Genomic DNA, 57,156 nt, shown 5'->3' with positions numbered 1-57,156 from the left:
TCTGTACGAGGCCGTCTCGGGCGCCCGCATGCATGCGGCCTATTTCCGTCCCGGTGGCGTTTATCGCGACTTGCCCGACAGCATGCCGCAGTACAAGGTCAGCAAGATCAAAAATGCCAAGGCGATCGAACAACTCAACAAGAACCGCCAAGGTTCCATGTTGGATTTCATCGACGACTTCACACAGCGCTTTCCCAAGTGCATCGACGAATACGAAACCTTGCTCACAGACAACCGCATCTGGAAGCAACGCACCGTGGGTGTGGGCGTGGTGTCGCCAGAGCGTGCCCTCAATTTGGGCATGACTGGCCCCATGTTGCGTGGTTCCGGCGTGGCCTGGGATTTGCGCAAAAAGCAACCGTATGACGCCTACGACCAGGTTGAATTCGATGTGCCCGTGGGCAAGACCGGTGACAGCTACGACCGCTACTTGGTGCGCATGGCCGAGATGCGCGAGTCCAACCGCATCATCGCGCAGTGCGTGAAGTGGCTGCGTGCCAACCCCGGCCCAGTGATCACCGACAACCACAAGATCGCGCCGCCTTCGCGCGAAGGCATGAAGTCCAACATGGAAGACTTGATCCACCATTTCAAGCTCTTCACCGAAGGTTTTCATGTGCCCGAAGGCGAGGCCTATGCCGCTGTCGAACACCCCAAAGGTGAGTTCGGCATTTACATGGTGAGTGACGGTGCCAACAAACCGTACCGCCTCAAAATTCGCGCCCCGGGCTTTGCCCATTTGGCCACCCTCGATGAAATGGCCCGTGGCCACATGCTGGCCGATGCGGTCGCGATCATCGGGACCATGGACATCGTTTTTGGAGAGATTGACCGATGATCTCTGATTCAACCAGAGCACGCTTTGCGCGTGAAGTTGCCAAGTTCCCTACAGACCAAAAGCAGTCGGCCGTCATGGCTTGTCTGGCTATCGTGCAGCAAGAACAAGGCTGGGTGAGCCCAGACAGTGAGCAAGTCGTGGCCGAGGTCTTGGGCATGCCGGTGATGGCGGTGCACGAAGTCACCACCTTCTACAACATGTACAACCAAAAGCCGGTGGGCAAGTTCAAGTTGAACGTTTGCACCAACCTGCCTTGCCAGTTGCGTGGTGGTCAAAACGCACTCGAACACCTGGAGCACAAACTGGGTGTGCAAGTCGGTCAGACCACAGCCGACGGCCTGTTCACCTTGCAGCCCAGCGAGTGCCAGGGCGCTTGCGCCGATGCGCCCGTGCTCTTGGTCAATGACCGCCACATGTGCAGCTTCATGAGCCATGAAAAACTCGACCAACTCGTTGACAGCCTGAAGAAAGCCGAGGCCGCCTGATGAAAGTCGAACAAATCCTGAGCCAATTCCAAGCCACAGGCGTGGAAAGCTGCTTCCACGACCGCCACATCCATCCGCAAATTTATGCCGGTCTGAATGGCCGCAACTGGGGCATCCAAGATTACGAAGCGCGTGGTGGCTATGCGGCCTTGCGCAAAATTTTGGGCAAAGACGGTGCCGAGCCCAATCCTGAGACCGGCGTTGCGGGTATGACCCAAGACCAGGTGATTGCCACGGTCAAAGAGTCGGGCTTGCGTGGTCGCGGCGGTGCGGGCTTCCCGACGGGTCTGAAGTGGAGCTTCATGCCCCGCCAGTTCCCCGGTCAAAAGTATTTGGTGTGCAACTCGGATGAGGGCGAGCCGGGCACCTGCAAAGACCGTGACATCATGGAGTACAACCCGCACACGGTGATCGAAGGCATGATCATCGCGGCTTATGCCATGGGCATCAGCGTGGGTTACAACTACATCCACGGTGAAATTTTCCACACCTACGAGCGCTTTGAAGCGGCCCTCGAAGAAGCCCGTGCCGCAGGCTATTTGGGCAACAACATTTTGGGCAGCACCTTCAGCTTCCAGTTGCACGCATCGCATGGTTTTGGTGCGTACATCTGCGGCGAAGAAACCGCTCTGCTCGAATCGCTGGAAGGCAAAAAAGGCCAGCCCCGATTCAAGCCGCCATTCCCCGCCAGCTTTGGTCTGTATGGCAAGCCCACCACCATCAACAACACCGAAACCTTCGCGGCGGTGCCTTGGATCATCCGCAACGGTGGTCAGGCGTATCTGGAATGCGGCAAGCCCAACAACGGAGGCACCAAGATCTTCTCGGTCAGCGGTGACGTCGAGCGCCCCGGTAATTACGAAGTGCCCATGGGCACGCCGTTTGCCAAGCTGCTCGAACTCGCCGGTGGTGTGCGCGGTGGCCGTCAACTCAAGGCGGTGATCCCTGGCGGCTCGTCCTCCCCGGTCATTCCGGCCGAGTTGATGATGATGCTCACCATGGACTACGACAGCATCGCCAAAGAAGGCGGCTCGATGTTGGGTTCTGGCGCGGTGATCGTCATGGACGAGACACGTTGCATGGTCAAGGCTTTGGCGCGTTTGTCTTATTTTTATTCGCACGAGTCATGCGGCCAGTGCACCCCTTGCCGTGAAGGCACCGGCTGGCTCTGGCGCATGGTGGACCGCATTGAACACGGCCAAGGCCGTGCCAGCGACATCGACATGCTCGACAGTGTGGCCGGCAACATCATGGGCCGCACGATTTGCGCCTTGGGTGACGCTGCGGCCATGCCGGTGCGCGGCATGCTCAAGCATTTCCGTCACGAATTTGTACACCTCATCGAGCACAAGACCTCTATGGTCAACGCCGATGCAACAGCGGTGAAGACCCATGGTTGAAATAGAACTCGACGGTCAGAAAGTGGAAGTTGCCGAAGGCAGCATGGTCATGCATGCCGCTGAAAAAGCGGGCACCTACATCCCCCATTTCTGTTACCACAAGAAACTCTCCATCGCAGCCAACTGCCGCATGTGCCTGGTCGAGGTCGAAAAGGCCCCCAAGCCCATGCCCGCCTGCGCCACGCCTGTGACGCAAGGCATGATCGTGCGCACCAAGAGCGACCGGGCCATTGCCGCCCAAAAGTCGGTCATGGAGTTCTTGCTCATCAACCACCCACTCGATTGCCCCATTTGTGACCAAGGCGGTGAGTGCCAGTTGCAAGACTTGGCCGTGGGTTACGGTGGCAGCAGCTCCCGCTACGAAGAAGAAAAGCGCGTGGTTTTCCACAAAGAAGTGGGTCCGCTGATCTCGATGGAAGAGATGAGCCGCTGTATCCATTGCACTCGCTGCGTGCGCTTTGGCCAGGAAGTGGCCGGTGCCATGGAACTGGGCATGTCGCACCGCGGCGAGCACGCCGAGATCGAAACCTTCCTGGGCCAGACGATCGATTCCGAGTTGTCGGGCAACATGATCGACATCTGCCCCGTGGGCGCGTTGACCAGCAAGCCTTTCCGCTACCACGCCCGGACTTGGGAGTTGTCACGCCGCAAGTCGGTGGCCGCGCACGACTCTTCGGGTGCCAACCTGATCGTGCAGGTCAAGAACAACCAGGTCATGCGTGTCGTGCCCCTGGAAAACGAAGACGTCAACGAGTGCTGGATCGCCGACCGCGAGCGTTTTTCTTACGAAGCCCTCAATGGCCCAGACCGTCTGACCCGCCCCATGCTCAAGCAGGGCGGTGAATGGAAAGAAGTCGACTGGCAAACTGCCCTGGAATACGTGGCCAATGGCTTGCGCAACATCCAGCGCGACCACGGTGCGGGCAGCATCGGCGCTTTGGTCAGTCCGCACAGCACCGTGGAAGAGTTGTACCTGGCTGGCGCTTTGATGCGCGGTTTGGGTTCTGACAACATTGATCACCGCCTGCGCCACGCTGAATTTGCAGCCAGCGAGGGCGTGCGCACTTTGGGCATGCCGATCGCAGCCTTGTCCACTTTGCAGCGCGTCTTGGTCGTGGGTTCCAACCTGCGCAAAGACCATCCTTTGTTTGCCCTGCGCGTGCGTCACGCTGTGCGCCATGGCGCGCAGCTGAATGTCATCACTGCACCTGCGGCTTTCAGCCACGCCGACGCTTGGGCCATGCCCGTGGCGCAGGCCGTGTTGTCCGAAGCTTCGGGCTGGGCCCAGGCCCTGGCCAATGTGGCCGCAGCCATTGCCACAGAGAAGGGCGTCGCAGCGCCTTGCGCAGGCACGGCCTCTGCACAAGCACAAGCCATCGCCAAGTCCCTGCTCGGCGGTGAGCGCAAAGCCGTGTTGTTGGGCAATGCTGCCGCGCACGCAGCCAATGCCTCAAGCCTGTTGGCGCTGGCCAACTGGATCGCCGATCAAACCGGTGCGACCGTCGGTTACCTGACCGAAGCGGCCAACACCGTGGGTGCGCAGTGGGTCGGTGCCCAGCCTCAGACCGGTGGCAAGCACGCTGGCCAGATGTTGGCTGGCGGGCTCAAGGCTGCGATCTTGCTCAACACCGAACCCGAGTTCGACAGCGCGGCCGGTGCCGCCGCTGCGCCAAGTCTGGGCCAAGCCGAAATGGTCGTCACACTCAGCCCGTTCAAAGCCAACATGGCTTTCAGCGATGTGTTGTTGCCGATTGCTCCGTTCACCGAGACCTCGGGCAGCTTTGTCAACGCCGAAGGTCGCCTGCAAAGTTTCCATGCCGTGGTCAAGCCTTTGGCTGAAACCCGTCCTGCATGGAAAGTGTTGCGCGTGTTGGCCAATTTGCTGGAGATCCCGGGTGTGGCTTTTGAAACCTCACAAGACGTGTTGGCCCGCGCCACGGCCCATCCGATGACTGCATCCAATGCCACGCGCGCTGCGATCACCTTGACCGCAACGGTCGCGTCTCCTGTGAGCGCATCGATTTACCAACTCGATGGCATTGTTCGCCGTGCGCCGTCTTTGCAATTGACGGCAGACGCTCGTCAGGAGGTGACCGCATGATTGACGCTCTGTACAACGGCGGCCTGAACCTGGTGGCTGCCAACTGGTGGGCCACCATGGTCTGGCCAGTGCTGTGGATCTTGATCAAGATTGTGGCCATCCTCGCCCCGCTGATGGGTGCTGTGGCTTACCTGACGCTTTGGGAGCGCAAGCTCTTGGGTTTCATGCAAGTCCGCCATGGCCCCAACCGGGTGGGCCCCATGGGTTTGCTGCAACCGATTGCTGACGCGATCAAGTTGTTGACCAAAGAATTGATCAACCCGACTGCGGCCAGCATGGGTCTTTTCCGCTTAGGCCCCATCATGGCCATCATGCCGGCCTTGGCCGCTTGGGTGGTGATTCCGTTTGGCCCCGACCAAGCCCTGGCCAACGTCAACGCCGGTTTGTTGCTGGTCATGGCGATCACCTCGATTGAGGTGTATGGCGTGATCATCGCGGGATGGGCTTCCAACTCGAAATACGCCTTCTTGGGTGCGCTGCGTGCTTCAGCCCAAATGGTCAGTTACGAAATCGCCATGGGCTTTTGCTTCTTGGTGGTCTTGATGGTGTCCGGCAGCATGAACCTGACCGAGATCGTCATGGCGCAAGGCAAAGGCGCTGCGGCAGACATGGGCCTGGGTGTGTTCTCTTGGAACTGGTTGCCTTTGCTGCCCATCTTCATCGTGTATTTGATTTCGGGTGTCGCCGAAACCAACCGTCACCCCTTTGACGTGGTCGAGGGCGAAGCCGAAATCGTGGCCGGTCACATGGTCGAGTACTCGGGCATGGGCTTTGCCATTTTCTTCTTGGCCGAATACGCCAGCATGTGGCTCGTGTCCATTCTGGCCGTGATCATGTTCTTGGGCGGCTGGTTGTCGCCCATTGACCACGCCTTGTTCAACTGGATTCCGGGCTGGATTTGGCTGGGCCTGAAGACCTTCTTGGTGGTCTCGATGTTCATCTGGATCCGTGCCACTTTCCCACGTTTTCGCTATGACCAGATCATGCGCTTGGGTTGGAAGATCTTCATTCCCGTCACCTTGGTGTGGCTCCTGATCGTGGGTGCATGGTTGCACTCGCCTTGGAACATCTGGCTTTGAGCGGTTCACGAACATGACAACAATGACTGCTTCCTCTTTTTCGATCAAGGACTTCCTCAAGAGCTTCATGCTTGTGGAGTTGCTCAAGGGCATGGCCCTGACGGGGCGTTATGCGTTTGCGCGCAAGGTCACGGTGCAATTTCCCGAGGAAAAAACGCCGCTGTCCCCGCGTTTCCGTGGTCTGCACGCCCTGCGCCGTTATGACAACGGCGAAGAGCGGTGCATCGCCTGCAAGTTGTGTGAGGCCGTTTGCCCCGCGATGGCCATCACCATCGAAGCCGGTCAACGCGAAGACGGTTCACGCCGTACCACCCGCTACGACATCGATTTGACCAAGTGCATTTTTTGTGGTTTTTGCGAAGAAAGCTGTCCAGTCGACTCGATCGTTGAGACCCACATTCTGGAATACCACGGTGAAAAACGCGGAGACCTGTACTTCACCAAAGACATGTTGTTGGCCGTGGGCGACCGCTACGAAAAAGAGATCGCTGCCGCCAAGGCTGCGGATGCTCCTTACCGTTGAGCACGGGCCAGTCCTGAACATTTAAAAAGACCAAGCTATGGACGTCAAGACCGGTTTCTTTTATCTCTTCTCGGTGGTGCTGCTGTTTGCCGCTTTCCGGGTGGTGACCGCGCGCAATCCTGTGCACGCTGTGCTGTACCTCATGTTGGCTTTTTCGCAAGCTTCTGCAGTCTGGCTGCTCTTGAATGCCGAGTTTTTGGCCTTTGTGCTGGTCTTGGTGTACTTGGGTGCGGTGATGGTGCTGTTCCTTTTTGTGGTGATGATGTTGGACGTCAGCATCGACGCTGTGCGCCAAGGCTTCTGGAAAAACTTCCCCCTGGCCGCAACCTTGGGTGCCATCGTGGCTTTGGAGATGGCTGCTGTGCTGCTCTCAGGCTTTCGTTTGTCTGAAGCGCCTGCCATGGCCCCTGGCGCTGTGCCGGTGGACAACGGCAAAGCCTTGGGCATCTTGCTTTACACCGAATACCTGATGCCCATCCAGATTGCGGCTGCCATTCTTTTGGTGGCCATGATTGCGGCCATCGCCTTGACCCTGCGCAACCGCAAGGACAGCAAGGCGATCGATCCTTCCATCCAAGTCAAAGTGCGCGCGGCAGATCGCATGCAACTGGTCAAGATGGCGCCGACCCAAGCGGCCCCGGCACCTCTTGCTCCGACCGATACGCCAGAAGCTGAGGTGAAAAAATGATGACATTGACTCTGGGGCACTTCTTGTCCCTCGGTGCCATGCTGTTTGCGTTGTCCGTGATCGGCATCTTTTTGAACCGCAAGAACCTGATTGTTTTGCTCATGGCCATCGAGCTGATGCTGCTGGCCGTGAACATGAACTTTGTGGCTTTCTCCCACTACCTGGGTGACATGCACGGTCAGGTCTTCGTGTTTTTCATCTTGACCGTGGCGGCTGCTGAGTCGGCCATTGGCCTGGCCATTTTGGTGCTGCTGTTCCGCAACAAGAACAACATCAATGTGGACGAACTCAATTCGCTCAAGGGTTAAAACAACATGAGTCAAACCCTCAACGCCAGCACGCTGTTGGCAGTTCCATTGGCTCCATTGGTGGGCTCTTTGTTGGCCGGTGTCTTGGGCACCCAATTTGGCGGTAATTGGATCGGTCGCCGCTTGTCGCACACCTTCACCATTTTGGGGGTGTTGGTGGCCTTCATCTTGTCGGTGATGACGCTCAGCCAAGTCATCAACGGGGCCCGCTTCAACGAAAGCCTCTACACCTGGATGGTGGTGGGTGACTTGAAGATGGAAATCGGCTTCATGGTCGACAGCCTCACGGCCATGATGATGTGCGTCGTCACCTTTGTCTCGCTCATGGTGCACATCTACACCATTGGCTACATGGACGAGGACGAAGGCTATAACCGCTTTTTTGCCTACATCTCCTTGTTCACCTTTTCCATGCTGATGCTCGTCATGAGCAACAACTTGCTGCAACTGTTCTTCGGTTGGGAAGCTGTCGGTCTGGTGTCGTACTTGCTGATCGGTTTTTGGTACAACAAGCCGACGGCCATCTTTGCCAACATGAAGGCCTTTTTGGTCAACCGTGTGGGTGACTTTGGCTTCATCATCGGCATTGGCCTGATCGCGGCTTACACCGGCACGCTCAATTACACCGAGCTGTTTGCCAAAGCCAATGAATTGGCTGCCATCGATTTTCCTTGGTATATCTTTGGCATGGATGCCATGCTGATCACCGTGATCTGCATCTGCCTGTTCATCGGTGCCATGGGCAAGTCGGCTCAGTTTCCCTTGCATGTGTGGCTGCCTGATTCGATGGAAGGCCCCACGCCCATCTCCGCCCTGATCCACGCTGCCACCATGGTGACGGCAGGCATCTTCATGGTGGCACGCATGTCTCCCTTGTTCGAGTTGTCCGAATCGGCCTTGAACTTCATGATGGTGATCGGTTCGATCACGGCCTTGTTCATGGGCTTTTTGGGCATCATCCAAAACGACATCAAGCGCGTGGTGGCTTATTCCACTTTGTCGCAGCTGGGTTACATGACGGTGGCGCTGGGCGCATCGGCTTACTCGGTGGCGGTGTTCCACCTGATGACCCATGCGTTCTTCAAAGCGCTGCTGTTCTTGGGTGCAGGCTCCGTCATCATGGGCATGCACCACAACCAGGACATCCGCTACATGGGTGGCTTGCGCAAATACATGCCCATCACCTGGATCACGTCCTTGCTCGGCTCGCTCGCCCTGATCGGTACGCCTTTGTTCTCGGGGTTTTACTCCAAGGACAGCATCATTGAGGCGGTGCACTTGAGCCACTTGCCCGCCGCTGGCTTTGCCAACTTCGCGGTGCTGGCTGGTGTGTTCGTCACGGCCTTTTATTCGTTCCGCATGTATTTCCTGGTCTTCCACGGCAAGGAGCGCTACGATCAAAACCCTGATGCCCACCACGGCCACGATGACCACCATGGCCATGATGACCACGGTCATGACAAGCCGCATGAGTCACCTTGGGTGGTGACGGTGCCCTTGGTGTTGCTGGCCATTCCTTCGGTGTTGATCGGATTCATGACCATCCAGCCCATGTTGTATGGCGAATTCTTCAAAGACGTCATCTTCATTGATGCCGCCAAACACCCTGCGATGCAGCAACTCGGTGAGTTGTTCCATGGCCCTGTGGCCATGGCTTTGCACGGCATGACCATGGCGCCTTTCTGGTTGGCTTTGGCCGGTGTGGTGACCGCTTGGTACATGTACCTGATCAACCCCAAAGTGCCAGCTTTCTTCGCCCGTGCTTTGCGTCCGCTGATTGTGGTGCTCGAGAACAAGTACTTCATGGACTGGTTCAACGAAAACGTCCTGGCCAAGGGCGCGCGCGGACTGGGTCTGGGTTTTTGGAAGGTGGGCGACCGCACCATCATTGACGGCTTCTTCGTCAACGGTTCCTGGAAGTTGGTGGGTTGGGTGTCCGGCGTGGTGCGCTGGTTCCAGTCGGGTTTCCTGTACCACTACGCCCTGGTCATGATTTTGGGTGTGTTCGTGCTGATGACGTATTTCGTCTGGCTCGCTTAACGATTTTGAGGACAAAATAAAAATGGGATTGTTAAGCCTTGCCATCTGGATGCCGATCGCTTTCGGTGTCATCTTGCTGGCCTTCGGTCGCGACAGCCAAGCCGGCGCAGTGCGCTGGCTGGCCTTGGTCGGCGCGATCGCCAGTTTGTTGGTCACACTGCCTCTGATTTCGGGCTTTCAGCTCGGAACCTCCGAGATGCAGTTTGTCGAGAAATTTTCTTGGATTGAGCGCTTCAACGTGCACTACCACCTGGGTGTGGACGGCATTTCTTTGTGGCTGATCCCCTTGACCGCCTTCATCAATGTGGTAGTGGTCATTGCGGGCTGGGAAGTCATTACCCGCAAAGTCAACCAGTACATGGCCGCTTTCCTGATCCTGTCGGGCTTGATGATTGGCGTGTTCAGTGCATTGGACGGCATCTTGTTCTATGTGTTCTTTGAAGCCACCCTGATCCCGATGTACCTGATCATCGGCATTTGGGGCGGCCCCAACAAAATTTACGCGGCATTCAAGTTTTTCTTGTACACCTTGCTCGGCTCGCTCTTGATGCTGATCGCCTTGATCTATCTGTACGTGACATCCGGCGGCAGCTTTGACATCCTGACCTGGCACAAGTTGCCATTGGCAGGGGGCGTACAGACCTTGCTCTTCTTTGCCTTCTTTGCGGCCTTTGCCGTCAAGGTGCCGATGTGGCCGGTCCACACCTGGTTGCCCGATGTGCACGTCGAAGCCCCGACCGGTGGCTCTGCCGTGCTGGCCGCCATCATGCTGAAGCTGGGCGCCTATGGCTTCCTCAGGTTTTCGATGCCCATTGCCCCAGATGCGGCCCGTGAGTGGGGCATGCTGATCGTGGTCTTGTCCTTGGTGGCTGTGGTCTATGTGGGCTTGGTCGCCATGGTGCAGCAGGACATGAAAAAGTTGGTGGCTTATTCCTCTGTGGCGCACATGGGTTTTGTCACTTTGGGCTTTTTCATCTTCAACCCGCTGGGTGTGTCTGGCGGCATTGTGCAGATGATCGCGCACGGTTTTGTTTCTGCGGCCATGTTCTTGTGCATTGGTGTCTTGTACGACCGGGTGCACTCGCGTGAGATTGCCAGCTACGGCGGCGTGGTCAACACCATGCCCAAGTTCGCCGCTTTTGCCTTGTTGTTCGCCATGGCCAACGCCGGCTTGCCCGGCACTGCTGGCTTTGTGGGCGAGTGGATGGTGATTTTGGGCGCCGTGAAATTCAACTTCTGGGTCGGCTTGCTGGCCGCTTCAGCGCTGATCTTTGGTGCGGCTTACACCTTGTGGATGTTCAAGCGCGTTTATTTGGGTCCCGTGACCAATGACGATGTCAAAGACTTGACCGACATCAACGCCCGAGAATTCCTGATGCTGTCTTTGCTGGCCGTGGCCGTGCTCTACATGGGCATCTACCCCAAACCGTTCACCGATGTGATGGATGCCTCTGTGCTGGACTTGCTCAAGCACGTGGCTGTGTCCAAACTGCCTTGAGCAGCAGGACCCTGAGCGTTTCGCCTGAATTGAACAATTGAGAGAACACAGATGATGGACAACTCCAGCTGGATGACGATGTATCCGGAGATCGTGTTGCTGGTCATGGCCTGCGTGGTGACACTGGCCGACCTCTTCGTGAAAAGCCCCAAGCGCACCGGTACTTACGTGTTGACGCTTGCCTCTTTGGGTGGCGTCGCTTTGCTGCACGCTTTTTATGCCGATGCGGGTCAAACTTTGTATGGCTTTGGCCGCATGGTGGTCAGCGACCCGATGGGCCATTGGCTCAAGTGCTTTGCCACCATCGCTGTGATGGTCACCTTGGTGTATTCGCGCCCCTATGCTGCTGACCGTGACATGATGCGCGGCGGTGAAATTTTCAGCCTGAGTTTGTTCGCCTTGCTCGGCATGAGCATGATGATTTCGGGCCAGAACTTCATTGTGATTTACTTGGGTCTGGAACTGTTGACCCTGTCGAGCTACGCCCTGGTGGCGCTGCGCCGCGACCATACCCAAGCCACCGAAGCGGCCATGAAGTACTTTGTGTTGGGTGCGATGGCGTCTGGCTTCTTGCTGTACGGCATGTCGATGATGTACGGTGCGACTGGCAGCCTCGAGCTTTCGGCGGTTCTCAAAGCCATTGCTTCAGGTCAAGTCAACCATCAGGTGCTGGTGTTCGGTTTGGTCTTCATCGTGGCTGGCTTGGCCTTCAAGATCGGTGCCGTGCCCTTCCACATGTGGATTCCTGACGTGTACCAAGGTGCCCCCACCGCAGCCACCTTGATGATCGGTGGCGCGCCCAAGTTGGCCGCGTTTGCCATTTTGGTGCGATTGTTGGTGGAGGGCATGCTGCCCTTGGCCTTTGACTGGCAACAAATGTTGGCCCTGCTGGCGATTGGCTCTTTGCTGATTGGTAACTTGGCGGCCATCGCCCAGACCAACCTCAAGCGCATGTTGGCCTATTCGACCATCTCTCAAATGGGTTTTGTGCTGTTGGGCTTTGTGGCGGGCGTCATCAATGGCGAAACCACCTTGGCCGCCAACGCCTACAGCTCGGCCATGTTCTACATGGTGTCCTATGTGCTGACCACGCTGGCGGCCTTCGGCATCATCATGCTGCTGGCCCGTCAAGGTTTTGAAAGCGAAGAGATCACCGACCTGGCGGGTCTGAACCAGCGCAGCCCCTTGTATGCGGGTGTGATGGCGATCTGCCTGTTCTCCATGGCGGGCATCCCGCCCATGGTCGGTTTTTACGCCAAGTTGTCGGTGCTGCAGTCGTTGGTGGCCTCCGGTCAGGCTTTCTACATCGGCTTGGCCATCTTTGCCGTCATCATGTCGCTCATCGGTGCTTTCTACTACCTGCGTGTGGTCAAGGTCATGTATTTTGACGAGCCCGTCACCGCCACCACCGTGTCGGCTTCGCTGGATGTGCGCTTGGTCTTGTCCACCAACGGTTTGCTGGTTTTGTTGTTGGGCATTTTCCCCGGCGCTCTCATGGCTTTGTGCGCAGATTCGATCGTGCGTATGCTGGCGGTCTGAGCGCCCCAACACAGCAGCATGAACACCTCCACTCAAATCGTCGGTTTGATCCTTTTGGCTTTGGTGGCGGCCAATGTGCCCTTCATCAACCAACGCATTTTGTTGTTGGGACCACAGCGGCTTACAAAGCCTTTGGTTTGGCGTTTAGGCGAGTTGGTGATGTTGTACTTTGTGGTGGGCGGTGTGGGCTTGGCCTTGGAAAACCATGCTGGCCAAATCGCGCCTCAAGGCTGGGAGTTTTATGCGGTGACCGGCACCATGTTCGTCACCTTGGCTTTTCCGGGTTTTGTTTACCGCTACCTGATGCACCGCAAACACTGAGCGCAGCACAGCCCTCAACCTTGTTGGCATGTCTGACGACCATCTGATCGAACACCGGGTTCAGCGCGAAGAACTCTTGCGCGGGCATTTTTTGCATGTGCTGCGCGACACCGTTCAACTGCCCAACCAAAACCTGGCCACCCGTGAATACGTGGTGCACCCTGGTGCGGTGATGGTCATTCCCATGCTCGACACACCCGATGGCCTGCGCTTGGTGATGGAGCGGCAGTTTCGCTACCCTGTCGGACAGGTCATGACCGAGTTTCCGGCCGGCAAGCTCGACCCCGGCGAGGACCCCTGGCTGTGCGCCCAACGCGAACTGCTGGAAGAGACCGGTTACACCGCCCGCCAATGGGCGCGGGCTGGGGTCTTGCACCCGGTCATCGGGTATTCGACCGAGGTCATCGAGATTTGGTTTGCCAAAGAGCTGACTTTGGGCGAACGTCAATTGGACACCGATGAGTTTTTGGATGTGTTCACCGCCACCCCGGCTGAATTGATGGCTGCTTGCCAGCAAGGCCTCTTGACCGATGCCAAGACTTTGACGGGTCTGCTCTGGTTGCAAAATGTCCAATCGGGCCTGTGGCCCCTGCAGTGGCAAACCCCAGCCTGATGGTTTGCCGCAAAGCCCTCACCACCCTGAAGACAAGCCCATGAAAGTCCTCGACTTGCAATGCCGCTTTGGCCACAGCTTTGAAGGCTGGTTTGGCTCTCAGGCCGACTACGATGCACAGCGTGAGCGGGGTTTGGTCACGTGCCCCGTTTGCAGCGACAGCGAAATCACCAAAATGCTGTCAGCGCCGCGCCTGAATCTGGGCCATGGCACAGCCCCGGCTTTTCCGCCAGGGCAGGGCGGTGGGCCTGCGGCCGGTGCTGGAACTTCTGCCAACGTCTCCGCAACGCGTTCTGAAGTTGCAGCGCCTGCAGTTCCTGAGGCTCAGACCGAACTTGCGCAGCCCAGTTTGCAACAAATTCAGGCAGCCATGGTGAACATGGTCCGGCACGTCATGGCCAATACCGAAGATGTGGGTTCGCAATTTGCCGAAGAGGCTCGAAAGATCCATTACGGCGAAAGCGAAGAGCGCAACATACGCGGGCAGGCCACGCGTGAAGAGACCGAAGCACTGATCGATGAAGGCATCGAGGTGATGGCTTTGCCCGTGCCGGACAACCTCAAGGGGCCGCTGCAGTAATGGCAGCTGCTGCGGCGCATGAAGCACACCCTGCACATTGACGACGCTGAAGTTGAACTCTCTGCCATCCGTGCGCAAGGGCCAGGTGGGCAGAACGTCAACAAAGTCTCCAGCGCCATCCAACTGCGTTTTGACGTCGCCCATTCGGGCTTGCCCGACGATGTCAAGCAGCGCTGGCTCCAGTCGGGTGACAGCCGCTTGACCTTGGACGGGGAATTCATCCTGAAGGCCCAGCGCCACCGCACCCAAGAGGCCAATCGGGTCGATGCTTGGGCACGGCTCTATGAAACACTGGATTTGTACGCCAAGCCGCCCAAACCCCGCAAGGCCACCAAGCCCACTTATGGCTCGGTGCAAAGGCGGCTGGAGGGCAAGTCGATTCAGGCCAAGATCAAAAGTGGTCGTCGCAAAGAGGCGGGCGATTAGCAGCCCAGTGGTTTGGCTGTGCGCAAGACGACATTCAGCGCATCCGGTGCATCGGCCAAGACAAGCAGGCGATCGGGCATGCTGCGCAGCCAAGTGATTTGCCGCTTGGCCAGTTGGCGCGTGGCGAAGATGCCGCGCGCCAAGATATCGGCTTCGCGCCAGTTTGCGTCCAGGCCTTCCCACGCTTGTCGGTAACCCACGCAGCGCATCGAAGGCAAGTCAGGGTGCAAGTCGCCGCGTGCGCGCAGGGCTTTGACTTCGTCCATGAAGCCTGCCGCCATCATCTGCTCAAAGCGCAGTGCGATGCGTTGGTGCAACCAAGTGCGGTCTTGCGGTTCCAGGCTGATGACCGGAATGTGCCAATCGGGCGCGTGGGCTTTGGCGCGTTGATGAAAAGAGGTGAGGGTTTGGCCGGTGGCGGTCCAGACTTCCAACGCCCGGCCAATGCGCTGGCTGTCACCGGGGGCCAAGCGTGCGGCGGTCTGGGGGTCCACTTGGGCCAGCTTGGCGTGCAGGGCCGGCCAGCCGATGTGTTCGGCTTCATGATGAATTTGGGCGCGGATCTCGGGGTCGGCTGAGGGGATGTCGTTCAAGCCTTCGAGCAGGGCTTTCAGGTACAGCATCGTGCCGCCCACCAAAAGCGGCGTTTTGCCGCGGGCTCGGATGTCCTGAATCAGCCGAGAGGCGTCTTTGGCGAACTCGGCAGCGCTGTAGCTTTGCAGCGGGTCCAGGGTGTCGATCAGGTGGTGGGGCACGGCTGCCAACTCTTGGCGACTGGGCTTGGCCGTGCCAATGTCCATGCCACGGTAAACCAAGGCTGAATCGATGCTGATGATTTCTGCGCCGCCTTGGGGCACCAAGCTTTCGGCCAATGCCAAGGCTGCCGCTGTTTTGCCGCTGGCGGTGGGGCCGACGATCGCGATGGCATCCACCGACCGGTCGGTTCGATGCAAGCCATTGGGCGTGGGCTGGCTGGAGATCATGTGATGCAGACCATGGACTGGGTGAAGGCTGGGTGCTCAGGCGCTTGCGGCTTGGGTGTGCAGGGCGATCGAGCGCCCATGGCGCTGCACCAAAGTCCAAGACACCAAGGCGATGAACACGCTCCACAGCAGCAGGCCGTGGGCCAAGGCAAAGACGGGCTCATGCATCTGCGTACCCAGCCAGCTGCCCATGAAAAAAGCACCCGCCATCATCAAAAAGCCGTTCAAGGCCGAGGCTGTCCCAGCCCGCTCGGGGAACGGACTGACCGCACCGCTTTGACCGCAAGACTGGTGCACGCCGTGTCCCAACATGAACAGGTAAATCGGGCCCATCACACTGGCAGCGCCATACCAGTCCTGGCCTTGGCCTGCGTAGGCCAAAGCGGCCATGCTGACGCCGCCGGACAAGGTCAAAAAGGCGGCAATCCCCACGGTGCGGTGCACGCTGGTGCGCCGGAGCATCCAGCGGCACCAAAAAGTGCCCACGATGTAGGACAGCGACATGCTGAGCATGAAAAACCCATAGGCCGTTTTGCTGTAACCCATGCTGCGCGTGAAGACAAAAGAGGAGCAGGCCAGAAATGTGAACAAACCCATGTAAGCGCCGGTGGACAAGGCACTCCAAGCACGGAAGGTGGGGTGCTGCGCAATTTCCCAATTGGCCCGTAAAAGTTGGCGCAGTTGCAGGGCCTTGGGGTTCGGCTGGGCCAAGGTTTCCTCAAAGCACCAAAGCAGCAAACCCAAGGTGATGGCTCCAAAAACAGCCAGCGTCAAAAGGGCCACGCGCCAGCCCAGCGCATCCGTCAAGATGCCGCCAATGGGCGCGCAAGTGCAGGCGATGATGCCCAAACCCGTCAAGGCTTGCGACATGACGGTGGCGCCTTGTGCCGGGGCGTAAAGGTCACGAACCACCGCCCGCGCGGCCATGACTCCTGCACCCATGGCCACGCCTTGCAGGGCGCGGCCTGCGATCAACCAGGCCATGTTGGGGGCGAAAGCGCAGGCAATCGAAGCGAGCACGTAAGCGGCCATGCCCCACAGCAGGATGGGTCGGCGACCAAAGCGGTCGGACATGGGGCCCCACACCAACTGCGACAGGCCAAAGGCCAGCAGCAAAGCAGTCAGGGTGAGCTGAGCTTGGCCCATGTTGGCCCCAAAACCTTCGGTGATGGCGGGCAAGGCGGGTAAATAAAGGTCCGTGGTCACCGGTTGCAGGCCGAGCAGCAGGGCCAGCAACAGGACAATGAGTTGGGGGCGCATCAACGACCTCGCAGAAACAGCGCGTCGAGATCACGCATGCTCATCTGCCGCCAGGTGGGGCGGCCATGGTTGCATTGGTCAGAGCGTTCGGTGTCTTCCATTTGGCGCAACAAGCCGTTCATTTCATCCAGCGTCAGACGGCGATTGGCGCGGACAGCACCGTGGCAAGCCATGGTCGCCAAAATTTCATTTTGGGCGCGTTGAACCACCGTGCTGGCATCGTGCTGGGCCAACTCGGCCAGCACACTGCGGGCCAACTCGACCGCATCGCCTTGCGCCAGGCTGGTGGGCACGGCGCGCACGGCCAAGGTTTTGGCCGAGAGGGGAGAGATTTCGAGGCCCAGTTGCGCCAGCACCTCCAAGCAGGCTTCGGCGGTGGCCACTTCGGTCGGGTTGGCGGCAAAGGTGGCCGGGATCAAAAGCGGTTGGCTGGCGATGCGCGGGCCTTCGCTGCCTTGCGCGTTGAGTTGGTTTTTCAGGCGCTCGTACACGATGCGCTCGTGCGCGGCGTGCATGTCCACCACCACCAAGCCTTGTTTGTTTTCGGCCAGGATGTAGACGCCGTGCAGTTGGGCGATGGCGCGGCCCAGGGGCCAGTCGCCTTCGGGCAGGGGGGATGGCGTTTCCATACCCTTGTCGGAGCTTGCCCCTGCCAGCGAAGGGTCTCCGACCGCGAAAGGTGCTGGCCAATCGGCGGGCCGGGCTTCTTGAGCGCTCAGGTCTTCGCCGCGCACAGGCGGGTTCCAAAGCGCCTTCAGGTCAGCCATGGCCTGCTCGCCGTCCACGCGGGGGCGCACAAAGTCGGCGGGTTTGTAGCTGGGTGCCGAAAAAGTCGAAGGGCCAGAGCGCTCGAAAGCCATGCCGCCTTGCTGCCAGCTGGCCGATTCGGGCAGGGCTTTGGGCGCAGAGGCTTTCAGGTCAAAAGCGCTGTCGGCGTCGTTGGGTGCATCGGCCAGCAGGTGGGCGCGCGGCGCGGCCAGCGCGTTCTCAAGGGCATGCCGCACGGCTTGGTGCACGGCACGGCTGTCTCTGAAACGCACTTCGATTTTGGTCGGGTGCACATTCACATCGACCAAGCTGGGGTCGATCTGCATGAACAGCGCGTAGGCCGGTTGTTTCTGACCGTGAAGGACGTCTTCGTAGGCGCTTCGCGCACCGTGCATGACCACCTTGTCGCGCACAAAACGCCCATTCACATAAGCAAACTGGTGGTCGGGTCGTGAGCGGGCAGCGTCTGGCAAACCAGCACGGCCGATCACTTTGAGCGGACCCGCGTTGTAGGCCACGGGGATGGATTGCGCCACGAAGTCTTCGCCCAATACATCGGCCAAGCGTTGTTCCAGGCCCGAAGCGCCGGGGTGCACGCGCCACTGCTCGACCAGTTTGCCTTCATGCCAAATGGCGAAGCCGACGTCGGGGCGGGCCAATGCGTGGCGGCGGACCGCCTCAATACAGTGCGCCAACTCGGTGCTGTCGCTTTTCAAAAATTTGCGGCGGGCAGGGGTTGAGAAAAACAGCTCTTTCACCTCCACCGTGGTGCCCACGGCCCGGGCGGTGGGGCGGATCTCACCGGTGCGGCCATCCAAGGCAAAGGCGGTGGCTTGGCCATCCATCCGAGAGTGCAGGGTCAGCTCTGACACCGAGTTGATGGCCGCCAGAGCCTCCCCCCTGAAACCCATGGTCATCACCGATTCGAGCTCATCGAGGTTGCCGATTTTGCTGGTGGCGTGGCGTTTCAAGGCCGTGGCCAGCTCGTCTGGCGCGATGCCGCCGCCGTCGTCTTCGACCGAAATCAGGCGCGTGCCGCCACCCATCAAGCGCAGCGTGATGCTGCGAGCGCCCGCGTCCATGGCGTTGTCGACCAGCTCGCGAACCACCGATGCGGGGCGTTCAACCACTTCGCCAGCGGCGATTTGGCTGATCAGTTCATCGGGGAGTTCGCGGATGGGGCGGCGCGCGGGAGCCGGGGTCTGTTGGGAGGTCACTGGCTGATTTTAGGGCCTTGCAGGGGATAATCCTGACATGGACATCCTTTTGCAACTCGTTGATTTCATTCTCCACGTCGACCGTTACCTGGAGGCCTTTGTGGCCCAACACGGGGCTTGGGTGTACGCTTTGCTTTTCATCATCATTTTTGTAGAAACTGGCGTGGTGGTCATGCCGTTTTTGCCCGGTGACTCCTTGCTTTTCATCGTGGGGGCCATGTGCGGCGCGGGGCTGATGAATTTGCCCCTGGTCATGGGCTTGCTGTTGGCCGCGGCCATTTTGGGTGACCAGATGAATTACACCATTGGCCGATATTTTGGGCCTCGGGTTTTTCAATGGGAAGAGTCCCGATTTTTCAGCCGCAGGGGTTTTGACCAAGCCCATGCCTTTTACGAAAAACATGGCGGCATCACCATCATCTTGGCCCGCTTCATGCCTTTTGTCCGCACTTTTGTGCCCTTTGTGGCGGGTGTGGCCGAGATGACCCGCAGCAAATTCACCTTTTTCAACGTGGTGGGGGCGCTGATTTGGGTGGTGGGTTTGTTGTTGGCGGGCTATTGGTTTGGCAACCTGCCCATCGTGCAAGAGCATCTCTCCAAAATCATTTGGGCGCTGATCATCGTGCCTGGCCTGATGGCCGTGTTCGGAGCCTGGAAAGCGCGTCAGTCCGCATGAGTGGCGGACTTTGGGGTTCAAAGGCCCCGGTTTCGCGCCAACGGCGGGTTGCGTGAAAAATACTGCTGGATGCCCCGCATCAAGGCCTCTGTCAGTTGCTTTTGATAAGCCTCGCTGCGCAGTTTTTCCTCTTCCTCCGGATTGCTGATGAAGGCCGTCTCCACCAGAACGCTGGGAATGTCAGGGGCTTTGAGCACGGCAAAACCCGCCTGCTCCACGCGCGGCTTGTGCAGTCGGCCCACGCTGCCGATTTCTCGCAGCAGCTGGTTTCCCAATTGCAAACTGTCTTTGATTTGCGCGGCCGTGCTCATGTCCAGCAGGGCGCGCTGCACTTGGTTGTCTTGACCGCCGAGGTTCATGCCGCCAATCAGATCGGCTTGGTTTTCTTTTTGCGCCATCCAACGCGCTGCCGCGCTGCTGGCTGCGCCTTGGCTGAGCGCAAACACGCTCGCTCCCCGCGCCTGCGGTGTGAAAAAAGCGTCAGCATGGATGCTGACAAACAAGTCCGCTTGCACACGCCTGGCTTTTTGTACCCGCACATGCAGCGGGATGAAAAAGTCCGCGTCTCGGGTCAGGTAAGCGCGCATGGGGTTGCCATTCACGCTGCTGGCATTGATGCGGTCGCGCAGCATCTTGGCGATGTTGAGCACCACGTCTTTTTCTCGGGTGCCGCCGGGGCCAATCGCGCCCGGGTCTTCACCGCCGTGGCCCGGGTCGAGCGCGATCACGATCAGCCGGTCGGTGCGGTCTTGCGCAGCGGATGGCGGCGCTCGGCCAGGGCTGTCCATGAAGGTCTCGGGTTTGGACAGCACGTCTTGGCGACGTGTGGTGACACTGGGCGCCGGTGGCATCGGCGCGGGTAGGGCTGCACTGGACGATGACTGGCTTTGGCGGGCGATCAACTCCCCCAAGGGGTCGTTGACCGAAGCGGGGCCAGAAGGCAGTCCCAGGGCAGTTGCGGGCACGGAGGGCGCCATGCGCTGCTGGATCAATTGCTCCAGCGGATCGATCGCTTGCACAGGGTAAAGGTCTAACACCAGGCGGTGGGCATAGGGCGCCACGGGCGTGAGGCTGAAAACCTGCGGTGTGATGGGGTGCTTCAGGTCGATCACCATGCGCACCACGTTGGCGCTGTACTGGGCCACCCGAATACCGGCAATGTTGGGGTCTGAGGCCTGAACTTTGCCCACCAATTCACGCAAGGCAGGGTTCAGCTGCATGCCTTCGATGTCAACGGCCAAACGCGGGGGCGATGCCACAAAGGTTTGCGTGGTTTTGATCGGAGCGTCAGACTCGAGCGTGACCCGGCTGTAGTCGGGGGCAGGCCAGATGCGTACCGCCAACATGTTGGCCCCCCGGGCCAGTTGTGCCGCACCCAGGCTGAGCACCAAAAAACCAGCCTTGATCAGGCGGCGCCGGTCATGACGCATGGAGGGCTCCAGTCGCTGGTGGCTTGGGCGATGGGTTGGAATTCAGCCATGCATCCAACCAAACTTGACCTGCTGTCGTCTGTGCGCTGATGCTGACCAGGCGCTGGTCTTCGTCGATCGTCTCCAGCGCAATCACCCAATCTGGCGGCGGCAATTGACCGGCCACCTTGTCCGGCCATTCCATGAGTTTGAGTCCTGGTCCGGCAAAGATGTCTCTGAAGCCTGCGTCTTCCCATTCTTGCGGGTCGTTGAAACGGTAAAAGTCAAAATGCCAAATGGGCCAAGCCGAATCGCCCGCGCCCGCCTGGTGCGGCTCGACCACGGCATAGGTCGGGCTTTTGATGCGACCTTGCACCCCGGCTGCTCGCAGCAGGTGGCGCACCAGCGTGGTTTTGCCGGCGCCCAGATTGCCACGCAGTTCGATGCGCGCATCGCGCCCGCCGGGCCAGTTTTGCAGACCCTGCGCCAAGTGCACGGCAAAGCGTTGCGTGGCGGTTTCGTCTGGCCACAACCCCTCCCAATGCGCGGCGGTGTTGGGGCTTTCTACAATCGGCGGGTGACTGCTCAACGTACTCAAATGGACCTTCTTGAACTGTGGCCCCAGATCCAGATCTGGGCGCATGAGTGCGGATTGTCCCAAATTGGCGTGAGCGGTATCGATTTGTCCTCGGCAGAGCCCGGTTTACAGGCTTGGTTGGACGCGGGATTTCACGGCAGCATGGCTTACATGCAAAGCCACGGCTTGAAGCGCGCCCGCCCGGCCGAGCTGCAGCCGGGCACGGTGAGTGTGATCACCGCCCGCATGGATTACTTGCCTCAGGGCACGCCGACCGACTGGCTGGCCCGAGAAACCGACCGCCTCTTGCAACCGGGCGAGGCGGTGGTGTCGCTCTACGCCCGTGGGCGTGATTACCACAAGGTTTTGCGCAGTCGGCTGCAAAAGCTGCAGGACCGCATTGCCGACGCGATTGGCCCCTTTGGCCACCGTGTGTTCACCGACTCGGCCCCCGTGATGGAGGCCGAGTTGGCCACCCGCAGTGGCTTGGGTTGGCGTGGCAAGCACACCTTGGTCCTCTCCCGCGAGGCGGGATCGATGTTTTTCTTGGGCGAATTGTTTGTGGATTTCGCGTTGCCCGAGACTGCCGCCACGTCGGCGCATTGTGGCCAGTGCACCGCTTGCATGGACCTGTGTCCGACACAAGCCATCGTGGGGCCATACCAGTTGGATGCGCGGCGCTGTATCTCATACCTCACGATCGAGCACGAGGGCCCGATCGACGAAGCCTTGCGTCCGTTGATTGGCAACCGCATCTACGGCTGTGACGACTGCCAGCTGGCATGCCCCTGGAACAAGTTCGCACAAGTCAGTGCCGTGCCGGACTGGCAAACCCGAGAAGGTTTGGGCGCGTCCAGCATCGCCGATTTGATGCGCTGGAGTGAAGCTGAATTCTTGCGCCGTACCGAAGGCAGCGCGATTCGCCGCATCGGTCACGGCCGTTGGCTGCGCAATGTGGCCTTGGCTGCGGGCAACGCCTTGTCGTCGCAGTCATTGCAGGCGCAAGAGCGTGAAGATTTGCGGCAAACCTTGACCGCTTGGGCTCAGCACCCAGACCCGGTGGTGCAAGAGCAAGTGGCTTGGTCTTTGGCGAGAGCTTGAAGCGCTCAAGCGCTAGAGCACATGGTTGCGCAGCACGCCCAGGGCAAATGGCAGGCTCAGCATGCCACCGAGGGTGGACAGGGTCACCAAGCCGGCGACATAGGGCCCGTTGTAGCCCATCCGGGCGGCCAGAACATAACAAGTCGATGCTGTGGGCAGCGCCGAAAAAGCCAACAAAATGGTGGACTGCACCGTGTCGAGTTGGAACAGCACGCACATGCCCAATGCGATCAATGGCATGACCAAGTGCTTGATCGTCAGCACGCAGGCGCCCAGCAATTTACCTTGACGCAAAGAGTCCATTTGCATGCCAGCACCTGCGGCCATCAAGCCCAGTGCCAAAGAGGCCGAGCCAATCCGACTGACACTGGGTTCGATCCAACCGGGCATGCGAAAGCCCAGTAAATTGGCGGCCAACCCTGTGGCGGTGGCCACGATCAAGGGGTTGCGTACCAATTCGCGCAGGAAACCGGTATTGGCTTGCCTGGCCATGGGCCAAACAGCCCCGATGTTGAACAAGGGCACACAAAATCCGATCAGGACCGCAATCAGCACCAAGCCCTGAGGACCTGCCAAGCGCTCTGCCAAAGCCAAGCCAATGAAAGAATTGAAGCGAAATGCCACTTGGGCGCTGGCGGCGTGGTCGCGCCGGTCCAGCCGAGATCCAATGATGGGCCAGTAGGGCAGGGTGTAAGACAACAAAATGCTGCAGGCCGCCAGACTCAAGCCTGCGCCGATCAAGCTGGAGGTCGCCACCACGTCGAGTGGGCTTTTCACAATCGAGTGAAACAGCAGCACTGGAAACAGGAAAAAATAAACCAAGCTTTCGACTTGTTGCCAGACCGGACGGTTCAAGGCCGTGAAGCGGCAGATCAAATAGCCGCACAAGATCAAGGAAAAATCGGGGAAGAGAAGTTCTGCAAAGTTCACTCGACTAGGATAACAAACGCTGGGCGTAGACAAGTCACACCCTGTCACCTGGGTTTGAATGCATGGCCTTCAGATTGTTTTTTGGCTTGACTCCCCCTCATGCCCTTTCATTTTTCTCTATGATGTTCCCTCTTTAAAGGAGTTTTCTGCATGAAGCGTCGTTCTTTTGTGGCTGTGGCCGGTTTGGCCGCAACGGTGTTGGCCAGCGGTTCCGTCTTGGCTCAGGCTTATCCAAACAAAACCATCAGGTTGCAAGTGCCGTTTGCACCTGGCGGCACGACCGACATCGTGGCCCGCGTGATTGCCGAGCCCTTGGGCAAAGCCCTGGGCCAGAGCGTGATTGTTGAAAACAAAGCCGGTGGCGGTGGCGTGGTGGGTGCGACCGAGACCGCGCGCTCAGCGCCCGATGGCTACAACCTGGGCATGGCCACGGTGTCGACCACTGCGGCCAACCCGGCCATCAACCCCAAAATTCCGTACAACGTCCTGACCGACTTCACCCCCATCATCAACATTGCGGCCACACCCAACGTGATCGCCGTGCACCCCAGTTTCCCGGCCAAGGATTACGCAGGCTTTCTCGCTGAAGTCCGCAAGAACCCCGGCAAATACTCCTACTCCTCCTCGGGCACTGGCGGCATCGGCCACTTGCAAACCGAGTTGTGGAAGAGCCTGACCGGCACCTTCATCACGCACATTCCCTACCGTGGCGCGGGCCCGGCTCTGAACGACACCGTGGCAGGCCAAGTGCCGATCATTTTTGACAATTTGCCATCGGCTTTGCCCTTCATCCAGTCTGGCCGTTTGGTGCCCATCGTGGTCGCTGCGCCCCAGCGCCTCTCGCAGTTGCCCAACGTGCCCACATTCAAAGAAGTGGGTCTGGAGCCTGTCAACCGCATGGCCTACTACGGCATCTTGGGCCCCAAGAACCTGCCCAAGGAAGTGGTCGACAAAATCAGCGCGGGCGTGAAGAAAGCCCTGCAAGAGCCGGGTGTGACCAAGCGCATCAACGACACAGGCTCTTTGGTGGTGGCCAACACGCCTGAAGAGTTCACGGCCCAGATCAAGGCCGAGTTCGAGGTGTACAAAAAAGTCGTGGACCAGCAAAAACTCAAGCTGGACTGATCGTCCTTTATGCATGAGGCCAGCCAGAACGCCATCGACGGCTTTGCCGAGGCGCTCTGGTTGGAAGACGGATTGGCGGCCAACACCTTGGCGGCTTACCGCCTTGACTTGTCGCTCTTTGCCGACTGGCTTTTTTCAAGGCACAGCTTGGCGTTGGAAGCCACCCAAGAACACCACCTGCAGGCTTACTTTGCCGAACGCCACGGGCAAACCAAGGCCACCTCGGCCAACCGCAGGCTCACCGTGTTCAAGCGTTTTTTTCGATGGGCGCTGCGTGAACGCCGGATGACGGTCGATCCCACTTTGCGCATGTTGGCGGCCAAACAAGCGCTGCGAGTGCCCAAGACCTTGGGCGAATCCCAAGTCGATGCTTTGTTGTGTGCGCCGGATGTGGCCACCCATTTGGGTTTGCGAGACCGCGCCATGCTGGAGCTGATGTACGCCAGTGGCCTGCGCGTGAGCGAATTGGTCAGCCTGAAAACCTTGCATGTGTCCCTGAACGAAGGCGTGCTGCGCATCATGGGCAAAGGCAGCAAGGAGCGCTTGGTGCCTTTTGGCGAAGAGGCCCGCGAATGGCTGCAGCGGTACATGGCGCAGGCCAGGCCCGCCATGCTGGGCCAGCGGCAGACCGAAGACCTGTTTGTCACCACCAGCGGCCCCAAACCGGGCACCGGCATGTCGCGCGTCATGTTTTGGAGTTTGGTCAAGCGCTATGCCATCGATGCGGGCATTACTGCGCCCCTGTCACCCCACACGCTGCGCCATGCCTTTGCCACGCACTTGCTCAACCATGGCGCTGATTTGCGAGCGGTACAGATGCTGCTGGGCCATGCCGACATTTCCACGACCACCATTTACACGCATGTGGCGCGTGAACGCCTCAAGACCTTGCACGCGCAGCACCACCCTCGGGGTTGATCAGCCGAGGGGGGCGACTGTGACCGCCACCTCCAGCGTGTGGGCACTGCCCCCTTGCAACACCCCCCGCAGTGGTGAAACATCGGCAAAGTCGCGGCCCACCGCCAAACGCACGTAGTCAACGCCAGGGCTGGCCCAGCCCGTGCGGTTGTTGGTGGGGTCCAGGTCGAGCCAGCCTTGGCAGGCATGGGAGACCAACTCGGGCACGAACACCGAGGCCCAAGCGTGGGAGGCGTCGCTGCCCACCAAGCGGGGTTGACCGGGCGGGGGCTGTGTCAGCAGGTAGCCACTGACATAGCGTGCGGGCAGACCGAGCGAGCGCAAGCAAGCCACCAAGATATGGGCAAAGTCTTGGCAAACGCCGCGTCGTTGGGTCAGCGCTTCGAGCGCGGGTGTGTTGATGTCTGTGCTGGCCGATTCATAGTGAAAGTCGTGGTGCATGCGGGCCGTGAGTTCTTGGGCGGCTTGCACCAAATGACGGCCGGGAGTGAAGCTGCTTTGCGCATAAGCCAAAAACGCTTCGTGTACCGGAGCATGGTGCGAGCCGAACACCAAGCCGCTGTGCACATCGCCGGCATGCCCGCTCCGGTAACGGAAATGCTCACGCACCGATTCCCAGCTTTGGTCGGAGCGGGCTTGTGCAAGCGCGCAGGTCTCGATCTCGCTGTAGGCCCGCACCAGCAAGCCGTCGTGCGGATTCGTCAGGGCCCAATAGGCGCGGTGGTTCAAAAAAGCGTCGATGCTGTGCAGCACCAAGGCGTCGGGTTCAAGGTGCATCCAGTGGTGGATGACTTTTTGGCAAGGCGTATCGGCCGCTTGCAGGTGCGCCACATGCTGGGCGGTTTGCACAGCCGGGCTGTAGCGGTAGCGGGTGTCGTGGGTGATGGCCAAGCGCATGGTCTGTTGGCGTTTCAAGAACTCATGCTGTAGCGGGCTTCGCCACTGTGCGTGAAAAACAGGCCACACAACTGGTCTGATACTTGGCGGGCCGTGGTTTCGCAAAGGGCCAAGGTGGTCTGCAGGGGGTGGGGCGTGTGGCTGTCGTGGGCCTGGGGTGGGTGATGGGCCTCTAAAGGCCACAGCGACTCGGTGGTCAAGCCAATCAAATCCGGCACCCCTTGGGCCAAGCTCAGTGTGGCGCCATCGGCCAAAGAACCCATGCGCCGCAGGCGAGATCGCAAGGTCTGCGCCACCCAGCCCAATGAACGCGGGTTGTCCGGATCGGTCACCAGCAATTCCACCAAGGCTTGAGGCGTGCGGCTTTGCTGGTGTTGGGCATGGAAGCTGATGGTGCTGTCAAACAGGTCAAGGACGACATCGAACCCGGCTTGCTCATCCAGCAGGCCCAGCTGCACGGCTTCGCTCAATGCCTGGGATAAAAAAGCCAATCGCTCAATGTGGCGACCGAGTGAGAGCAAACGCCAGCCGTCGTCGCGACTCATGCGGTCGGTTTGTGCGCCCGTGAGCGCCGCCAGCATCTGGCTGGTGTCGGCCAACAGGCGCTGCACGGTCGCGGTGTCGGTCAGCGCAGCAGGTGTCCCAGCGTCAAGTTGGTCCTCGTAGGGTTGAAAAAAGCGGGACTCGGCTTGTTCCAGCAAACGCCAGTGCTCGGGCGACAGGCGCTCGCGCACCGAGGCCGCTGCGAGGCGAACCGAACGCAAATTGAAACCCACGCTGGTGGCCAGTTCTTGGTCCCACAGGCCCGCGATCAGCGAGCGTTCGAAAACACGGTGCGCTTGCTCTGCAGACGGCACCCCCGCGCGCACCAAGCCATGGCGTGTGGCCATGCGGTTGATGAAGTGCAGCAAGCAGGGTTGATTTTGGTTTTCTCCATTCAGAACCTCCAGGCTCAATCGCACCAGTCGCAAGGTGTTTTCGGTGCGCTCGGTGTAGCGCCCCATCCAGAACAGGTTTTCAGCGGCGCGGCTGGTGACCAGGCGCTGGCGCTGTGCGACGGCGTCGCTGGCGGCCGGGATGGAGGAGGCTGAAGCGGGCGGCGTTGGCGGTTTGACCGTGCTTTGCACCCACACATCGGCACTGCTGCCGCCGCGCTGCATGGAGGCGATGCCATCGCGCGTGCCCAGGCGAGCCAAGCCGCCTGGCAAAACCTGCCAGCCGCCATGCGCGTCGCTCACGGCAAAGACCCGCAGCACCACCGGACGCATCTGGATGCTGGCGCCGCCATCGGGGCCGGTTTGCCAAGTGGGTTGGTGCGACAGCGGCAACCACGATTGCAAGGTGTAGGCGTCGGGGTCGCGCAAGATCCGGCCAGCCCATTCGTCTTGTTCTTGGCGTGACAGTTTGTGTCCCGGCACCGGTTCAAAACTTTGGCGGTGGGTGTTCTCAGGGTAGGTGGGTTTGATCACGCAGCTTTGCATGCGGGGTAGCACATCTTGCAAGGCTGCCGCTTCGCCGCACCACCAACTCGGAATCGCAGGCAGGTGCAAGGCTTGCCCCAAAAGCTTGCGAGCTAAGGCCGGCATGAAGCCCAGCAGTGCGTTGGACTCCAAAAAGCCCGAGCCTGGCGAATTGGCCACCAGCACGTTGCCGCTGCGTACCGCTTGCAGCAGTCCTGGCACACCGAGCGTGGAATCCGACCGCAGTTCCAGCGGGTCCAGCCAGTCGTCGTCTAAGCGTTTGAGCAAGCCATGCACTGGCTGCAGGCCTTGCAGGGTTTTGAGGTAAAGCTTTTCATCCCGCACGGTCAGGTCGTTGCCCTGTACCAAGCTCAAGCCCAAATAGCGGGCAAGGTAGGCGTGCTCAAAATAGGTTTCGTTGTAAGGGCCGGGCGTGAGCAGCGCCACATGGGCCGCGCTGCCCGCTGGGCTCCTGGCCTTGATGCTGTCGATGAACGTGCGGTAGGTTTCGGCCAAGCGCTGCACGGGCAAGGCCTCGAAGGCCTGCGGAAACTGGCGCGACACAATCTGCCGGTTTTCGATCAAATAACCCAATCCCGAGGGCGCTTGTGTGCGCTGAGAGAGCAGCCACCAGCAGCCGTCCGGCCCGCGCGCCAAGTCAAACGCAGCCAGGGACAAATAGCGTCCTCCCACTGGGGCCACGCCATGCATGGCAGGCAAGTAACCCGGGTGTCCTTGCACCAAAGCTGCGGGCAATTGGCCTTGCAGCACCAATTGCTGGGGGCCGTAGGCATCGGCCATGATGCTTTCCAGCAGCTGCATGCGCTGAAGCACACCGGTTTCGATCTGCTGCCAGTCGGCAGCGCTCAGCATGAGCGGAAAGAGGTCCAGCGACCACGGCCGTTGTGGCTGGTCGGCGGCGGCATAGACGTTGTAACTGATGCCGTTGTCACGCACCTGCCCTTGCAGGTGGTTCATGCGGGCGTTCAGGTCAGCCACGCGGTGGGTGGATGGCGTGTTCAGGGGGCCAATGAATTGCTGCCAAAGACCGCTGATCTTGGGGTCTGTCAACGGGGCGGTAGATGTTTTGGTCGGTATGACCGCGCCCCGCATTTCGTCCCAATGGCCGTGGGGAGCCCGCTCCTTTTGAAGCGACAGCCAGTTTCTGGTGTGCGCTTCGGTGGCGTCTTTGGGTGTGTGAGAGGGCCCATTCATCGGGTCATTGTCGTTGATCTGCAGCGCCTCAAGTCCAGCGTGTACGGGAATTCAGGGCTGGCGTGCAACAAAGCATTGGGTTGTAGCGCAGACAGATTTTTCATGGCGCCGGGGGTGTGGCCCATGCGAAAGAACCGGGCCATGCGGCGGCTTTCGGCCTCGTAAGCGTTGACAGGAAAGCCCTCGTAGCTGCGGCCACCCGGGTGCACCACATGGTATTGGCAACCGCCCAAAGACCGCTTCATCCAGGTGTCCACCAAATCCACCGTCAACGGCGCGTGCACGCCGATGCTCGGGTGCAGCGACGAGGGCGGGTTCCATGCCTTGTAGCGCACGCTGGCCAGGTATTCGCCCACCACGCCCGTGGGCTGCAGGGGCAGGGGGTTGCCGTTCACGGTGACGGTGTGGCGTGCAGGGTTGATGCCCCTGACATGCACCTCCATGCGCTCCAGTGACGAGTCCACATAGCGGGCCGTGCCGCCCCCACCGTTCTCCTCGCCCATGACATGCCAAGGCTCCAGCGCATGGCGCAGCGTGAGCACCGCGCCATCCACCTGAACTTGACCGACCAAGGGGAAACGAAATTCGAAATGCGGCGCGAACCAGCTTGGGTCGAAGCGCAAGCCCGCATCGCCCAGCTCGGTCAGCACGTCGTCAAAGTCTTTGTGGATCCAGTGCGGCAGCATGTAACGGTCATGCAGCTCGGTACCCCAGCGGGTCACGGGCGCTGAATACGGGGTATTCCAAAAGCGTGCCACCAGCGCCCGCAGCAGCAACTGTTGCACGATGCTCATGCGCGCGTGGGGTGGCATCTCAAACGCGCGCAGTTCCAGCAAACCCAGCCGCCCTGTGCTGCTGTCGGGTGAATACATCTTGTCGATGCAAAACTCGCTGCGGTGGGTGTTGCCGGTCACATCGATCAGGATGTTCCTGAGCGTTCTGTCGACCACCCAAGGCGGCATGTCTTTGCCATGGTTTTGTCTGTGCCGAACGATCTCGCGCAGCGCGATTTCCAACTCATAGACCTGGTCGTTGCGGGCTTCGTCAACCCGCGGGGCCTGGCTGGTGGGGCCGATGAACATGCCGCTGAACAGGTAACTCAAGCTGGGGTGGTTGTGCCAATACAAAACCAAGCTGGCCAGCAACTCGGGGCGGCGCAAGAAGGGGCTGTCGGCCGGGGTGGCGCCGCCCATCACCATGTGGTTACCGCCGCCGGTGCCGGTATGGCGGCCATCGGTCATGAACTTTTCGGCCGAGAGCCGCGTCTCGAAAGCGGCCTGGTACAAAAACTCGGTGTGGTCCACCAGCTCGGTCCAGTTGTGGGCCGGGTGGATGTTGACTTCGATCACGCCGGGGTCTGGTGTGACTTGCAGGAGTTTGAGGCGCGGGTCGCGCGGTGGCGGGTAGCCTTCCATGACGATTTGCATCCCCAGTTGGCGTGCCGTGGCTTCGACCGCACTCACCAGTGCCAGGTAGTCTTCCAGGCGCGCCAGCGGGGGCATGAAGACGTAAAGGATGCCCGATTTTTCGCCCTTGGCCATGGCTTCAGTCTCCGCTTTAGGGCCGTTGACGCGGTTCGGGTCGCGCACCTCCACGCACAAGGCGGTGCGCACCACCGAGGGGTCGGACTGGAATTTGGCGGCCGCTGCAAGGGTGGGCGTTGAGGGCATCGCTGCGATGCCGGTGCGCGACTGCAGGGAAACGGGCGGGCTGACTGGCAAGGCGGCTCGCGGTGCAAACGGATCTTTTTCGATCTGATGCCAACGGTCGGTGGGCGCGGCCCAGGGCAGCGAGTCCAGCGGCAGGCGCCAGCCCATGGGCGAATCACCGGGCATCAGGTACAGGCGCTCGTCGCGCACAAACCAGCGGCCGGTTTGCCAATGCGTTCCTGTCAGCACCGCGCTCTTGCCCTCGGGGGGATCGATGGGTTGCAGCGGCAGCACATAGCCCACTGGCGCGTCCAGCCCCTGGCTGAAGATGCGGCGCAAACGAATGCGTTCCATCTCATCGTCCAGCCGGGCATCCAACGGGTCCACGTTGACGGGCAAGCGGCGTTCGCGCCAGAGGTAATACCAAGTGTCTTCGTAGCCTGGCACAACGGTGTCGCTGGGCAGGCCAAGTCGGGTTGTCAGTGCCAGCATGAAGCGCAACGCGTCAGCGCTGGTGTAGGCACTGGGTTCGCGCTCATCGGCAAACACCGCAGGGTCTTGCCAGCAGGGCGTGCCATCGGCCCGCCAGTAAATGCTGAGCGCCCAACGCGGCAGCTGCTCGCCGGGGTACCACTTGCCCTGACCAAAATGCAAAAAACCGCCTTGGCCGTATTGCTGGCGCAGCTTGTGCACCAGCTCGGTGGCCAGGCCCCGCTTGGTGGGTCCCATGGCATCGGTGTTCCACTCAGCGCCATCGCGGTCTTGCGTGGACACAAAGGTGGGCTCGCCGCCCATGGTCAGGCGCACGTCTTCGGCCAGCAGTTGCTCGTCCACCTGCTCGCCTAGACGCAGCACATCTGCCCATTGCGCGTCTGAATAGGGCTTGGTCACGCGGGGCGATTCGTGGATGCGTGTCACGCTCATCTCGTGGCTGAACGCGACCTCGGCCTCGTCCATCAGACCTTCTATCGGGGCAGCGGCTGACGGTTGTGGTGTGCAGGCCAGTGGCATGTGGCCTTCGCCCGCCAAGAGGCCCGAGGTCGGGTCCAGGCCTATCCAACCTGCACCCGGCAAATACACCTCACACCATGCGTGCAGGTCGGTAAAGTCCACTTCGGTGCCGCTGGGGCCGTCGAGCGATTTCACGTCCGGGGCCAGCTGGATCAAATAACCCGAAACAAAGCGGGCAGCGATGTTCATGTGCCGAAACAACTGGACCAGCAACCAAGCGGTGTCGCGGCAAGACCCGCTTTTCAGGCTCAAGGTTTCTTCGGGCGTTTGCACCCCCGGCGCCATCCGGATCGTGTAACGGATGTCCTGGTGCAGGCGCTGGTTGATCTGCACCAAAAAGTCGATGGTGCTTTGGCGCTTGCGGTCCATGCTGGCCAGGTATTTTTTGAAGAGTGGTGTCTTGTGGTGCTTGTCCAGATACGACTGCAACTCTTCGCGCACCGTGTCCGAATAGTGGAACGGCACCTCTTCGGCCGAGGGTTCCAGAAAGAAGTCAAAAGGGTTGAACACGGCCATTTCGGTGACCACGTCCACCGTCACTTTGAAGGACGTGGTTTTTTGGGGAAAGACCAAACGCGCCTGGTAGTTGGCAAAAGCGTCTTGCTGCCAGTTGATGAAGTGCTCAGCGGGTTCGACTTGGAGGCTGTAGCTCAAGATGCGGCTGCGGCTGTGTGGGGCAGGACGCAAGCGAATTACCTGGGGGCCAAGTTGCACGGGACGGTCGTAGGTGTAGTGGGTGACGTGGTGCAGGGCAACTTGTATCGACATATCTCGTTCAGCGCAACAGGGGCTGCACGCATGACAAATGCAGCTTGGGCAGTTACAAATAAGCAAGACACGCGCCAGACCTGCCGCATCGGATTTTTCTGATCAAGACCCCGTCAAAGGGGCCGCGAACTGTTCAGGCGCGTCAGGGCCAGTGGGCCAAGACCCACACAAACCATGAACAGCCAAATCAGGGAGGCTGAGGTGAAGCGATGCTGCACAGCAGGCGTTGGGCTGCCGTTTGTGGCTCTCATGGGGCGAAACCCATGATGGCCATGGCTTGGGCGCGTATTTTGGGGACGGGCCTCTTGGCTTGGTGCCTGGGGGTCGCGCTGCAGCTGCAACAAACCATGCTGTGGCCTGCCTTCATTTACGGCGCTGGCTTGCTGTTGGCGTGCTTGGGGGCATGGGCCTTGCGGCGCTTGGCTTGGGGGCACCGTGCTGCAGTGCTGGCTTGGGGCTTGCTGTGGGCATGGGCGGCGTTTGTTGTGACCGGCTTGCATGCCCAGTCCCGCGCGGTCGCCATGACACCGTCTTTGGAAGGGCAAGACCTGGACGTGGTGGGGGTGGTGCAAGCCATGCCCCAAAGGCAAGACCTGGGTTGGCGGTTTCGTTTTCGGATCGAACAGGCCTGGCGACTGGATGCGACCGGCACTTTGCATCCTGTGGACCTGTCGCGTGATTGGCCTGCACAGGTGTATTTGGGTTGGTACGGTCAGGATGGCGCCCATGACAGCGGCTGGACACTGACGGCCCTGCCCGAGCCCGTGCAGGCCGGAGAGCGCTGGCGCATGCGTGTGCGCATGAAAGCCCCGCACGGCCACATGAACCCACGCGGTTTTGACTACGAGTTATGGCTTTGGGAGCAGGGTATTGGGGCCACCGGGTATGTGCGCACCCGCGCCAAAGACCCACCACCCCTTCGCCTGGCCAGCACCCAGTGGCACCCGATCGAGCGTTTGCGGCAAACGGTGCGCGACCGCTTGCTCACGCACTTGGCTGCTGCTGGAACCGATGCCGATGCCGCCAAACGTGCTGGGGTTTTGGCGGCTTTGGTGGTGGGTGATCAGGCCGCGATTGACCGCAGCGATTGGGATGTGTTCCGGGCCACAGGCGTGGCGCACTTGATGAGCATTTCGGGCTTGCATGTGACCATGTTTGCCTGGCTGGCCTCAGCCTGTGTGGGCTGGGCTTGGCGGCGTTCAGCGGTGTGGACTTGGCGTGGCACGGGTTGGCTTGGGGGGCCAGCCCGATGGCCTGCAGTACATGTCGGTGCGGTATCGGGTTTGTTTTTGGCTGCCTTTTACGCTGTGTTCAGCGGTTGGGGATTGCCCGCACAGCGCACCTTGTTGATGCTGTTGGTGGTCGTGGTGCTCAGGGTGTCGGCGCGCCATTGGCATGGTGCCTTGGTTTGGTTGACGGCCTGCGCTGTGGTGCTGGCTTGGGACCCGTGGGCGCTGCTGCAGCCGGGTTTTTGGCTCAGTTTTGTGGCCGTCGGCGTCTTGATGGCGTCGGACCCGCAAACCCGCCGGCCATCGGGTCTTGCACCAGAAGGGGATGCGGGCGATGCACCGACTTGGCGTCATGACGCGTCCCCTGAATCCTTTTCGCACCGCATCGGTGCGTTGCGGTTGTCCGGTGGGTGGGCTGGTTGTGCTGGGTGGTGGGCGCTGTGGGGGTCCCAACTGGGATCCTTGCTGAAAGAGCAGGCCAAAATCACCTTGGCCCTGGCGCCTTTGACCTTGTTGTTTTTTGGACAGGTGTCTGTGGTGGGCTTGCTGGCCAACGTGCTGGCCATTCCCTGGGTGACCTTGGTCATCACGCCGCTGGCCATGCTGGGGGTACTTTTCTCTGAAGTCTGGGAGGTGGCCTCTTGGGCCTTGCAGCCTTTGTCGGCCCTGCTGAATTGGCTTTCGGCTTGGCCGCTGGCCAGCGTGGCCACGGCCATGCCGCCTTGGGGCTTGGCCCTGTTGGCGCTGACGGGGGCGCTGGGCTTGGTGCTGCGCATGCCCATGTCTTGGAAGCTCTTGTGTTTGCCTTTGCTCTTGCCGGTTTTGTTGTGGTCGCCGCCACGCCCAGAACCAGGTCAATTTGAGTTGCTGGCCGCCGATGTCGGGCAGGGCAACGCGGTCTTGGTGCGCACCGCAACCCACAGCCTCTTGTACGACGCGGGGCCGCGCTACTCTGCCGAGAGCGACGCGGGCCACCGGGTGCTGGTGCCCTTGTTGGCCCAAATGGGTGAGCGTCTCGATGTGCTGATGCTCAGTCACCGCGACAGCGATCACACGGGTGGCGCGGCCGCAGTGCTCGCGATGCAGAAACAAGCGGCCTTGTGGTCTTCGCTGGAAGACGAGCACACCTTGCACTCTCACAGGCCAGGCTGGACGCGTTGCCAAGCGGGACAGTCGTGGGCATGGGATGGCGTCCGTTTTGAAGTGCTGCACCCGCCGCCCTTGGCTTTGCTGACTCCAAAGCCCAGGCCGAACGAAGTCAGCTGCGTGTTGCGCATCAGTACCCCGCAGGGCAGCGCTTTGTTGGCGGGGGACATCGAGGCCCGGCAAGAGATGTCGCTGGTCGACCTCGGCTTGAGCCCGGTGGATGTGTTGCTGGCCCCGCACCACGGCAGCAAGACCTCGTCGAGCCAGCCCTTTTTGCAAGCCCTGCAGCCCCGCATTGCCCTGGTGCAGGCGGGTTACCGCAATCGGTTTGGCCATCCTGCGCCAGAGGTGGTGGCGCGTTACGTGGGTCAAGGCACCCAGTTGGTTGAAAGCACGCGGTGTGGCGCCGCCACTTGGCGCAGCCAAGCGCCAAGCCAGGTGCACTGTGAGCGGGACGAGCGCCAGCGCTACTGGCACCGCAGCTTGGCGCCCAGCCCGCCTTGAGAGGCCATCGCAGGAATCAAAGGGTGGGTATACATCTTGCTAAACATTGTTCAGGAGTGAAGACCCATGCGCCAATTCGATGAGATGTACAGCCGCCTGCCCGCATCGGGCCAGGACAGTGAGGTCCGAGATCACTACAAGGCCTACGCCCGCTGGTTGCAGACGCAAGCCCCAAAAACCATGGCGGCTCGCCGTGAAGAAGCCGAGATGATTTTCAGGCGCGTGGGCATCACGTTTGCGGTATATGGGGAGAAGGACGAGGATGCGAACAGCGACGAAGGGGGCACCGAGCGTCTGATCCCGTTTGACCTGATCCCCCGTGTGATCGCTGCCCAGGAGTGGGCCAGCATGGAAGCGGGCCTGGTGCAGCGCGTCACCGCGCTCAACCGCTTCATCCACGACGTGTACCACGATCAAGAGATCCTCAAGGCAGGCGTGGTGCCGCGTGATCAGATTGAGCGCAACGCGCAGTTTCGCCCCGAAATGGTGGGCGTGGACGTGCCCAACCAGATCTACTCGCACATCAGCGGCATCGACATCGTGCGTGCGCCCGACAGCGCAGGCCAGGGCGAGTACTACGTGCTCGAAGACAACCTGCGCGTGCCCAGCGGCGTGAGTTACATGCTGGAAGACCGCAAGATGATGATGCGACTCTTCCCCGAGTTGTTCAGCCTGCACCGCGTGGCCCCGGTGGCGCATTACCCCGATTTGCTGCTGGAGACCCTGCGCGCCAGCAGCCCCGCCACCACCGCCGAGCCCACGGTGGTGGTGCTCACGCCCGGCATGTACAACAGCGCTTACTTTGAACACGCCTTTTTGGCGCAGCAAATGGGCGTGGAGCTGGTCGAGGGGCAAGACCTGTTTGTCAAAGACAAGTTCGTTTACATGCGCACCACACGCGGCCCCAAACGGGTGGATGTGATCTACCGCCGGGTGGACGACGACTTTTTGGACCCCAAGGTGTTCCGCTCCAGCTCCACATTGGGGTGCGCAGGCCTGATGGAGGCTTACAAGGCGGGCCATGTGGCGATCTGCAACGCCGTGGGCACGGGCGTGGCCGACGACAAATCGATCTACCCCTATGTGCCCGACATGATCAAGTTTTACCTGGGTGAAGCGCCCCTGCTGAAAAACGTGCCCACTTTTCAGTGCCGAAAGCCCGAGGATCTGCAGTACACCCTGGCCCACCTGAAAGACCTGGTGGTCAAAGAAGTGCACGGCGCAGGCGGCTACGGCATGCTGGTCGGGCCGGCTTCGACCACCGCCGAGATCGAGCGGTTCCGGGCGGCTTTGTTGGCCAACCCCGAGGGCTACATCGCCCAGCCCACGCTCAGTTTGTCCACTTGTCCCACTTACGTCGACAGCGGCATCGCGCCGCGCCACATCGACTTGCGGCCCTTTGTGCTGTCTGGCCGCACGGTGCAGATGGTGCCCGGCGGCCTGACCCGTGTGGCTTTGAAAGAAGGTTCTTTGGTGGTCAACAGCAGCCAGGGCGGTGGCACCAAAGACACTTGGATATTGCAGGACTGAGACGGGGAGAACACACATGCTTTCAAGAACCGCCGACCACCTTTTTTGGATGTCCCGCTACATGGAGCGGGCCGAGAACACCGCGAGGATGTTGAACGTCAGTTACGAGACCTCGCTCTTGCCCCAGTCTGCCGCCGCGGTCGAAGCCGGTTGGGAAGGCATCTTGTCGATCAGCGAGTTGCTGCCCTCGTATCTGGCCCTGTACAAAACCATCACGCCGCGCGATGTGATGGCGTTCATGGTCAAGGAGGCGAACAACCCATCCTCGATCATCTCGTGCCTGCGCGCCGCCCGCGAAAACGCCCGCGCCGTCAGGGGGACGTTGACCACCGAGGTGTGGGAGACCCAGAACCAGACCTGGCTCGAGGTCAACCGCATGCTCAAAAACGGCGAATTTGAGCGCGATCCGGGTCAGTTCTTTGAGTGGGTCAAGTTCCGCTCGCACCTCTCGCGTGGCGTGACCGTGGGCACCATGCTGATGGACGAGTCGCTGTACTTCATGCGCCTGGGCACGTTTTTGGAGCGGGCCGACAACACGGCGCGGCTGGTGGATGTGAAGTTCCACGCCATGCAAAACGACTTTTTTGGGGCGCCGAACTTCGGCGCTGCACAGACCCAGGTTGGCCCTGTGCCGGAGGTGGCGCAGGAATTCGACTTCTACCACTGGAGTGCGATCTTGCGCAGCGTGAGCGGCTTTGAGGTTTACCGCAAGGTTTACCGAGACGTGATCCGCCCGGAGCGCGTGGCCGAGTTGCTGATCTTGCGCCCAGACATGCCCCGTTCGCTGCATGCGAGCCTGAACGAGGTGGTGGCCAATTTGGCGCTGGTGTCGCACGACCGCGAGAGCGACACGCTGCGCCATGCAGGGCGGTTGCGTGCCGAATTGGCTTTTGGCCGCATCGACGAAATTTTGGCCACAGGCCTGCACGCCTACCTGACGCAGTTTTTGGAGCGTGTGAATGTGTTGGGGGGACGCATCAGCCGCGACTTTTTGATGCCGCAGGCCGCTTAAATCAGGCCAGCGTCAGCACCACGGGCGTGTGGTCGCTGGGCCGCTCGTTTTTGCGCGGAGCGCGGTCGATCACACAGGCGCTGGCGCGGGACTTCAGCGCCTCAGAAATCAAGATGTGGTCAATCCGCAGCCCCCGGTTCCGGCGGAAAGCGAATTCGCGGTAATCCCACCAGCTGTAGCTTTTCTCGGGCTGCTCGAACAAGCGAAAGCTGTCGACCAGGCCCAAATCGGTCAGGGCTTGCAGTTTTTCACGCTCGGCCAAGGTGCAGTGGATGGTGTCTTTCAGGCCCACCGGGTCCCACATGTCCAGCTCGTCAAAAGTGATGTTGTAGTCGCCCAGCAGCACCAAGTGGGGGTGCTTTTGCATTTCGCTGCCTACCCAATCGCGCAGTGCATCCAGCCAGCGCATCTTGTAGACAAACTTGTCGCTGTCGGGCGCTTGGCCGTTGGGAAAGTAGGCGCCAATGACCCGCACCGAACCGCCCGCACCGTCGGGGTAAGTGGCGGCGATCACGCGGGACATGTCGTCTTCAAAACCGGGGATGTTTTTGACCACCTCGGTACCCGTGGCGGGGGAGATGAGCGCCACGCCGTTGTAGGTTTTTTGGCCAAACCAATGGGCTTGGTAGCCGGCCTCTTGCAAAGCCGCGATGGGAAATTTGTCGTCGGTGAGTTTGAGCTCTTGCAGGGCCAGCACATCGATGCCGCCGGACTCTTTTTGCACCGCCAACCAATCCAAAACTTGCGGCAGGCGCACCGACAAAGAGTTCACATTCCAGGTGGCAATTTTCATGGTGGGCTTGTGCGGTGGTGTTGGCGGGTGACAAAGCTGAAGCGCAAGCCATTGGCCGCCACATGGGCCTCGCGCTGCACTTCAGTCCAGCCAGCCGACAGATCGGGCGCGTAGGCATCGCCTTCATAGTCGGCTTCGATTTCGGTCACCACCGCGGTGCTGGCCAGGGGCTCGGCCTGGCGGTAAATCTCCGCGCCGCCCATGATCCAGGCGTCGGGTGCATCGCCGCACAGCCGCATGGCTTCATCGATGGAAGCCGCACGCAAAGCGCCTTCGGCTTGCCAGTCAGTCTGGCGGGTGATGACGATGTTCAGGCGCCCGGGCAGGGGGCGAAACCGTGCAGGCAGAGAATCCCAGGTCTTGCGGCCCATGATGACCGGCTGGCCCAGCGTCACGCGCTTGAAGTGGGCCAAGTCTTCGGGCAGGTGCCAAGGCATTTGGTTGTCTTTGCCGATCACACCGTTGCGGGCGCGGGCGTAAATCAGGTGCAGCTTCATCGGGTTGGTGCTCAAACCGCCACGGGGGCTTTGATGGCCGGGTGGCACGCGTAGTCCACGACTTCGAAGTCTTCAAATTCGTAATCAAAAATCGAAGCGGGTCGGCGCTTGATGTTCAGGGTCGGGTAGGCCATGGGCGCACGGCTCAGTTGCAGCGCGACTTGCTCGTGGTGGTTGCTGTAAATGTGGCAATCACCACCGGTCCAAATGAAATCCCCCACGTCCATGTCGCACTGCTGGGCCACCATGTGGGTCAGCAAGGCGTAACTGGCGATGTTGAAGGGCACGCCCAAAAAGATGTCGGCGCTGCGCTGGTACAACTGGCAGCTGAGCTTGGGCTTGTCGCCTGCTTTTTGCGGCGGGGCCACATAAAACTGGAAGAACGCATGGCAAGGCATGAGCGCCATTTGGTCGAGCTCAGCGACGTTCCAGGCGCTCACGATGATGCGGCGGCTGTCAGGGTTGTTTTTGAGCGTGTCCATGACCTGTTGCATTTGGTCGATGTGCCCGCCGCCCGGTGTGGGCCAGCTGCGCCACTGCACACCATAAACAGGACCGAGCGAGCCGTCCTCGCGCGCCCATTCGTCCCAGATGGTGCAACCACGCTCTTGCAGCCACTTCACGTTGCTGTCGCCGCGCAAAAACCACAGCAATTCCACAATGATGGCCCGCAAAAACACCTTCTTGGTGGTGACCAGCGGAAAGCCCTCGTTCAGGTCAAACCGCATCTGGTGGCCGAACACGCTGCGCGTGCCTGTGCCGGTGCGGTCGCCTTTTTGCACGCCCGTTGTGTAGACATGGCGCATGAAGTCTTCGTACTGGCTGCGTACTGGGCGATGAGGGGCGGGTGCAGTGGCGTTCATGGGCTTGGTTTTCAGATCAAAGGGTTTAGGCGAGCACACGCCCCGGGTTCATGATGTTGTGGGGGTCCAGCGCCTGTTTCACGGCCCGCATCATGGCCATGGCTGTGGGGTCTTTGTAGTGCGGCAACTTGTTCACTTTTTGCGCGCCCACACCGTGCTCTGCGCTGATGGAGCCGTTGAAGCGTTTGACCTGGTCAAACACCAAGGTGTTGATCTTGTCTTCAAAGGCCCGCACAAAGTCCTTGCCATCAGACCCTTCGGGCGCTTGCACGTTGTAGTGCAGGTTGCCATCGCCCAGATGACCAAAGTCGACCAAGCGCACACCCGGAACTTCGCGCTCCAGCAGGGCATCGGTTTCTTTTACAAAGTTGGCGATCTGCGAGACCGGGATGCTGATGTCGTGCTTGATGTTTTGGCCTTCTTGCACTTGGGCCAAAGTGATGCTTTCGCGGATGTGCCACAGGCCTTTGGCTTGCGTCAGGTTTTCGGCGACGACGGCATCGCTCACCCAGCCTTGTGCCATGGCGGTTTCGAGCAAGGCTTCAAACTGACCACGGGCGTGTTGCTCGCTTTCGCTGTCTGAATTTTCCAGCAGCACGCACCAAGGGGTGTCTTGCCAAATGGGCACGCGCAAATGCGGAAAATGCTTGTCCACCAAACTCAGGGCGAATTGACCCATGACCTCAAAGCCCGTCAGGCCTGGGCCCAGTCGCTGGTGGGCCAAGCCCAGGAGTTCCACGGCCGCTTCCATGCTCGGCACGGCCGCCCAAGCCGTCAATTGCGCGGCAGGCTGGGGGTAAAGCTTCATGGTGGCCGCAGTGATGATGCCCAGCGTGCCTTCGCTGCCAATCATCAGATGGCGCAGGTCGTAGCCCGTGTTGTCCTTGCGCAGGCCCGACAGGCCGTGCCAAACCTCACCTTGGGCGGTCACCACTTCCAGCCCCAAACACAGCTCGCGCGCGTTGCCGTAGCGCAGCACCTGGGTGCCGCCCGCGTTGGTCCCCAGATTGCCGCCAATCGTGCAGCTGCCTTCGGCGCCCAAACTCAAAGGGAACAAAAATCCGGCTTGTTCGGCAGCGGTTTGCAGGTTTTGCAACACACAGCCGGCTTCCACCGTGAGGGTCAGGTTGGCGGGGTCGATGGCGCGCACCGCGTTCATGCGGGTCATGCTCAGCACAATTTGCTGCCCGGAGTTGTCGGGGATACCGCCCACCACCAAGCCCGTGTTACCGCCTTGGGGCACGATGGGGGTTTGGTGTGCGGCGCAGGCTTTGACCACTGCGGCCACTTGTGCGGTGTCGCCAGGCCTGACCACGGCCAAGGCCCGGCCGCTCACGCGTTTGCGCCAGTCTTGCTCCCAAGGGCTCAGGTCGGTGGCAGGGTCTTCGTGCGTCAGAACGTTAGCAGTGCCACAAATTTGGCGCAGCTGTTCCAGCAGTGGGTGGGGCAAAACTTGGGTCATGGTGTTCAGTCTCGGGGCACGGGCACAAAGTTGCCGCTGGCTTTGGCCGCTTTGAAACGGATGCGCACATGCAGGGCGCAAGCCACAAACAAAGTGGTGCACAGCAGGGTTTGCAGCATGGCCAAGCCCGAAGAGGGCCAAGCATCGCCCCAGGCCCGCACCACCCCTTCGGTGAAGTACAACCAAACCAGCATGCTGACCCAGCGGTAGGTGTACATGCGGTTTTTCAGCAAACCGGCCATGGGGATGCACAAAGGCAGCACCTTGATGGCCCACCAAGAGCCGCCTTCGCGCAGCGGGGCCAGCCAGAGTTCCCAGGCCAGTCCCAGGACAATCAGGCCCAGCAAGCTGCCTACGGCCAACCAGCGGGTACGGTCGAGCCCTGCTGGTGCAACAGATTCTTCGGGGGGGCGGGGACTGGTTTCTGGGTTCGTGTTCATTGCGGTGGCATCATACCGGGCATGCAATCTACCTTGAAGAAGACCTCTTTGCGCGACCACACGGGGCTGTGGTGGCAAGAGCTGTCGGTTTTCCCTTGGCGCCAAATGGGTGCCGTGCTGGCCGAGCGTTTTCGCGATGCCCGTTTGGGTGTCAGCGCCAGCTCGCTCACCTTCACCACCGTGTTGGCCTTGGTACCGCTGTTTGCGGTCGGTTTGGCGGTTTTTTCGGCTTTTCCAGTCTTTGGCAAGTTTCAAGACACGATCCAGCGCTGGCTGATCGAGAGCCTGGTGCCCGAGAGCATCGCCCGCCAAGTGCTCAGTTACCTCACCCAGTTCTCGCTCAAGGCCAGCCGGTTGGGCACAGCCGGATTGGTGGCTGTGCTGTTGTCGGCGGTGTTTTTGATGGTGACCATCGAGCGCACTTTGGGGCAGATTTGGCGCTTGCAGCGGCAGCGGCCCTTGCCCCAGCGGGTGCTGCTGTATTGGTCGGCCATCACGCTGGGACCCTTGCTTTTGGGCAGCAGTTTGGCCGTCACGTCTTTTGTGGTCACGGCCTCCAGAGATGTGGTGAATGTTTTGCCCGGCTCGACCCGCTGGTTGTTGGACGGGTTTGAGTTTTTGATGCTCACCGCTTGTGTGAGCGGCCTGTATTTCTATGTGCCCTACACCCGGGTGCGCTGGCGCCATGCCATCACGGCGGGTTTTTTGGTGGCCGGTTCGCTGGAGCTGGCCAAAAAAGCGATGGCTTTTTACCTGCTCGAGGTGCCGACCTATTCTCTGGTCTATGGGGCTTTTGCGGCGGTACCGATTTTGCTGGTCTGGATTTATGTGACCTGGCTGCTGGTCTTGCTGGGGGCCGTGTTGGCGTCCAGTTTGCCCGAGTTGGGGCGGCCGGTTTGGCGCAAACCTGAGGGTGCTGGGTGGTCATTCAGGCTCGCCTTGGAGGTGCTGGCCGCGTTGAATGCCGCCAAAGTCACCGAGCGACGTGGGCGCAGTGTCGACGAGCTGGCCGCGTTTTTAAGGGTTGAAACGGATGAGTTGCGTCAAGTGCTGGGCGTGCTGCAAGGCCTGGATTGGGTGGGCCGCTTGAGCGAGCAAAACGACCTGGGTCAAGCCCGTTTGGTGTTGCTGGTGGACCCTGAGCTGGCCAGTGTGGCCCCGCTGGCCGATCGCTTGCTGGTGTTGCGGGCATCTCCCACCGACCCGCTTTGGTTGCAAACCGGGCTGGACCAGATTCGGCTGGTGCAGCTTTTCAAAAGCTGATGCGCCCGCGCCACATGTCGCGGTACATCACCCAGTCGCCCATGAAACTGTAGAGCGGGCGCTTGAAGCTGGCGGGTTTGTTTTTCTCGAACACAAAATGCCCGATCCAGGCGCAGCCATAGCCGCACAGCAGACCGTACAAGAGGTACTGGGGTTTGCCGGTGATGGCCAGCATCGCCAAGCACATCAGGCTCAAGGTACTGCCCACAAAGTGCATGCGTCGACAGGTGCGGTCGCTGTGCTCGCTCAGGTAAAAGGGGTAAAACTCGGCAAAACTGGGGTGCTCGGTTGAGGGTGTTTCGGGCGTGTTCATGGTTTGTTTCTTGGCTGGGATCAGATCGAAAAGGGTGCCTGCAGAAAGCCGCGAAAACGCGCCCGTCCGCCCCGCACCGGGGCCTCAGAGAGTTGGTAGTTCGGAAAACGTTGCAAAAAGCGCCCGATGGCGACGCGGCCCTCCAAACGCGCCAGGCTCAGGCCCGCGCACTGGTGCACGCCAAAGCCAAAGGCCAGGTGCTTGTTGCCGGTGCGGCGCAAGTCCAGCTGTTCGGGGTGCGCGTACACCGCCGGGTCGCGGTTGGCCGCGCCGATGCACAGCGTGACCAAGGCCCCCGCAGGCAGATCGACACCATGAACCTGCGTGGCTTGCAGGGCGCGGCGGTTGCTCAGTTGGTTGGACGATTCAAAGCGCAGAAACTCGTCCACGGCCAGGGCCAGAATTTGTTCGCGTGCGCCATCGGTCGCCGCTTGATTCAAATCGGCCTGCAGTTGCCGGGCTTGCTCGGGCCATTCCTGCAGGCTGATGAGCGCATTGCCGATCAGGTTGGTCGTGGTCTCGTGTCCAGCGTTGAGCAAAAACACGCAGTTGTGCAGCAGCTCGACTTCGCTGAGCGCGTCGCCACTGTCTTCACCTTGAATCAGCCGGGTCAGCACGTCGTGCTCTGGGTCACCGGGGTGCTGGCGGCGATCCGCCACCAACTGGCGCAGGTAGGCCAAAAACTCGCTCACGCTGCGGTGGCCCAGGGCTTCTTGTTCGGGGCTGAGGGCGGGCTCGAGTGCACCCAAAATGGCCAGCGACCAGCCGCGCAGGGGCTCGCGCTCGGCGTGCGGCACGCCCAGCAGGTTGCCGATGATCTCCACCGGAATGGCCGAAGCAAAATCTTCGATCAGGTCGCCGCCGCGCTGGGCCTCGATCTTGTCCAGCAGGCTGTCCACCAGCAGCACCAGGCCCGGCTCCATGGCCTCGATGGCGCGGCGGGTGAGGGCGCCCATGATCAGGCGACGCACCCGGGTGTGCAGTGGCGGGTCGTTGAAGACCAGGCTGTGGGTGTGGTGCTCAAACAGCGGCGACACACCGCCGGGCGTGGCAAACGGCGGCTGGTTGAAGGGCGCGTGGTTGTATTTGGGGCCGAACTCGACCTGCTTGTCGGAGCTGAAGACCTTGGCATCGCGGTACACCGCTACCAGATCGGCGTGGCGCGTCAGGAAGTACGAGCCGTCGGGCATGCGCTTGATGGGCTCACTCTGGCGCAGGGCGGCGTAAACCGGGTAGGGGTTGTCCAGAAAATCACGCGGCAAGGCCCGCAGGTCCAGCGAGTGGGCGATTGTCTGGGCCCTTTCAGCCGATAAGGGCGGGGTGATGTGGGCAGCCAGGGTGTTCATGTCGTAGGCGCGCACCCCTGTGCGCGAAAGGCGTCTTGTGTGGGAGCGCACCCCTGTGCGCGAAAGGCCGTCACGCTCACGGTTTCAAAAAATCCTTGAGCGCCTGCAGCACGCCTTCGGGCGCTTCGGTCATGAGCGAATGGCCTGCGGGCAATTGAACCACCTGGGCTTGGGCGCATGAGGCGATCAGGCTTTGCGCGGCTTTGGGCGGTGTCATCTGGTCGGCGCTGCCCAGCACAAACAGGGTCGGACATGCGACGCGGGCCATGGCCGCTTCTGCGCCTCGGTAGTCGTCGCAGGCCTTGAAGCCGGTATGGAAGACATTGACCAGGGTGTTGCTGGCCAGCACGCGGCGCATCAGCGCTTTGCTGCCGCCATACAGCCAGGTGCCGGGGCCCAAGGCTGAAGGGGGTGGCGCGAGCGTCGAGTGCGAAAAGCTGTTGACCATGTCGATGGCTTTGAAGGGTGCACTGACCGACAAATCAAGCAAGGCGGGCGACACGCGCATGGGGTAGGCGGTGCCCACCATCACCAGATGGCCGATGCGCCCGGGGTGGGCCGCAGCGTCGCGTGCGGTCGCTTCGAGGGCGATCAGCGAGCCAAAGCTGTGGCCAATCAGCGCGGCTTTTTCAAGCTGCATCGCATCCAGCAGCGCGATGACGGTGTCGGCGGCTTCTTCCACACTGTGCGGCGCAGTGCCTTCGCTTTTGCAGTGGCCGGGCAGGTCGATGGCCAGCACATTCCAGCCGTGGTGCGCCAGGTAGCGGGTTTGCAAAATAAAGACGCTGTGGTCGTTGAGCACGCCATGGATGAACACGGCGGTGGGCTGAGCGGGGTTGAAGGGCTTGCCGCCGGTGTAGGCGTACAGGTCATGGCCTTGAACGGAGATTTTCATGCGGCTTTCTCCGCCGCTTTGAGCGCTTTTTTCAGGTCATCGATCAGGTCGGCCGGGTCTTCCAGGCCAATCGACAGGCGGATCGTGCCAGGGCCAATGCCGGCTGCGGCCAGGGCCTCGTCCGTCATGCGGAAATGCGTGGTGCTGGCCGGGTGGATCACCAGGCTCTTGGCATCCCCCACATTGGCCAGGTGGCTGAAGACCTTGAGCGCTTCGATGAAGGCGCGGCCTTGCTGGCGGCTGCCGGCAATGTCGAAACTGAACACCGAGCCTGCGCCACGCGGCAACAGCTTTTGCGCCAGCGCGTGGCTGGGGTGGCTCTCCAGCATGGGGTGGCCGACACGGGTGACGAGCGGGTGCGCAGCCAGGAACTCGACCACACGCGTGGTGTTCTGCATGTGCCGCGCCATGCGCAGGGGCAGGGTCTCGATGCCTTGCAGGATCAGCCAGGCCGAGTGCGGTGACAGGCACGCGCCAAAGTCACGCAGGCCCTCGCGCCGCGCGCGCAACAAAAACGCACCCACGGTGCTTTCTTCGCTGAACACCATGTTGTGAAAGCCTGCATAGGCTTCGGTCAGCTCAGCGAACTTGCCCGAGCGCTCCCAGTCAAAGCTGCCGCCATCGACCAGCACACCGCCGATCACCGTCCCGTGGCCCGACAGGAATTTGGTGGCCGAGTGGTAGACCAGGTCGGCCCCATGGTCGAAGGGTTTGATCAGCCAAGGCGAGGTCAGGGTGGAGTCCACCAGCAGCGGCACGCCGGCCTCGTGAGCGATCTGGCTCACCGTCGGCATGTCGAGCACGTCCAGCCCCGGGTTGCCCACGGTTTCGCCAAAGAAAAGTTGGGTATTGGGCCGCACTGCAGCGCGCCAGCCGTCGATGTCGCCCGGCTTGACGAAGGTGGTCTCGATGCCAAAACGGCGCAGTGTGTAGTGCAGCAGGTTTTGTGAGCCGCCGTACAGGGCGGTGGACGCCACGATGTGGCTGCCTGCGCCCATCAAGGTGCAAATGGCCAGGTGCAGCGCGGCCTGTCCGCTGGCGGTGGCAATCGCCCCGATGCCGCCTTCCAAAGCGGCCACGCGTTGCTCCAGCACGGCGGTGGTCGGGTTGCTGATGCGGCTGTACACATGGCCGGCGCGCTCCAGATTGAAGAGCGCAGCGGCCTGGTCGCTCGACTCGAAGACGAAAGAAGTGGACAGGTGCAGCGGAACGGCGCGCGCGCCGGTGCTCGGGTCGGGGCCTGCCCCGGCGTGCAACGCCAGGGTGTCAAAGCCAGGGTCGGAATAGCCGGGCATGTGAGGTGTCTCTCCAAGGGGTTTTCTGAAAGCGCAAACCGCTGCGCACGGATGCCATTGTGGGCTATATTGAAGCCTCTGCACCGTCACACGCTCGCCATCCGGAGAACCACCATGCAAGTCAGCGACATCCTGCGCGTCAAAGGCAACACCCTGTTCACGGCCCAACCTGACCAACCCCTCATGGACGCGGTCAGCTTCATGGCCGACAAGGACCTGGGCTCGCTGGTGGTCATGGACAAGGGCCAGGTGTCGGGCATGCTGACCTTCCGCGAAGTGATCCAGAAAATCGTGGGCAACGCAGGCCAGGTCGGCGCGTCCACCGTCGGCGATGCCATGGACCGACAGCCGCTGACCTGCTCTCCCGACACCGCCATCGACGAGGTGCGCCGCATGATGCTCGAGCGCCATGCGCGCTACATGCCGGTGGTGGAGGGCAGCATGCTGATGGGCGTGATCAGCTTCTACGACGTGGCCAAAGCCGTGGTCGAGGCCCAGGACTTCGAGAACAAAATGCTCAAGGCCTATATCCGCGATTGGCCGGCCGATCAGGAGACCGGCTCAAAACCAGGACCCTGAGCACGGCACCCCCCACCTCCCGTCAAGGCCGCTGTGAGCGGCCTTTTTTTTGGGTTTTTCACCGGCGATGCGCGCTGGCCTTGCCTCTTTTATGAATTCCAAAGTATTGAAAGTGAGTGTCAAAATACCTCTAAATTGATGTAAAGTACTTGCATTTCATGGGTTCAAACAGTCTCAAAGGCATTTATGAAATACAAGTGGTTCGTGGCCTGTGCGATGGCGTTCAGCGCCTTGGCTCATGCCCAGACACCCTGGCCAGCGGTGCAAGCCGAAAGTTACCCGATGGCCAGTGGCATGCAGCTGATCCGGCATGAACAGTCGGTTTTGCTGGGCGAGTCGGACATGCAGACCGGCGTGTTTTATTCGCACCTGCCCCATGCCCACAGGGAAGCTGCACAGAACCTGCTGATTGCCGATGCCCGTCGCAAAGGATGGGATCTGCAGTCCGCCATGCACTTCGGCCACCAGTCGCTGATGGCGTTTGCCAAGGGGGGACGTTTGCTGGACATCCGCCTGAGCAACCAGTCCGATGGCGTGGATGCCATGTACTCGGTGGCGCTCAACCAGCAGCCTGCGCCCATCGCACAGCCCCAGCTGACGCAGGCGCCGGTGCAGATCACGCCGCTGCAGCCATCGTTGCCAGCTCGCACGATGGAGCAGTCCTCCAATGGACGACCGATCATTTTTCTGAATCGCGGCGCCGTCGATGCCAGAGCCCTTCCCAACAATTCCGGTGCGCGTTGATGTTGCGGCCTATTCCATACAAGGGTTTGAAGAGCATGAAGACACGTGCCCGTTCCAGTTTGTTGTCCGGTCTTGCTTTGTCCAGCCTGACCGGTTGTGCTTTCTTGCCCAGTGAAATGGGCGCACCTGCCGTCAGGCCTGCTGCACAAGCGCAGCCTGTGGTGGTGTGGGAAGAGCCCTCGCAGCCCGCCCGAGTCTTGACTGCCCCGGTGCGAAGCCCTGCCGAAGCTGTGCGCGCCACCACGCCGGAAGGCTTGCCGATCTTCCAGGTGGCGGCGGATCCGCGCACACCACGTGCGGCGCTGCCAGCCCCGCCGTCGCCTGCAGCCGACAGGCCGGCAGTGCTGCCTTCGCCAACGCCCGCAGCACTTGCAGCGCCCGCACCAGCGGCTCTGCCAGCCATTGGCGCAGGACCGTCGGCTGCCACTGCCGCAGCCCAAACCGTGCGCGCTGTGCCTCCACCGCCCCCTGCGCACGACTTTCCCTGGATCGCTGGTGCTGTCCACGTCCGTGCCCAAGAAGAGACGACCTTTGGCGTTGGCTCGCGCATGTTCGGGCGTCTGTTTGCCAAAGTGGAGTTCGCCTCGGGCGCAAGCTCTCCTGTCGGGGCATCTGCGGCGCAGGACAAGCTGCGGCCCAGACCGGCAGGGCTGGCCGCCAGCGCCAGCATGAGCGAGGACACGCCTGTTTCCAGTCTGACCTGCAGCGGTGTGACTTGCTTGGATGCGGCCCGGGACAGCTTGCTGCGAGATGCCGAGCGCAAGGGCTGGAAAGTGATGCTCAACCGCCGCATCGCCTTGCAGCAGTCCTTCATGTTCCAGCGCGAGGACCGCATGGTGTGGATCGAGGTCAAATCCGCAGGCGGCAGCCTGCTCGACCTCGAATACGGCCTGATCCCAGTTCAGGGCGGCCAAAAATAAGCGGGCGGCCAGCACGGTTGTCGCTGCGCCATCTGCTTCACGCCCAGCAGCCAGGGGCCGGCCATCGTCAAGATCGGCCGGCCTTCTCGTTTTTGCTGGGCCAGATCTCGCCGCGTGACAGACCAGGCCTGCATCAAGCACCCATCAACCATGAAAAAAATTCTTTAACAAAAATAAAAAACAATTTAATTAAGTTATATTTAAAGTTCCAATTTTTTCAATGCAGGAGTCATTAATGAATCATTCACAGCGTGGTTACAGCTTGATCGAACTCTCGATTGTTCTGGCCATCATCGCGGTTGTCATTGGCGGTGCCATCACCGGTGTGCAAGCCATCTTGCAAAGCAACAACGTCAACAAAACCATCTCCAATACCAACAGGGCGATAGGTGCCATCACCTCCAAGCTGATCCGTGACAATTCCTATGCCCTGGCGACAACCGTCAATCTGTCCTCGCGCGCCATGGGTGTCTGGGAAGAAAAAACCGTCACCAACCCTGGCTTGGGGACTGCAGCGGTCACCAACGAGTTTGGCGGTGCTGTGCATGTGGCCCCAATGGCAACCGCGACCTACGGATTGGCCACCAACCAAGCCTACGTCTACACCCTGACCGGCGTTCCAACCTCGGCTTGTACCGATCTGGCTTTGGGACTCGAAAGTCTTGGACTGGGACTCGCTGTCAACAACCAACTCGCCAGTGCTGTAGCGACGGCGCCAACAGCGCTGTCGGGTACTGTTCTCAAGTCCCCAGGCGTGTTGCCGACCTCGGCCACGGTGTCTCAAGCATGCGCACCCTCGGCCAACACCGGGCAAACCACCATCACCATGCTGATTCCACGCAGCTGACAGGGGCGCTGACATGAGATTGTCAACACCACGCTGTCTTTTGGCGGCCCTGGCGATGCTGGCGGCGACGTCGAATGCCCAGACGATCGAAGACAAATCCGCGCCCAGTTTCATGCGCGAAACGCAGTTGGAATGGTCGCGCAGCCCGCGCTCTGCACCCGGTCAGGGGCCTGTGCAGGAGCCACCGCAGGTGGTGGTCGACGAGGGGGCGCCGCAGCAATGGACCATCTTGATGAAGGACAAAACCCTTTACCGCGCCATGTCGCGATGGGCCGCGCAGGCGAAATACCAGTTGGTCTGGCAGATTGACCGCGATTTCCCCATTGAGTCCGGTGTGGTCTTTGAGGGGGGCTTTCGGGGCGCTGTGACCGAGGTCATGTCCACCGTGGCACTGACCGATTACCCCTTGCAGGCGATCTTCAACCCGGCTGCACGTGTTTTGCGTGTGGTTCGTTTCATGGACGAAGGCCGCCGCTGAGCCTCGGCCGCCTTTTGTCTTGACCCTTTGTCGCGCCTTAACGGGCGGATTTGCTATGAAATTGACAATCTTTCGATACGTGATGCCAGTGGTGGCACTCCTGGGTCTGCAGGCGTGCAGCAGTTTTGATTGGGTGGATGCACAAAACCACCGCGCCGCGACAGAGCGCGCGATGGCTGCGCAGAACCAGCTGCGCCAGCCAGCGGTGCTGCCGCCCTTGGTCAAGGAAGAAAAAATGGTGCGGTTTGTCAGCCGCTCCGTGCCGCTCAAGCAGTCTGCTGTGTTGCCTGCGCACATCCAGAACGTGACGGTCCGCTATCCGGGTCGGCACAACCTGGCCACCATTGCCGACATCCTCACGCGCACCACCGGCGTGGTGGTCAGCATGACACCCGACGCCTTGATGGACCCGCGTGCCTTCTCGGCGGTCCGCACCCAGGTCACTGTGCCTCCCCCTGTCGCGGGGCAGGCCAGTCCTACGGGCTTGCCGACGAATGTGGATGCGATGAACCTCGCCGGTCCAACCGCCATGCAGGCCGGTGCAGGGCGTGTGGGCTTGACGGCCGAGCAGGCCGTTAACACCTTTGAACTCAATTACAGCGGCCCCTTCACCGAGTTGCTCGATTGGATTGCCAACCAAGCCCAGCTGAACTGGGCGTTTGAGAACGACCGCATCGTTTTCCGTCGCGTGGTCACCCAGTTCATTCCCGTGCGGGCCTTGCCTGCAGGCTTCAAGGGCAGCCGCACCTTTACCCTGGGTGCGGCAGGCAACAGTTCCAGCATGACCACCGAGTTTGCCGACGAACTGTGGGAGGGTTTGGGTAAAACCATTCCCCTGATGCTGTCCACAACAGGTCAGGTGCAGCTCGATCCCAAACTGGGTATCGCCACGGTCCGCGATGCGATCGCCAATGTGCAGGAAGTTGAACGCTACATTCAACAAATTCACAGCCAGTACATGCGGCAGATCAGCATCCATGTGGAGGTGGTGCAGGTGGACCTGTCCACAGAGGCGCAAGCCGGCATCGATTGGGCGAACATCACCAGCAACAACGAAAGATTTCGGACTTCGGGTCCTGCCTTTCTCAAGGGCACTTCCGACGCCGGGGTGGTGGGCATATTCCGTGGTTCAAACAGCCAGTTCCTGCTCAAGAGCCTGGAGCGTTACGGCCGCGTCAGCACCATGTACTCGACGGTGGTCAACACCATGCACCGCCAGTCTGTTCCTTTGAGTGTGTCCAACACGCGCACTTATGTCCGTTCCATCACGGCCGGAACGGTCTCTGGCACCGGCACGATCACCGGCGCAACCCTGACAGCAGCCGACATCAACACCGGGTTTTCGCTCAACCTGCTACCGGTCATTCTGGACTCCAACCGCATTCTTCTGGAAACAGCGATTGGCATCAGCTCTATGCGTGAGTTGGCGAGTTTTTCCACTGGCTCTGGTTTTGGTCAGGCCTCCGTTCAGCAGCCCGATGTGGACAGCTTCATGAATGTGCAGCGCGTAGGTCTGGCCATGGGAGAAACCTTGGTGCTTTTGGGCTATGAATACGAGGACACCCGCAACAACGCCGCCGATGTGGTGGGCAACAAACTGCCGACGTCCCGTTCTTCCAGGAGCAACAAAAAGAGCGTGGTCATTTTGTTGACGCCGACGATCAATGAAAGCTGATTGCCATGGCCAGCTCATCAACGCTTGAGCGCTGGAAGTCGCGTTTCGGGAAAAGTGAACGCACCAAAAGCGAACCGCTCTCCCGCAACGCCCAGGCTATAGACGGCGCCAAATCCATCCTGATCGGACGCCACCATTATGTGTTTGTGCTGGATTGGCGGCTATACAACCGCAGCAGCGATTTGTCCAGAACCATGCGCACGGTGCAGCGGCTGGGCTATACACACTACCTGACCGCTGCGATGGACATCGCAGGCTTTGCCTACGGCATAGACCGCAAGATCAAGCAAAAACCGCATTCTGCGGCCATGCACCTGGCCGAGACATCCTCTCGTGGTGGTCTGGAGATGTTTGTCTTCCGAATCACGGAAACGCTTTACAGCCTGACGGTGCTCAGCGAATCCAAGCCGGTGCCCCATTTTGACCAGGTGGGATCCTTGGGCGAAGTGATGGCACTCATCCAGGAGTACAAGGCACTTCAATCGGGTCAAGCCATTCGTTATGTTGGCAACGTGGAAGAGCTGCTCGACATTGAAAAAATGCCATTGAGCGATGCCTTTGGACTGCCAGAGCCTGAGGCCGCGCTTCAAGGTTTGCCCAATTACCAATTTCGCATCCAGCTTGCCGTGATCATGGTGCCCGTGGTTTTGATCGCTTCAGCCGGGAGTTATTGGTGGTTCAGCCAAAAACAAAAAATCGAAAGGCAGCGGCTCACCCAGCAGCAGGACCCCAACTTGGTCTATGAAAGACAGGTCGATTCGGCCTTGCAGCAGATTGGGCCTGATGGCAATCTGGCCCTGGCCCGCTGGCGTGAAGTCTTCGGCAAGTTGCCGGTGACCCGGTCGGGCTGGCGGCTGGAAAAAGTGGTCTGCGAAAAAGACAGCTGCACGGCAAACTGGCGGCGCGAGAGCGGCAGTGTGAATGACTTCAAATCCAATCCTCCTGCAGGCATGGTGAGCATGTTGCAGTCAAAGCCGCAGTCGGGCGACAGCCCGGCACAAGCCCTGATCGAGACCACTTTTTCGGTGGAGCCTCCAGCGGGTGTCGAGCTGTCCCGCAAGCGCAACGAACTGCCCACGAGCGATCAAGCCGAAACGGTTTTGACCAGCCAGTTGCAAGACATGGCGCTGCTGCCAGAAGCCCAAGTCACGCTCAAACCGCCCGAGCTCTTTCCCGGCACAGGCGCAACGGTTGAACAGTTGACGCGTCCGGTCGTTCGTGGGGAGTGGAGCATCACGCACGAGCTGTGGTCGCTGGGAGATTTTCGTCTGAATTTACCAGCGCAGGCGTTGCAAAGCTTGACCATTCAGCTGGACGAAAAGACCAAGAACTGGGTTTACACATTGACAGGACACTACTATGCCAAAGGCAAAAAATATTAAGCGCTGTGCATTGACCGTGATGCTCGTGGGCGTGGTGGCTCAAAGCTCAGCGCAATCGGTTCTGGACCAGGTGATCAACCAAACCAAACAGGACAAATTGCGCCAGAGCCAGGGCAGCGTCAGCATTCAGGATGAGGCCCAGCCCATGCAGCTGTGGTCGATTTCTGGCATCAACAACAACCTGGTCGGCGAAATCTGGCAGGGTGATGTCATCCACCGCCTGCAGCTGCGTGCAGGCAACACATTGCCCAGCGGGTGGCAGATTGTGTCGGCCGATTCACGCAGCGTGACCATGAGGCGCGGTCTGGAGCGGCGCAAGCTCTACCCGGCCGCTCCTGGCAGTACGGGCTGGGAATTTGCCCAGACACCGCGTGTGACGATCGCTCCTCCTGGACAGCTTGCTGCCGCCAACACCTCTGGCGGGGCTGGTTCGGTGCCCGGTACGGCGCGCTTTTCCGCCAGCAATTTGCCGCCCATGCAGGGTTTTGTTCCCGGCAACACGCAAGCCCCTTTGCCGCAGGTGTTGCCGCAGGTGTCGCCTCCTGTTCCCAGCCAAGTTCCCAGCGCGCGATGATTTTGCAGGGCAGGTCAACAGCAACCCGTGTGTCCGCGGCTCAAAACAGCCACGGACACATTCGGCGTTTTTCTGAAGTGCCCCTTCTGGAGGTGGTTCTCTCGCATGGCCCCAATCCGGTCTTGAAGCTGCTCGACGACAAGCAGCAAAGCATGCTGGCTGGGGTGATGCAGGGCCGACATTTCTGTGTCATCAGCATTCAGCGTGAGCAGGGCTCCCCCGCTTGGTTTCACCTGATCGAGCAAGGCAAGGAGGCCGGCTACACCTTCGCTGGTTTCTACACCTGTGACGACGACGTCATGGCCACTTTGCTGCAGCGTTTCAACGGCAGCACCACAGCAGACCAGCGGCGCAAGCAAACCGAAGGCAACCAGGCGGTCTTTGACAGGGTGGTCGGGGAGTCCGAGCAGATTCATTGGTTCCGCCAATTGGTCAAGGCCTGTTTGGATTTGCAGGCCACCGATATCCACATCGAAACGCGAGGCCATGTGGCGGATGTGCGCATCCGTCGGGACGGCATCCTGCGGCAGATCAAGGAGTACCCAGCAGACATTTGCACGCAAGCCATTGCGGCTTGTTATACCTTGCTGGCCGAGGAGCGCTCGCGCTCTGAAGTGGCCTTCAACGTCAACAGCGTGCAGTCGGCCATGATCCCCATGAATGTGGGGGATCGACAAGTGTCGCTGCGTTACCAAAGTCACCCTTCGGTGGGCGGTTATGAGGTGGTGATCCGCATTCTCAAGACCGACAGCCACGCCAGCAACACATCGCTGACACTAGAGAGCCTGGGTTACACCCCAGACCAGATCGACCAGTTGGTCAAAGCCCTGGCATCTTCGGTGGGCGGGGTGTTTGTGGCGGGTGTGACGGGTTCGGGCAAAACGACCACGCTCAGCGCCATGCTCTCGCGGCTTGCGCGCGAGGGTTCCCGCAAGATCATCGCCATTGAAGACCCGGTTGAATACATCGTTCCGGGGGTGTCGCACCTGTCCATCCAGCGCAGCATGATGGCCTCGCAAGGCACAGTCTCCGACAACCCTTTCTACGCGTCGATGATGGCCTTTTTGCGCATGGACCCGGACATCGGCATGTTCGGCGAAATCCGTGACGCCATCTCGGGGCAGATGGCCTACACCGCCATTCAGACCGGGCACAAGTTGCTCACCACCGTGCATGCCACCTCGGCCCTGGGTGTGGTGGCGCGATTGGCCTCCCCGCAAATCGGCTTGCTGCGCAACGACGTCTGTGTCCCCGACTTCTTTTCGGCCCTGGTTTACCAAGCCCTGGTGCCCCTCAACTGCAAGGCGTGCATGGTGCCGGCCACATCCGTCATGGACACCGGCCATCTGAAACTTTATGAGCGACTGTTCCAGATCGATCCCGACCACATGAACTGCGCCAGTGCCGAGGGCTGCCCGCAATGCCTGCCCGATGGCATGAAAAAAAACCCCGCAGGTCACAACGGCATCCAGGGTATGAAAGTCAGCGCCGAGGTGATCACGCCCGACATCGAGTTGCTTGATCTGTTGCGCCGCAACGAAGACCTGCGCGCGCGCGATGTTTGGCGCAGCCATCGGACGCACGCTTTCACAGAACCGGTCATGCGCGGCAAACCCAGCTGGGCCCACTCGCTGTACGACGTGTCCAAAGGCATCGTCGATCCTTATTTCTTCGAGCATGTCTACGGACATCCCAGCCAACTCGTGCAAAGCTGAGATTCAACACCATCATGGAAAACCCGATCGGACTCTTGAGCAAATGGTGGGCGCGCAAAGACATGCGCAAGAACCGCTCCGACTTTTATTACGACCTGGCCGGCTCGCTGGAAGACCGCGTGCCCCTGTTTTCGACCTTGCGCAAATACGAGGCCCGTGCGCGCACGCGAAGCCAGGGTGAAGCGCTGGTCTATGCCGACATGATCGATGCCTTGAGCTCCGGATCGCTCACCGACGCCATGGAAGGTTTCGCGCCGAACAATGAACTGATCATGATCGATGCGCTGCAAAGTGCAGGCGACGCCAATATGGCCGAAGGCCTCAAATTCCTGTCGGTCACGGTCGAAAAAACCGACGCCATGGCCGCTGCTGCTCGCAAGGCCATCCTGTATCCGCTGATTCTGATCATCATCTTCTCGGCCATGCTGGTCGGCTTTGCGACCCAGATCGTGCCGACGCTGGTGGGTCTTTTGCCCCCCGAGAGGTGGCCTATTTTGGGGCGCATGCTTTACAGCATCTCCCAGTTGATCGTGCACCAGGGGGTGTACATCGCTGCCGCCTTCTTTGCCGTGATCGGGCTGTTCTTCTTCATCTTGCCGCTTTGGCGCGGCGCAGTGCGCAGACGTCTGGATCGTTTCATGCCTTTCAGCCTGTACCGTGATTTTTCGGGTGCGATGCTGATCGTTTCGCTGGCCTCGCTGCTGCGCACGGGGGTTTCCCTGCGCGCCTCGCTGGAGCGTGCGATGCGCTACAGCACCCCCTGGATGCGCGCGCACCTGCGCCTGATCATGCGCAACCTGGGCAAAAACAAAACCAGCCATTTCGGTGAGGCCTTCAAGACCGGGGTCCTCAACCAATACCTGGAAGACCGGGTGCAGGACGCTTCCGAGCGACGCGATCCCGTCGAGGCCTTTGTGAAAATTGGCATCGGCTCCATTGACCGCGTGATCGCCATGCTCGAAAAATCGGCCTCGCGCATGAGTTCCGTGATCATGTTGTTGTGCGGCATCATGCTGTTCATCATGATGGGCGGCTTCTTCAGCACGGCACTGGAGCTGCAAAACGGCATCCGCAACAGTGCGCAGCAAAGCGCACGCTGAACCCGCAAAAAAGTCTGTCCATGTTTGCCTCTCTTCACCTCCCCAAGGGCGCGCGCCAGCAGCGCGGCTTCACCCTGATTGAACTCAGCCTCGTGCTGGTGCTCATGTCCATGGCCATCACGACCTTCATCGTGCTGCAGTCGCAGCAGGC

The 57,156-nt window shown here is 60.5% G+C and carries 52 protein-coding genes (2 of these 52 only partly in view); 34 read left to right on the top strand and 18 right to left on the bottom strand.

Going from position 1 to position 57,156, the window contains the following annotated elements; genetic code table 11:
• The 15 genes in view from B472_RS02120 to arfB are tightly spaced (at most 51 nt apart) and all read left to right on the top strand, a layout consistent with a single transcriptional unit that may run on beyond the window.
• Positions 1-838: the 3' portion of an NADH-quinone oxidoreductase subunit D gene (locus B472_RS02120; RefSeq protein WP_019428185.1), read on the top strand. Its footprint begins 416 nt before the window's first position; the window shows 838 of its 1,254 coding nt (coding positions 417-1,254); the start codon falls outside the window, past its left edge; its stop codon occupies positions 836-838.
• The gene (nuoE, locus tag B472_RS02115) at positions 835-1,323 is read left to right on the top strand and encodes an NADH-quinone oxidoreductase subunit NuoE (protein ID WP_019428184.1); all 489 of its coding nucleotides are present in this window, start codon (positions 835-837) and stop codon (positions 1,321-1,323) included. The genes B472_RS02120 and nuoE overlap by 4 nt, the downstream gene beginning before the upstream one ends.
• Complete coding sequence (nuoF, locus tag B472_RS02110; protein WP_019428183.1) at positions 1,323-2,723, top strand: NADH-quinone oxidoreductase subunit NuoF; 1,401 nt, start codon at positions 1,323-1,325, stop codon at positions 2,721-2,723. The genes nuoE and nuoF overlap by 1 nt, the downstream gene beginning before the upstream one ends.
• Positions 2,716-4,824: an NADH-quinone oxidoreductase subunit NuoG gene (gene nuoG, locus B472_RS02105; RefSeq protein WP_019428182.1), complete on the top strand. Its 2,109-nt coding sequence runs from the start codon at positions 2,716-2,718 to the stop codon at positions 4,822-4,824. The genes nuoF and nuoG overlap by 8 nt, the downstream gene beginning before the upstream one ends.
• Positions 4,821-5,903: an NADH-quinone oxidoreductase subunit NuoH gene (nuoH, locus tag B472_RS02100; RefSeq protein ID WP_019428181.1), complete on the top strand. Its 1,083-nt coding sequence runs from the start codon at positions 4,821-4,823 to the stop codon at positions 5,901-5,903. Before nuoG ends, nuoH begins: the two co-directional genes overlap by 4 nt.
• A 22-nt stretch (positions 5,904-5,925) precedes the next feature.
• On the top strand, positions 5,926-6,426 hold the full coding sequence (gene nuoI / locus B472_RS02095; protein WP_019428180.1) for an NADH-quinone oxidoreductase subunit NuoI: 501 nt from the start codon (positions 5,926-5,928) through the stop codon (positions 6,424-6,426).
• Between the two features lie 37 nt (positions 6,427-6,463).
• On the top strand, positions 6,464-7,114 hold the full coding sequence (locus B472_RS02090) for an NADH-quinone oxidoreductase subunit J (protein WP_019428179.1): 651 nt from the start codon (positions 6,464-6,466) through the stop codon (positions 7,112-7,114).
• A complete protein-coding gene (gene nuoK, locus B472_RS02085; RefSeq protein ID WP_026039778.1) occupies positions 7,114-7,422 on the top strand; it encodes an NADH-quinone oxidoreductase subunit NuoK in 309 nt (102 codons plus the stop codon). Before B472_RS02090 ends, nuoK begins: the two co-directional genes overlap by 1 nt.
• A 6-nt stretch (positions 7,423-7,428) precedes the next feature.
• Positions 7,429-9,462 (top strand): NADH-quinone oxidoreductase subunit L, encoded by a 2,034-nt coding sequence (nuoL, locus tag B472_RS02080; protein WP_019428177.1) that lies wholly within the window; start codon positions 7,429-7,431, stop codon positions 9,460-9,462.
• A gap of 22 nt (positions 9,463-9,484) precedes the next feature.
• Positions 9,485-10,960: an NADH-quinone oxidoreductase subunit M gene (locus B472_RS02075; protein WP_026039777.1), complete on the top strand. Its 1,476-nt coding sequence runs from the start codon at positions 9,485-9,487 to the stop codon at positions 10,958-10,960.
• A 51-nt stretch (positions 10,961-11,011) separates the two neighbouring features.
• Positions 11,012-12,499: an NADH-quinone oxidoreductase subunit NuoN gene (nuoN, locus tag B472_RS02070; RefSeq protein ID WP_019428175.1), complete on the top strand. Its 1,488-nt coding sequence runs from the start codon at positions 11,012-11,014 to the stop codon at positions 12,497-12,499.
• Between the two features lie 18 nt (positions 12,500-12,517).
• Positions 12,518-12,820, top strand: a complete 303-nt coding sequence (locus B472_RS02065) for a DUF2818 family protein (RefSeq protein WP_019428174.1) — start codon at positions 12,518-12,520, stop codon at positions 12,818-12,820.
• Between the two features lie 28 nt (positions 12,821-12,848).
• Entirely contained in the window at positions 12,849-13,433 is a 585-nt protein-coding gene (locus B472_RS02060) for an NUDIX domain-containing protein (protein ID WP_019428173.1), read from the top strand.
• 40 nt (positions 13,434-13,473) lie between these two features.
• On the top strand, positions 13,474-14,013 hold the full coding sequence (locus B472_RS02055) for a DUF1178 family protein (protein ID WP_026039776.1): 540 nt from the start codon (positions 13,474-13,476) through the stop codon (positions 14,011-14,013).
• Between the two features lie 18 nt (positions 14,014-14,031).
• Entirely contained in the window at positions 14,032-14,439 is a 408-nt protein-coding gene (arfB, locus tag B472_RS02050; protein WP_019428171.1) for an alternative ribosome rescue aminoacyl-tRNA hydrolase ArfB, read from the top strand.
• On the opposite strand, the gene miaA is transcribed toward arfB, so the two are convergent.
• From miaA to mutL, 3 genes are read right to left on the bottom strand one after another with little or no spacing between them, the layout of a single operon-like run.
• Complete coding sequence (gene miaA, locus B472_RS02045) at positions 14,436-15,422, bottom strand: tRNA (adenosine(37)-N6)-dimethylallyltransferase MiaA (protein WP_019428170.1); 987 nt, start codon at positions 15,420-15,422, stop codon at positions 14,436-14,438. The genes arfB and miaA overlap by 4 nt on opposite strands.
• Before the next feature lie 36 nt (positions 15,423-15,458).
• Positions 15,459-16,682, bottom strand: a complete 1,224-nt coding sequence (locus B472_RS02040; protein ID WP_019428169.1) for a Bcr/CflA family efflux MFS transporter — start codon at positions 16,680-16,682, stop codon at positions 15,459-15,461.
• The gene (gene mutL, locus B472_RS02035) at positions 16,682-18,667 is read right to left on the bottom strand and encodes a DNA mismatch repair endonuclease MutL (protein WP_019428168.1); all 1,986 of its coding nucleotides are present in this window, start codon (positions 18,665-18,667) and stop codon (positions 16,682-16,684) included. The genes B472_RS02040 and mutL overlap by 1 nt, the downstream gene beginning before the upstream one ends.
• A gap of 37 nt (positions 18,668-18,704) precedes the next feature.
• Here mutL and B472_RS02030 point away from each other — a divergent pair, with 37 nt between their 5' ends.
• A complete protein-coding gene (locus tag B472_RS02030; RefSeq protein WP_019428167.1) occupies positions 18,705-19,343 on the top strand; it encodes a DedA family protein in 639 nt (212 codons plus the stop codon).
• 17 nt (positions 19,344-19,360) lie between these two features.
• On the opposite strand, the gene B472_RS02025 is transcribed toward B472_RS02030, so the two are convergent.
• Both B472_RS02025 and tsaE read right to left on the bottom strand, forming a co-directional pair.
• Positions 19,361-20,773, bottom strand: coding sequence for an N-acetylmuramoyl-L-alanine amidase (locus tag B472_RS02025; protein ID WP_019428166.1), 1,413 nt, complete (start codon positions 20,771-20,773; stop codon positions 19,361-19,363).
• Positions 20,763-21,395 (bottom strand): tRNA (adenosine(37)-N6)-threonylcarbamoyltransferase complex ATPase subunit type 1 TsaE, encoded by a 633-nt coding sequence (gene tsaE, locus B472_RS02020; RefSeq protein WP_050995476.1) that lies wholly within the window; start codon positions 21,393-21,395, stop codon positions 20,763-20,765. The genes B472_RS02025 and tsaE overlap by 11 nt, the downstream gene beginning before the upstream one ends.
• On the opposite strand from tsaE, the gene queG reads away from it, so the two are divergent.
• The gene (gene queG / locus B472_RS02015; RefSeq protein ID WP_019428164.1) at positions 21,351-22,430 is read left to right on the top strand and encodes a tRNA epoxyqueuosine(34) reductase QueG; all 1,080 of its coding nucleotides are present in this window, start codon (positions 21,351-21,353) and stop codon (positions 22,428-22,430) included. The genes tsaE and queG overlap by 45 nt on opposite strands.
• Positions 22,431-22,442: 12 nt before the next feature.
• Here queG and B472_RS02010 read toward each other — a convergent pair whose 3' ends face one another.
• On the bottom strand, positions 22,443-23,360 hold the full coding sequence (locus tag B472_RS02010) for an AEC family transporter (RefSeq protein ID WP_019428163.1): 918 nt from the start codon (positions 23,358-23,360) through the stop codon (positions 22,443-22,445).
• A gap of 150 nt (positions 23,361-23,510) precedes the next feature.
• Between B472_RS02010 and B472_RS02005 the strand changes: the two genes are divergently transcribed.
• A complete protein-coding gene (locus B472_RS02005) occupies positions 23,511-24,485 on the top strand; it encodes a tripartite tricarboxylate transporter substrate binding protein BugE (protein ID WP_019428162.1) in 975 nt (324 codons plus the stop codon).
• 9 nt (positions 24,486-24,494) lie between these two features.
• On the top strand, positions 24,495-25,403 hold the full coding sequence (xerD, locus tag B472_RS02000) for a site-specific tyrosine recombinase XerD (RefSeq protein ID WP_019428161.1): 909 nt from the start codon (positions 24,495-24,497) through the stop codon (positions 25,401-25,403).
• Here the strand turns inward: xerD and B472_RS01995 are convergent, their stop codons facing one another.
• The 3 genes from B472_RS01995 to B472_RS01985 are packed head-to-tail and all read right to left on the bottom strand — an operon-like array spanning position 25,404 to position 32,403.
• Positions 25,404-26,318, bottom strand: coding sequence for a transglutaminase family protein (locus tag B472_RS01995; protein WP_019428160.1), 915 nt, complete (start codon positions 26,316-26,318; stop codon positions 25,404-25,406). It lies immediately after the preceding gene.
• The gene (locus tag B472_RS01990; RefSeq protein WP_019428159.1) at positions 26,315-28,975 is read right to left on the bottom strand and encodes a circularly permuted type 2 ATP-grasp protein; all 2,661 of its coding nucleotides are present in this window, start codon (positions 28,973-28,975) and stop codon (positions 26,315-26,317) included. The genes B472_RS01995 and B472_RS01990 overlap by 4 nt, the downstream gene beginning before the upstream one ends.
• Positions 28,972-32,403: a DUF2126 domain-containing protein gene (locus B472_RS01985; protein WP_019428158.1), complete on the bottom strand. Its 3,432-nt coding sequence runs from the start codon at positions 32,401-32,403 to the stop codon at positions 28,972-28,974. The genes B472_RS01990 and B472_RS01985 overlap by 4 nt, the downstream gene beginning before the upstream one ends.
• 263 nt (positions 32,404-32,666) lie before the next feature.
• Between B472_RS01985 and B472_RS01980 the strand changes: the two genes are divergently transcribed.
• From B472_RS01980 to B472_RS01970, 3 genes are all read left to right on the top strand, one after another.
• Positions 32,667-35,282 carry a DNA internalization-related competence protein ComEC/Rec2 gene (locus B472_RS01980; protein ID WP_019428157.1) on the top strand — a complete coding sequence of 872 codons (2,616 nt, stop codon included), beginning with the start codon at positions 32,667-32,669 and terminating at the stop codon, positions 35,280-35,282.
• A gap of 66 nt (positions 35,283-35,348) precedes the next feature.
• Entirely contained in the window at positions 35,349-36,812 is a 1,464-nt protein-coding gene (locus tag B472_RS01975; protein ID WP_019428156.1) for a circularly permuted type 2 ATP-grasp protein, read from the top strand.
• 16 nt (positions 36,813-36,828) lie between these two features.
• Positions 36,829-37,824 carry an alpha-E domain-containing protein gene (locus B472_RS01970; RefSeq protein WP_026039772.1) on the top strand — a complete coding sequence of 332 codons (996 nt, stop codon included), beginning with the start codon at positions 36,829-36,831 and terminating at the stop codon, positions 37,822-37,824.
• Position 37,825: 1 nt separating this feature from the next.
• Here the strand turns inward: B472_RS01970 and xth are convergent, their stop codons facing one another.
• From xth to B472_RS01945, 5 genes are read right to left on the bottom strand one after another with little or no spacing between them, the layout of a single operon-like run.
• Positions 37,826-38,617 carry an exodeoxyribonuclease III gene (gene xth / locus B472_RS01965; protein ID WP_019428154.1) on the bottom strand — a complete coding sequence of 264 codons (792 nt, stop codon included), beginning with the start codon at positions 38,615-38,617 and terminating at the stop codon, positions 37,826-37,828.
• Positions 38,614-39,114 (bottom strand): dihydrofolate reductase, encoded by a 501-nt coding sequence (locus tag B472_RS01960; protein ID WP_019428153.1) that lies wholly within the window; start codon positions 39,112-39,114, stop codon positions 38,614-38,616. The genes xth and B472_RS01960 overlap by 4 nt, the downstream gene beginning before the upstream one ends.
• Before the next feature lie 11 nt (positions 39,115-39,125).
• Positions 39,126-39,977, bottom strand: a complete 852-nt coding sequence (locus B472_RS01955) for a thymidylate synthase (protein WP_019428152.1) — start codon at positions 39,975-39,977, stop codon at positions 39,126-39,128.
• Between the two features lie 25 nt (positions 39,978-40,002).
• Positions 40,003-41,439 carry an FAD-binding oxidoreductase gene (locus tag B472_RS01950; RefSeq protein WP_019428151.1) on the bottom strand — a complete coding sequence of 479 codons (1,437 nt, stop codon included), beginning with the start codon at positions 41,437-41,439 and terminating at the stop codon, positions 40,003-40,005.
• 5 nt (positions 41,440-41,444) lie between these two features.
• Positions 41,445-41,879 (bottom strand): DUF2069 domain-containing protein, encoded by a 435-nt coding sequence (locus B472_RS01945; RefSeq protein WP_019428150.1) that lies wholly within the window; start codon positions 41,877-41,879, stop codon positions 41,445-41,447.
• Between the two features lie 21 nt (positions 41,880-41,900).
• Between B472_RS01945 and B472_RS01940 the strand changes: the two genes are divergently transcribed.
• Positions 41,901-43,142 carry a YihY family inner membrane protein gene (locus B472_RS01940; RefSeq protein ID WP_019428149.1) on the top strand — a complete coding sequence of 414 codons (1,242 nt, stop codon included), beginning with the start codon at positions 41,901-41,903 and terminating at the stop codon, positions 43,140-43,142.
• Here B472_RS01940 and B472_RS01935 read toward each other — a convergent pair.
• The 4 genes from B472_RS01935 to B472_RS01920 all read right to left on the bottom strand — a co-directional run bounded on the left by B472_RS01935 (position 43,132) and on the right by B472_RS01920 (position 46,991).
• Positions 43,132-43,455 carry a DUF962 domain-containing protein gene (locus B472_RS01935; protein ID WP_019428148.1) on the bottom strand — a complete coding sequence of 108 codons (324 nt, stop codon included), beginning with the start codon at positions 43,453-43,455 and terminating at the stop codon, positions 43,132-43,134. The two genes, B472_RS01940 and B472_RS01935, sit on opposite strands and share 11 nt — an antisense overlap.
• Before the next feature lie 20 nt (positions 43,456-43,475).
• Positions 43,476-44,801, bottom strand: coding sequence for a cytochrome P450 (locus tag B472_RS01930; protein WP_019428147.1), 1,326 nt, complete (start codon positions 44,799-44,801; stop codon positions 43,476-43,478).
• 76 nt (positions 44,802-44,877) lie between these two features.
• Positions 44,878-45,696 (bottom strand): alpha/beta fold hydrolase, encoded by an 819-nt coding sequence (locus B472_RS01925; RefSeq protein WP_019428146.1) that lies wholly within the window; start codon positions 45,694-45,696, stop codon positions 44,878-44,880.
• Positions 45,693-46,991 (bottom strand): O-acetylhomoserine aminocarboxypropyltransferase, encoded by a 1,299-nt coding sequence (locus tag B472_RS01920; RefSeq protein WP_019428145.1) that lies wholly within the window; start codon positions 46,989-46,991, stop codon positions 45,693-45,695. Before B472_RS01920 ends, B472_RS01925 begins: the two co-directional genes overlap by 4 nt.
• A gap of 114 nt (positions 46,992-47,105) precedes the next feature.
• On the opposite strand from B472_RS01920, the gene B472_RS01915 reads away from it, so the two are divergent.
• From B472_RS01915 to B472_RS01865, 11 genes are all read left to right on the top strand, one after another.
• Complete coding sequence (locus B472_RS01915; RefSeq protein WP_019428144.1) at positions 47,106-47,570, top strand: CBS domain-containing protein; 465 nt, start codon at positions 47,106-47,108, stop codon at positions 47,568-47,570.
• 186 nt (positions 47,571-47,756) lie between these two features.
• Entirely contained in the window at positions 47,757-48,314 is a 558-nt protein-coding gene (locus tag B472_RS01910; protein ID WP_019428143.1) for a hypothetical protein, read from the top strand.
• 35 nt (positions 48,315-48,349) lie between these two features.
• Positions 48,350-49,234, top strand: coding sequence for a hypothetical protein (locus B472_RS01905; protein WP_019428142.1), 885 nt, complete (start codon positions 48,350-48,352; stop codon positions 49,232-49,234).
• 235 nt (positions 49,235-49,469) lie between these two features.
• Positions 49,470-50,081, top strand: a complete 612-nt coding sequence (locus tag B472_RS01900; RefSeq protein WP_019428140.1) for a type II secretion system protein — start codon at positions 49,470-49,472, stop codon at positions 50,079-50,081.
• A 13-nt stretch (positions 50,082-50,094) separates the two neighbouring features.
• The gene (locus B472_RS01895; RefSeq protein ID WP_081504992.1) at positions 50,095-50,559 is read left to right on the top strand and encodes a toxin co-regulated pilus biosynthesis Q family protein; all 465 of its coding nucleotides are present in this window, start codon (positions 50,095-50,097) and stop codon (positions 50,557-50,559) included.
• A gap of 55 nt (positions 50,560-50,614) precedes the next feature.
• Positions 50,615-52,234 (top strand): hypothetical protein, encoded by a 1,620-nt coding sequence (locus B472_RS01890; protein ID WP_019428138.1) that lies wholly within the window; start codon positions 50,615-50,617, stop codon positions 52,232-52,234.
• Positions 52,235-52,239: 5 nt separating this feature from the next.
• Positions 52,240-53,616: a type 4b pilus protein PilO2 gene (pilO2, locus tag B472_RS01885; RefSeq protein WP_019428137.1), complete on the top strand. Its 1,377-nt coding sequence runs from the start codon at positions 52,240-52,242 to the stop codon at positions 53,614-53,616.
• A 10-nt stretch (positions 53,617-53,626) separates the two neighbouring features.
• Positions 53,627-54,190 carry a hypothetical protein gene (locus B472_RS01880; protein ID WP_157951951.1) on the top strand — a complete coding sequence of 188 codons (564 nt, stop codon included), beginning with the start codon at positions 53,627-53,629 and terminating at the stop codon, positions 54,188-54,190.
• Between the two features lie 29 nt (positions 54,191-54,219).
• Positions 54,220-55,905 carry a GspE/PulE family protein gene (locus B472_RS01875; protein ID WP_019428135.1) on the top strand — a complete coding sequence of 562 codons (1,686 nt, stop codon included), beginning with the start codon at positions 54,220-54,222 and terminating at the stop codon, positions 55,903-55,905.
• A 14-nt stretch (positions 55,906-55,919) separates the two neighbouring features.
• Positions 55,920-57,005: a type II secretion system F family protein gene (locus B472_RS01870; protein WP_019428134.1), complete on the top strand. Its 1,086-nt coding sequence runs from the start codon at positions 55,920-55,922 to the stop codon at positions 57,003-57,005.
• A gap of 20 nt (positions 57,006-57,025) precedes the next feature.
• Positions 57,026-57,156: the start of a type II secretion system protein gene (locus tag B472_RS01865; RefSeq protein ID WP_019428133.1), read on the top strand. The gene runs 1,075 nt beyond the window's last position; only the first 131 of its 1,206 coding nucleotides appear in the window; its start codon is at positions 57,026-57,028; its stop codon lies beyond the right edge, outside the window.

Origin of the sequence: Limnohabitans sp. Rim28 (assembly GCF_000293865.2) — a bacterium.
GTDB lineage: Bacteria > Pseudomonadota > Gammaproteobacteria > Burkholderiales > Burkholderiaceae_C > Limnohabitans_A.
Note: the sequence above shows the minus strand (reverse complement) of the source record. Positions and strands in the feature narration are given on the sequence as shown.

Coding starts and splice junctions, on each gene's coding strand:
- nuoE (WP_019428184.1), top strand. CDS start 835: ATGATCTCTGATTCAACCAGAGCACGCTTTGCGCGTGAAGTTGCCAAG.
- nuoF (WP_019428183.1), top strand. CDS start 1,323: ATGAAAGTCGAACAAATCCTGAGCCAATTCCAAGCCACAGGCGTGGAA.
- nuoG (WP_019428182.1), top strand. CDS start 2,716: ATGGTTGAAATAGAACTCGACGGTCAGAAAGTGGAAGTTGCCGAAGGC.
- nuoH (WP_019428181.1), top strand. CDS start 4,821: ATGATTGACGCTCTGTACAACGGCGGCCTGAACCTGGTGGCTGCCAAC.
- nuoI (WP_019428180.1), top strand. CDS start 5,926: ATGACTGCTTCCTCTTTTTCGATCAAGGACTTCCTCAAGAGCTTCATG.
- B472_RS02090 (WP_019428179.1), top strand. CDS start 6,464: ATGGACGTCAAGACCGGTTTCTTTTATCTCTTCTCGGTGGTGCTGCTG.
- nuoK (WP_026039778.1), top strand. CDS start 7,114: ATGACATTGACTCTGGGGCACTTCTTGTCCCTCGGTGCCATGCTGTTT.
- nuoL (WP_019428177.1), top strand. CDS start 7,429: ATGAGTCAAACCCTCAACGCCAGCACGCTGTTGGCAGTTCCATTGGCT.
- B472_RS02075 (WP_026039777.1), top strand. CDS start 9,485: ATGGGATTGTTAAGCCTTGCCATCTGGATGCCGATCGCTTTCGGTGTC.
- nuoN (WP_019428175.1), top strand. CDS start 11,012: ATGATGGACAACTCCAGCTGGATGACGATGTATCCGGAGATCGTGTTG.
- B472_RS02065 (WP_019428174.1), top strand. CDS start 12,518: ATGAACACCTCCACTCAAATCGTCGGTTTGATCCTTTTGGCTTTGGTG.
- B472_RS02060 (WP_019428173.1), top strand. CDS start 12,849: ATGTCTGACGACCATCTGATCGAACACCGGGTTCAGCGCGAAGAACTC.
- B472_RS02055 (WP_026039776.1), top strand. CDS start 13,474: ATGAAAGTCCTCGACTTGCAATGCCGCTTTGGCCACAGCTTTGAAGGC.
- arfB (WP_019428171.1), top strand. CDS start 14,032: ATGAAGCACACCCTGCACATTGACGACGCTGAAGTTGAACTCTCTGCC.
- miaA (WP_019428170.1), bottom strand. CDS start 15,422: ATGATCTCCAGCCAGCCCACGCCCAATGGCTTGCATCGAACCGACCGG.
- B472_RS02040 (WP_019428169.1), bottom strand. CDS start 16,682: ATGCGCCCCCAACTCATTGTCCTGTTGCTGGCCCTGCTGCTCGGCCTG.
- B472_RS02030 (WP_019428167.1), top strand. CDS start 18,705: ATGGACATCCTTTTGCAACTCGTTGATTTCATTCTCCACGTCGACCGT.
- B472_RS02025 (WP_019428166.1), bottom strand. CDS start 20,773: ATGCGTCATGACCGGCGCCGCCTGATCAAGGCTGGTTTTTTGGTGCTC.
- queG (WP_019428164.1), top strand. CDS start 21,351: ATGGACCTTCTTGAACTGTGGCCCCAGATCCAGATCTGGGCGCATGAG.
- tsaE (WP_050995476.1), bottom strand. CDS start 21,395: ATGCGCCCAGATCTGGATCTGGGGCCACAGTTCAAGAAGGTCCATTTG.
- B472_RS02005 (WP_019428162.1), top strand. CDS start 23,511: ATGAAGCGTCGTTCTTTTGTGGCTGTGGCCGGTTTGGCCGCAACGGTG.
- xerD (WP_019428161.1), top strand. CDS start 24,495: ATGCATGAGGCCAGCCAGAACGCCATCGACGGCTTTGCCGAGGCGCTC.
- B472_RS01990 (WP_019428159.1), bottom strand. CDS start 28,975: ATGAATGGGCCCTCTCACACACCCAAAGACGCCACCGAAGCGCACACC.
- B472_RS01985 (WP_019428158.1), bottom strand. CDS start 32,403: ATGTCGATACAAGTTGCCCTGCACCACGTCACCCACTACACCTACGAC.
- B472_RS01980 (WP_019428157.1), top strand. CDS start 32,667: ATGATGGCCATGGCTTGGGCGCGTATTTTGGGGACGGGCCTCTTGGCT.
- B472_RS01975 (WP_019428156.1), top strand. CDS start 35,349: ATGCGCCAATTCGATGAGATGTACAGCCGCCTGCCCGCATCGGGCCAG.
- B472_RS01970 (WP_026039772.1), top strand. CDS start 36,829: ATGCTTTCAAGAACCGCCGACCACCTTTTTTGGATGTCCCGCTACATG.
- xth (WP_019428154.1), bottom strand. CDS start 38,617: ATGAAAATTGCCACCTGGAATGTGAACTCTTTGTCGGTGCGCCTGCCG.
- B472_RS01960 (WP_019428153.1), bottom strand. CDS start 39,114: ATGAAGCTGCACCTGATTTACGCCCGCGCCCGCAACGGTGTGATCGGC.
- B472_RS01955 (WP_019428152.1), bottom strand. CDS start 39,977: ATGAACGCCACTGCACCCGCCCCTCATCGCCCAGTACGCAGCCAGTAC.
- B472_RS01950 (WP_019428151.1), bottom strand. CDS start 41,439: ATGACCCAAGTTTTGCCCCACCCACTGCTGGAACAGCTGCGCCAAATT.
- B472_RS01945 (WP_019428150.1), bottom strand. CDS start 41,879: ATGAACACGAACCCAGAAACCAGTCCCCGCCCCCCCGAAGAATCTGTT.
- B472_RS01940 (WP_019428149.1), top strand. CDS start 41,901: ATGCAATCTACCTTGAAGAAGACCTCTTTGCGCGACCACACGGGGCTG.
- B472_RS01935 (WP_019428148.1), bottom strand. CDS start 43,455: ATGAACACGCCCGAAACACCCTCAACCGAGCACCCCAGTTTTGCCGAG.
- B472_RS01930 (WP_019428147.1), bottom strand. CDS start 44,801: ATGAACACCCTGGCTGCCCACATCACCCCGCCCTTATCGGCTGAAAGG.
- B472_RS01925 (WP_019428146.1), bottom strand. CDS start 45,696: ATGAAAATCTCCGTTCAAGGCCATGACCTGTACGCCTACACCGGCGGC.
- B472_RS01920 (WP_019428145.1), bottom strand. CDS start 46,991: ATGCCCGGCTATTCCGACCCTGGCTTTGACACCCTGGCGTTGCACGCC.
- B472_RS01915 (WP_019428144.1), top strand. CDS start 47,106: ATGCAAGTCAGCGACATCCTGCGCGTCAAAGGCAACACCCTGTTCACG.
- B472_RS01910 (WP_019428143.1), top strand. CDS start 47,757: ATGAAATACAAGTGGTTCGTGGCCTGTGCGATGGCGTTCAGCGCCTTG.
- B472_RS01905 (WP_019428142.1), top strand. CDS start 48,350: ATGAAGACACGTGCCCGTTCCAGTTTGTTGTCCGGTCTTGCTTTGTCC.
- B472_RS01900 (WP_019428140.1), top strand. CDS start 49,470: ATGAATCATTCACAGCGTGGTTACAGCTTGATCGAACTCTCGATTGTT.
- B472_RS01895 (WP_081504992.1), top strand. CDS start 50,095: ATGAGATTGTCAACACCACGCTGTCTTTTGGCGGCCCTGGCGATGCTG.
- B472_RS01890 (WP_019428138.1), top strand. CDS start 50,615: ATGAAATTGACAATCTTTCGATACGTGATGCCAGTGGTGGCACTCCTG.
- pilO2 (WP_019428137.1), top strand. CDS start 52,240: ATGGCCAGCTCATCAACGCTTGAGCGCTGGAAGTCGCGTTTCGGGAAA.
- B472_RS01870 (WP_019428134.1), top strand. CDS start 55,920: ATGGAAAACCCGATCGGACTCTTGAGCAAATGGTGGGCGCGCAAAGAC.